Origin of the sequence: Variovorax sp. 770b2, assembly GCF_900115685.1 — a bacterium.
Taxonomy (GTDB): domain Bacteria; phylum Pseudomonadota; class Gammaproteobacteria; order Burkholderiales; family Burkholderiaceae_C; genus Variovorax.
The window spans coordinates 395499-453169 of sequence record NZ_FOXJ01000001.1 but is presented as its reverse complement, the minus strand read 5'-3'; the positions used below and the strand labels follow the sequence as shown (position 1 = coordinate 453169).

At 68.2% G+C, this 57671-nt stretch carries 50 protein-coding genes (1 of these 50 only partly in view); 32 read left to right on the top strand and 18 right to left on the bottom strand.

The features are described from left to right. The first annotated feature begins 101 nt into the window (after positions 1-101). From BM133_RS01920 to BM133_RS01875, 10 genes are all read left to right on the top strand, one after another. Entirely contained in the window at positions 102-1127 is a 1026-nt protein-coding gene (locus tag BM133_RS01920; protein WP_093431262.1) for an ABC transporter ATP-binding protein, read from the top strand. A 58-nt stretch (positions 1128-1185) separates the two neighbouring features. After that, entirely contained in the window at positions 1186-2454 is a 1269-nt protein-coding gene (locus BM133_RS01915) for an ABC transporter substrate-binding protein (protein ID WP_093431261.1), read from the top strand. Between the two features lie 16 nt (positions 2455-2470). After that, positions 2471-3388, top strand: a complete 918-nt coding sequence (locus BM133_RS01910) for an ABC transporter permease (protein ID WP_093431259.1) — start codon at positions 2471-2473, stop codon at positions 3386-3388. Between the two features lie 303 nt (positions 3389-3691). After that, positions 3692-4582, top strand: a complete 891-nt coding sequence (locus tag BM133_RS01905) for an ABC transporter permease (RefSeq protein ID WP_093431258.1) — start codon at positions 3692-3694, stop codon at positions 4580-4582. A gap of 65 nt (positions 4583-4647) precedes the next feature. Then, positions 4648-5772 (top strand): sterol desaturase family protein, encoded by a 1125-nt coding sequence (locus tag BM133_RS01900; protein WP_093431256.1) that lies wholly within the window; start codon positions 4648-4650, stop codon positions 5770-5772. After that, positions 5769-6560: a YaeF family permuted papain-like enzyme gene (locus tag BM133_RS01895; RefSeq protein ID WP_093431255.1), complete on the top strand. Its 792-nt coding sequence runs from the start codon at positions 5769-5771 to the stop codon at positions 6558-6560. Before BM133_RS01900 ends, BM133_RS01895 begins: the two co-directional genes overlap by 4 nt. A 5-nt stretch (positions 6561-6565) precedes the next feature. Further along, positions 6566-7801, top strand: a complete 1236-nt coding sequence (locus tag BM133_RS01890; protein WP_093431253.1) for a BaiN/RdsA family NAD(P)/FAD-dependent oxidoreductase — start codon at positions 6566-6568, stop codon at positions 7799-7801. Between the two features lie 110 nt (positions 7802-7911). After that, entirely contained in the window at positions 7912-8124 is a 213-nt protein-coding gene (gene rpsU, locus BM133_RS01885; protein ID WP_007833691.1) for a 30S ribosomal protein S21, read from the top strand. Between the two features lie 108 nt (positions 8125-8232). Further along, positions 8233-8682 (top strand): GatB/YqeY domain-containing protein, encoded by a 450-nt coding sequence (locus BM133_RS01880; protein WP_093431252.1) that lies wholly within the window; start codon positions 8233-8235, stop codon positions 8680-8682. Beyond that, entirely contained in the window at positions 8682-9158 is a 477-nt protein-coding gene (locus BM133_RS01875) for an NUDIX domain-containing protein (RefSeq protein ID WP_093431250.1), read from the top strand. Before BM133_RS01880 ends, BM133_RS01875 begins: the two co-directional genes overlap by 1 nt. Before the next feature lie 4 nt (positions 9159-9162). On the opposite strand, the gene BM133_RS01870 is transcribed toward BM133_RS01875, so the two are convergent. Further along, complete coding sequence (locus BM133_RS01870) at positions 9163-9924, bottom strand: sulfite exporter TauE/SafE family protein (protein WP_177224690.1); 762 nt, start codon at positions 9922-9924, stop codon at positions 9163-9165. 101 nt (positions 9925-10025) lie between these two features. Here BM133_RS01870 and BM133_RS01865 point away from each other — a divergent pair, with 101 nt between their 5' ends. After that, positions 10026-10931: a LysR family transcriptional regulator gene (locus tag BM133_RS01865; RefSeq protein WP_093431247.1), complete on the top strand. Its 906-nt coding sequence runs from the start codon at positions 10026-10028 to the stop codon at positions 10929-10931. On the opposite strand, the gene BM133_RS01860 is transcribed toward BM133_RS01865, so the two are convergent. The 5 genes from BM133_RS01860 to BM133_RS01840 all read right to left on the bottom strand — a co-directional run bounded on the left by BM133_RS01860 (position 10918) and on the right by BM133_RS01840 (position 15444). Beyond that, entirely contained in the window at positions 10918-11895 is a 978-nt protein-coding gene (locus tag BM133_RS01860) for an SDR family oxidoreductase (protein WP_093434963.1), read from the bottom strand. The genes BM133_RS01865 and BM133_RS01860 overlap by 14 nt on opposite strands. After that, the gene (locus BM133_RS01855; protein ID WP_093431246.1) at positions 11892-12794 is read right to left on the bottom strand and encodes a bile acid:sodium symporter family protein; all 903 of its coding nucleotides are present in this window, start codon (positions 12792-12794) and stop codon (positions 11892-11894) included. The genes BM133_RS01860 and BM133_RS01855 overlap by 4 nt, the downstream gene beginning before the upstream one ends. A gap of 17 nt (positions 12795-12811) precedes the next feature. Beyond that, positions 12812-14140: a flavin-containing monooxygenase gene (locus BM133_RS01850; protein ID WP_093431244.1), complete on the bottom strand. Its 1329-nt coding sequence runs from the start codon at positions 14138-14140 to the stop codon at positions 12812-12814. A 3-nt stretch (positions 14141-14143) separates the two neighbouring features. After that, complete coding sequence (locus tag BM133_RS01845; protein ID WP_093431243.1) at positions 14144-14965, bottom strand: SDR family oxidoreductase; 822 nt, start codon at positions 14963-14965, stop codon at positions 14144-14146. Positions 14966-15057: 92 nt separating this feature from the next. Next, positions 15058-15444: a DUF4280 domain-containing protein gene (locus BM133_RS01840; protein ID WP_177224689.1), complete on the bottom strand. Its 387-nt coding sequence runs from the start codon at positions 15442-15444 to the stop codon at positions 15058-15060. Positions 15445-15663: 219 nt separating this feature from the next. On the opposite strand from BM133_RS01840, the gene BM133_RS01835 reads away from it, so the two are divergent. From BM133_RS01835 to BM133_RS01770, 15 genes are all read left to right on the top strand, one after another. Next, entirely contained in the window at positions 15664-16236 is a 573-nt protein-coding gene (locus BM133_RS01835) for a Pvc16 family protein (protein ID WP_177224688.1), read from the top strand. A gap of 5 nt (positions 16237-16241) precedes the next feature. Continuing rightward, positions 16242-17249 (top strand): hypothetical protein, encoded by a 1008-nt coding sequence (locus tag BM133_RS01830; RefSeq protein ID WP_093431238.1) that lies wholly within the window; start codon positions 16242-16244, stop codon positions 17247-17249. Between the two features lie 34 nt (positions 17250-17283). Next, on the top strand, positions 17284-18651 hold the full coding sequence (locus BM133_RS01825) for a phage tail sheath family protein (RefSeq protein WP_093431237.1): 1368 nt from the start codon (positions 17284-17286) through the stop codon (positions 18649-18651). Positions 18652-18703: 52 nt separating this feature from the next. Beyond that, complete coding sequence (locus BM133_RS01820) at positions 18704-19138, top strand: phage tail protein (RefSeq protein ID WP_093431235.1); 435 nt, start codon at positions 18704-18706, stop codon at positions 19136-19138. Positions 19139-19152: 14 nt separating this feature from the next. Beyond that, positions 19153-19593 carry a phage tail protein gene (locus tag BM133_RS01815; protein WP_093431234.1) on the top strand — a complete coding sequence of 147 codons (441 nt, stop codon included), beginning with the start codon at positions 19153-19155 and terminating at the stop codon, positions 19591-19593. An 11-nt stretch (positions 19594-19604) separates the two neighbouring features. Next, positions 19605-19766 (top strand): DUF5908 family protein, encoded by a 162-nt coding sequence (locus BM133_RS35075; protein WP_172672138.1) that lies wholly within the window; start codon positions 19605-19607, stop codon positions 19764-19766. Positions 19767-20119: 353 nt separating this feature from the next. Then, positions 20120-20788: a CIS tube protein gene (locus BM133_RS01810; RefSeq protein WP_093431232.1), complete on the top strand. Its 669-nt coding sequence runs from the start codon at positions 20120-20122 to the stop codon at positions 20786-20788. A 19-nt stretch (positions 20789-20807) separates the two neighbouring features. Continuing rightward, positions 20808-22547, top strand: a complete 1740-nt coding sequence (gene vgrG / locus BM133_RS01805) for a type VI secretion system tip protein VgrG (RefSeq protein WP_093431231.1) — start codon at positions 20808-20810, stop codon at positions 22545-22547. An 11-nt stretch (positions 22548-22558) separates the two neighbouring features. Beyond that, positions 22559-22999 carry a GPW/gp25 family protein gene (locus BM133_RS01800; RefSeq protein ID WP_093431229.1) on the top strand — a complete coding sequence of 147 codons (441 nt, stop codon included), beginning with the start codon at positions 22559-22561 and terminating at the stop codon, positions 22997-22999. A 1-nt stretch (position 23000) separates the two neighbouring features. Then, entirely contained in the window at positions 23001-26132 is a 3132-nt protein-coding gene (locus BM133_RS01795) for a baseplate J/gp47 family protein (protein WP_093431228.1), read from the top strand. Further along, positions 26132-28861 carry a hypothetical protein gene (locus BM133_RS01790; protein WP_093431226.1) on the top strand — a complete coding sequence of 910 codons (2730 nt, stop codon included), beginning with the start codon at positions 26132-26134 and terminating at the stop codon, positions 28859-28861. The genes BM133_RS01795 and BM133_RS01790 overlap by 1 nt, the downstream gene beginning before the upstream one ends. A gap of 21 nt (positions 28862-28882) precedes the next feature. Then, the gene (locus BM133_RS01785) at positions 28883-31618 is read left to right on the top strand and encodes a hypothetical protein (RefSeq protein WP_093431225.1); all 2736 of its coding nucleotides are present in this window, start codon (positions 28883-28885) and stop codon (positions 31616-31618) included. A 2-nt stretch (positions 31619-31620) separates the two neighbouring features. Beyond that, positions 31621-33123: a contractile injection system tape measure protein gene (locus BM133_RS01780; protein ID WP_093431223.1), complete on the top strand. Its 1503-nt coding sequence runs from the start codon at positions 31621-31623 to the stop codon at positions 33121-33123. Beyond that, positions 33120-34499, top strand: coding sequence for an ATP-binding protein (locus tag BM133_RS01775; protein WP_218158340.1), 1380 nt, complete (start codon positions 33120-33122; stop codon positions 34497-34499). The genes BM133_RS01780 and BM133_RS01775 overlap by 4 nt, the downstream gene beginning before the upstream one ends. Positions 34500-34510: 11 nt before the next feature. After that, positions 34511-37675, top strand: coding sequence for an eCIS core domain-containing protein (locus BM133_RS01770; RefSeq protein WP_093431222.1), 3165 nt, complete (start codon positions 34511-34513; stop codon positions 37673-37675). A gap of 9 nt (positions 37676-37684) precedes the next feature. Here BM133_RS01770 and BM133_RS01765 read toward each other — a convergent pair whose 3' ends face one another. Genes BM133_RS01765 through BM133_RS01745 form a run of 5 tightly spaced genes read right to left on the bottom strand, consistent with a single transcriptional unit; the run spans position 37685 to position 42915 of the window. Next, complete coding sequence (locus BM133_RS01765) at positions 37685-38734, bottom strand: NAD(P)-dependent alcohol dehydrogenase (protein ID WP_093431220.1); 1050 nt, start codon at positions 38732-38734, stop codon at positions 37685-37687. A gap of 32 nt (positions 38735-38766) precedes the next feature. Then, the gene (locus BM133_RS01760; RefSeq protein ID WP_093431219.1) at positions 38767-39870 is read right to left on the bottom strand and encodes an ABC transporter ATP-binding protein; all 1104 of its coding nucleotides are present in this window, start codon (positions 39868-39870) and stop codon (positions 38767-38769) included. A gap of 50 nt (positions 39871-39920) precedes the next feature. Further along, entirely contained in the window at positions 39921-40775 is an 855-nt protein-coding gene (locus BM133_RS01755) for a carbohydrate ABC transporter permease (RefSeq protein ID WP_256219033.1), read from the bottom strand. After that, positions 40757-41638 (bottom strand): carbohydrate ABC transporter permease, encoded by an 882-nt coding sequence (locus BM133_RS01750; RefSeq protein ID WP_093431217.1) that lies wholly within the window; start codon positions 41636-41638, stop codon positions 40757-40759. The genes BM133_RS01755 and BM133_RS01750 overlap by 19 nt, the downstream gene beginning before the upstream one ends. Further along, positions 41635-42915: an ABC transporter substrate-binding protein gene (locus BM133_RS01745; RefSeq protein ID WP_093431216.1), complete on the bottom strand. Its 1281-nt coding sequence runs from the start codon at positions 42913-42915 to the stop codon at positions 41635-41637. The genes BM133_RS01750 and BM133_RS01745 overlap by 4 nt, the downstream gene beginning before the upstream one ends. Positions 42916-43247: 332 nt before the next feature. Between BM133_RS01745 and BM133_RS01740 the strand changes: the two genes are divergently transcribed. From BM133_RS01740 to BM133_RS01725, 4 genes are all read left to right on the top strand, one after another. Next, entirely contained in the window at positions 43248-44987 is a 1740-nt protein-coding gene (locus BM133_RS01740) for a M4 family metallopeptidase (protein ID WP_093431214.1), read from the top strand. Between the two features lie 139 nt (positions 44988-45126). Then, entirely contained in the window at positions 45127-45579 is a 453-nt protein-coding gene (locus BM133_RS01735) for a DUF4124 domain-containing protein (RefSeq protein WP_177224687.1), read from the top strand. A gap of 192 nt (positions 45580-45771) precedes the next feature. After that, positions 45772-46635 (top strand): alpha/beta fold hydrolase, encoded by an 864-nt coding sequence (locus BM133_RS01730; RefSeq protein ID WP_093431211.1) that lies wholly within the window; start codon positions 45772-45774, stop codon positions 46633-46635. Between the two features lie 5 nt (positions 46636-46640). Continuing rightward, complete coding sequence (locus tag BM133_RS01725; RefSeq protein WP_093431210.1) at positions 46641-47876, top strand: MFS transporter; 1236 nt, start codon at positions 46641-46643, stop codon at positions 47874-47876. 8 nt (positions 47877-47884) lie between these two features. Here BM133_RS01725 and BM133_RS01720 read toward each other — a convergent pair whose 3' ends face one another. Both BM133_RS01720 and pmbA read right to left on the bottom strand, forming a co-directional pair. Further along, positions 47885-48835, bottom strand: a complete 951-nt coding sequence (locus BM133_RS01720) for a helix-turn-helix domain-containing protein (protein ID WP_093431208.1) — start codon at positions 48833-48835, stop codon at positions 47885-47887. Between the two features lie 61 nt (positions 48836-48896). Continuing rightward, on the bottom strand, positions 48897-50267 hold the full coding sequence (gene pmbA, locus BM133_RS01715) for a metalloprotease PmbA (RefSeq protein ID WP_093431207.1): 1371 nt from the start codon (positions 50265-50267) through the stop codon (positions 48897-48899). Between the two features lie 108 nt (positions 50268-50375). Between pmbA and yjgA the strand changes: the two genes are divergently transcribed. Continuing rightward, a complete protein-coding gene (gene yjgA / locus BM133_RS01710; RefSeq protein WP_093431205.1) occupies positions 50376-51032 on the top strand; it encodes a ribosome biogenesis factor YjgA in 657 nt (218 codons plus the stop codon). Continuing rightward, positions 51029-51622 carry a molybdopterin adenylyltransferase gene (mog, locus tag BM133_RS01705; protein ID WP_093431204.1) on the top strand — a complete coding sequence of 198 codons (594 nt, stop codon included), beginning with the start codon at positions 51029-51031 and terminating at the stop codon, positions 51620-51622. Before yjgA ends, mog begins: the two co-directional genes overlap by 4 nt. Positions 51623-51667: 45 nt before the next feature. Here the strand turns inward: mog and BM133_RS01700 are convergent, their stop codons facing one another. The 5 genes from BM133_RS01700 to BM133_RS01680 all read right to left on the bottom strand — a co-directional run. After that, positions 51668-52075, bottom strand: a complete 408-nt coding sequence (locus BM133_RS01700; RefSeq protein WP_093431202.1) for a cupin domain-containing protein — start codon at positions 52073-52075, stop codon at positions 51668-51670. Positions 52076-52142: 67 nt separating this feature from the next. Beyond that, positions 52143-52898: an SDR family oxidoreductase gene (locus BM133_RS01695; protein WP_093431201.1), complete on the bottom strand. Its 756-nt coding sequence runs from the start codon at positions 52896-52898 to the stop codon at positions 52143-52145. 135 nt (positions 52899-53033) lie between these two features. After that, positions 53034-53951: a cation diffusion facilitator family transporter gene (locus tag BM133_RS01690; protein WP_093431199.1), complete on the bottom strand. Its 918-nt coding sequence runs from the start codon at positions 53949-53951 to the stop codon at positions 53034-53036. Then, positions 53941-57183: a CusA/CzcA family heavy metal efflux RND transporter gene (locus tag BM133_RS01685; protein WP_093431198.1), complete on the bottom strand. Its 3243-nt coding sequence runs from the start codon at positions 57181-57183 to the stop codon at positions 53941-53943. The genes BM133_RS01690 and BM133_RS01685 overlap by 11 nt, the downstream gene beginning before the upstream one ends. Before the next feature lie 9 nt (positions 57184-57192). Then, positions 57193-57671, bottom strand: partial view of an efflux RND transporter periplasmic adaptor subunit gene (locus BM133_RS01680; protein WP_093431196.1) — the 3' end only. The gene runs 910 nt beyond the window's last position; only the last 479 of its 1389 coding nucleotides appear in the window; its start codon lies off the right edge, out of view — the gene reads right to left on this strand; its stop codon occupies positions 57193-57195.

Here is a 57671-nt window from a genome sequence, read left to right as displayed (position 1 = left end):
CCTGGTGCGGTGCGCCGGCGGCCGCCCCGTTCCGGGGCCCATGTGGCATGGAGCGTGCTTAGACCGTGCATGCCCGCCTCCAGCCCGTTTTTCGCCCGGCAATGAACGCCGTCTCCCCGCTTCCGCCCGCCGCGGTCGAGATCGTCGCGCTCAGCAAGCGCTACGCCCCCGGCACGCCGGCCGCCGTCGATGCCATCGACCTGCGCATCGCCAGCGGCAGCTACTGCTGCCTGCTGGGCCCTTCGGGCTGCGGCAAGAGCACCACGCTGCGCATGATCGCGGGCCACGAGTCGGTCACCAGCGGCGACATCCTCCTGGACAACCGCAACATCACCAACCTGCCCGCGGCCGCGCGCGGCACGGCCATGATGTTCCAGAGCTTCGCGCTGTTCCCGCACCTGTCGGCCACCGACAACGTGGCCTTCAGCCTCAAGATGAAAGGCGTCGGCAAGGCCGAGCGCCAGAAGCGTGCGCGCGACCTGCTCGCGCGCGTGGCCATGGGCCACCTGGCCGAGCGCAAGCCCGGCGAGCTTTCCGGCGGCCAGCAGCAGCGCGTGGCGCTGGCGCGCGCGCTCATCACCGAGCCGCGCGTGCTGCTGCTGGACGAGCCGCTCTCGGCGCTCGACCCGTTCCTGCGCATCCAGATGCGCGCGGAGCTGCGGCGCTGGCAGAAGGAGCTGGGCCTGACCTTCGTGCACGTCACGCACTCGCAGGAAGAAGCCATGGCACTGGCCGACACGATGGTGGTCATGAACCACGGCGTGATCGAGCAGGTCGGCCCGCCGCACGAGATCTACAACCACCCCGTGAACGAGTTCGTGGCGCGCTTCATGGGCGGCCACAACGTGATCGACACGCCCGCCGGGCCGATCGCGGTGCGCAACGACCACATGCGGATCGCCCCGGGCCCCGATGCCAACGGCCTTGCCGCCGCGGTCACCGACGTCGAGTACCAGGGCACCTACGTGCTGCTCGGCCTGGCGCTGGAGGCCGCCGCGCCGGAGCGCCGGAACGTGTCGGTGCTGCTGGGCGAGGCCGCCTTTCTCGCGAGCCCCTACGCGCAGGGCGAGACGGTTCGCCTGTCGTGGGCCGAGGCCGATGCGCGTGCGCTCGCCGTGGCTCCCTGATCTTTTTCCCATTCCGTTTTCACGCTTCCCCGCCACTTCTTTCTACGGAGACTCAGCCATGACCGAACCCATCGACTCGTCCACCGGCGTCAAGCGCCGCGCCCTGCTGCAAGGCACCGCCGGCATCCTGGCCACGGGCATCGCGCCCTTCGTGCACGCACAGGAAAAGATCGTGCTGCGCTACCTGGGCACCGCGGTGAACCAGGACAAGGCCATCGCCGAGAAGTTCAAGGCCGACACCGGCATCGAGATCCAGTACGTGGCCGTGACCACCGACGACGTGACCAAGCGCGCGGTGACCGCACCCAACAGCTTCGACCTGATCGACACCGAGTTCTTCTCGCTCAAGAAGATCGTGCCCACCGGCAACCTGAAGGGCATCGACACCAAGCGCGTGAAGAACGCCGGCAAGATCACCTCGCTCTTCACCAAGGGCGAAGTGGGCGGCAAGAAGGTCGGCGACCAGGGCACGGCCCCCATCAAGGTGATCTACCTCGAGGGCGAGAAGAGCAAGGCCTTCGCCAAGTCGCCCACGCAGTTCATGTCGCTCATTCCGACCACCTACAACGCCGACACGCTGGGCATCCGCCCCGACCTCATCAAGCGCCCGATCGGCTCGTGGGCGGAGCTGCTGAACCCCGAGTTCAAGGGCAAGGCGGCGATCCTGAACATTCCCTCGATCGGCATCATGGACGCCGCGATGGTGGTGGAGGCCAAGGGCATCCACAAGTACGCCGACAAGGGCAACATGACCAAGGCCGAGATCGACCTGACGATCAAGACCCTGATCGAAGCCAAGAAGGCCGGGCAGTTCCGCGCGCTGTGGAAGGACTTCAACGAGTCCGTCAACCTCATGGCCTCCGGCGAAGTGGTGATCCAGTCGATGTGGTCGCCTGCCGTCACGGCCGTGCGCGGCAAGGGCATCGACTGCACCTTCCAGCCCCTGAAGGAAGGCTATCGCGCCTGGGCCTCGGGCTTCGGCCTGCCGGCCACGCTGTCGGGCAAGAAGCTCGATGGCGCCTATGAATTCATCAACTGGTTCCTGGACGGCTGGGCCGGCGCCTACCTCAATCGCCAGGGCTACTACAGCGCCGTGCTGGACACCGCCAAGACCAAGATGGAAGCCTACGAGTGGGCCTACTGGATGGAAGGCAAGCCCGCCGCGCAGGACATCAAGAGCCCGCAGGGCGACGTGATCGCCAAGGCCGGTTCGTTGCGCGACGGCGGCAGCTACGAGCAGCGCATGGGCGGCATCGCGTGCTGGAACGCGGTGATGGACGAGAACGAATACATGGTGCGCAAGTGGAACGAGTTCGTCGCGGCCTGACCGCCTCGCCGATCCCGTGAGCGCTCCCGCCACCCGCGCCTCCGCCGCCGCCGACCCGCTCCACACCGTGAAGGCGTGGTGGCAGGCGGCGCCGTTCGCGCTGGTGTTCCTGTTGTTCTTCTTGATTCCACTGGCGCTGGTCGCGATGGTCAGCCTGTGGAATTTCAACGAGTACGAGCTCATCCCCGCGGTCACGCTGCGCAACTACCTGAGCCTGTTCGAGGGGTGCTCGCACCTCACCGACAACGGCGACCTGTGCGTCACGCTCAACACGTACCTGAGCACCTTCAAGTTCTGCGTGCTGGTGTGGGGCATCACGCTGCTCGTCGGCTTTTCGGTCGCGTACTTCCTTGCGTTCCACGTGCGCTCCTCGACGGTGCAGACGGTGCTGTTCGTGCTGTGCACGGTGCCCTTCTGGACCTCGAACGTGATCCGCATGATCTCGTGGGTGCCGCTCTTGGGGCGCAACGGCCTGGTCAACCAGGCGCTGATGGGCGCGGGCCTGGTGAACCAGCCGGTCGAGTGGCTGCTGTTCTCCGATTTCTCGGTGGTGCTGGCCTTCGTGCACCTCTACACGATGTTCATGATCGTGCCGATCTTCAACAGCATGATGCGCATCGACCGGTCGCTGCTCGAAGCGGCCAGCGACGCGGGCGCCTCGGGCTGGCAGACGCTGTGGAACGTGGTGGTGCCGCTGTCGCGCACGGGCATCCTGATCGGCTCGATCTTCGTCATCACCATCGTGATGGGCGACTTCGTGACCATCGGCGTGATGGGCGGGCAGCAGATCGCCTCCATCGGCAAGATCATCCAGGTGCAGACCTCGTACCTGCAGTTTCCGCTGGCCGCGGCCAACGCGATGATTTTGCTGGCGGTGGTGCTGATGATCATCTGGGGCCTCACCCGGCTGGTCGATATTCGCAAGGAGCTTTGAAGTGCTCCTGTGCGCCAGTGTTCGAATCGTGCGGGGTCGTTCAGGGCGCGATCCCGCCGACGGGGTACCTTGCTCCGCGAATGTCCTCCGCCCTTCGGGCTCCCCCTTGATTTCGCTGCGCAAGGCACCCCATCGGCGTGCTCGTTTTTCAGAACAGTCGTTGATCGCTGCACACCGGCCGCGTGCCCAGGTGCACAGGGCATCGGGTGCTTCCCGCAGCGAAATAAAGGAGGAGGCTGCAGGCCGGGGGACATTCGCGGAGGGAAGTACCCGGTGGCCTGTGCACACGCCCCGAAGGACCCCATGAGCTCACCCATCAGAGAACAACGCGCCCCCGGCTTCTGGCCATTGGCGATCGTGTTCGCCCTCTTCGTGCTGTTCCTCTACGGCCCGATGATCACGATCTTCGTGCTGAGCTTCCAGGGGCCCGAGGGCGGCCTGACCTTTCCGCTGCGCGGCGTCTCGCTGCACTGGTTCTACAAGCTGGCCGAAGGGCTGGGCACCGTCGACATCGGCGCGGCCTTCAGGCGCTCGCTGGCGCTGGGCGCGGTGGTGATGGCGTTCACCGTGGTGCTGTCGGTGCTGGCCGGGCTCGCTTTCCGCAAGAAGCTCAGGGGCGGCAACGCGCTTTTCTTCGTCACGGTGGCCAGCCTGATCATGCCGTCGATCATCATTTCGCTGGGCATCGGACTGCAGTTCCGGCTGCTCGATACCGGCATCAAGGGCGTGCTCACGGCCATGGACGCCACCACGCTGCTCGAAGGCTACGGCACGGCGCTCGGCCTCTTCAGCTCAGCGCTCGGCGCGCACCTGACGTGGACGCTGCCCTTCGGCCTGCTCATCATGTTCGCGGTGTTCAACCGCTTCAACCCGGCCTACGAGGAAGCTGCGCGCGACCTGGGCGCCACGCCGTGGCAGGCCTTCCGCTTCGTGGTGCTGCCGCTGATCGGCCCCTCGATCGTGGGCATCGGCATGTTCGGCTTCACGCTGTCCTGGGACGAGATCGCCCGCACCTCGCAGGCGATCGGCGACGTCAACACGCTGCCGCTCGAATTGCAGGGCCTGACCTCGACGGTCACCACGCCCTCGATCTATGCGCTGGGGACGGTGACCACCGTCGTTTCGCTGCTGGTCATGGCCGTGGCGCTGGGCGCGGCGGCGCTGTTGCGGCGGCGGGCCGTTCGGCCTATGTGAGATTTTTCCTACGCCGCCTAAAATCGCGCTCCAACAAAGCACAAGCGATAGAGAGAGAGGCGGACATGCTCGACAAACTGAACGATTTCACGGGGAGCCACGGCCAGCTGCAGCGCGGCCGAGGCCTGGTCACCGGCACCATCGCCCTGAGCCTGGGCATCCTGTGCTTCCTGGGCGTGCTGGCCTTCCACTTTCCGCAGTACCTCACCACGCCGGAGCTGCGCAAGAGCTACAACGTCGACGTGATGCGCTACATCCTGCTGGCGGCCATGGTGGTCGCGGGCGGGCTCTCGCTGGTCAACATCATCTTCAACCGCTCGCGCTGGCTTTCGTCGGCCGCGTTCCTGCTGGTGGCGGCCTCGGCACTGCTGGGCGGACACAAGGTGCCGGTGCACGACTTCGCGGACAACACGCCGTACATCGGGCTGGACTGGTTCATCCTCGACCTGCTGGGCTCGTCGCTGATCTTCATCTTCATCGAGAAGCTGTTCGCGCTGCGCAAGGACCAGCCGGTGTTCCGCGAAGAGTGGCAGACCGATTTCCACCACTTCGTGGTGAACCACATGATCGTGGGCTTCGTGCTGCTGGCCACCAACCTCATGGTGCACAAGCTCTTCGGCTGGGCGGCCAACGACGGCATCCGCGGCTGGGTGGGCAACCTGCCGTTCTGGGCCGGTATTTTGCTGATCATCCTGGTGGCCGACCTCGTGCAGTACTGGACGCACCGCGCCTACCACGAGGTGCCGGTGCTGTGGCGCCTGCACGCGGTGCACCACAGCGTCAAGAGCATGGACTGGATGGCCGGCTCGCGCCAGCACATCCTGGAACTCCTGATCACGCGCACGCTGGTGCTCGCGCCGATCTACGTGCTGGGCTTCAGCAAGGAAGTGATCGACGCCTACATCGTGGTGGTCGGCTTCCAGGCCGTGTTCAACCACTGCAACGTGAGCGTGCGCCTGGGGCCGCTGCGCTACCTCATCGTCACGCCCAACTTCCACCACTGGCACCACAGCCAGGACATCGAGGCGCTCGACAAGAACTATTCGGCGCACTACGCCTTCCTCGACTACCTCTTCGGCACCGCGGTGAAGAGCACCAAGCTCTGGCCCGAGAAGTACGGCGTGCTGGGCGACTACGTGCCCAACGGCTTCTTCAAGCAGTTGAAATTCCCGTTCGTCTGGAAAGGATGATGCGCGCCGTTCTTCGTGCCGCCGCGCTCGTGGCCGCGGCGGGTGCAGCGCTGTTGCTTTCGGCCTGCGCCACCCGGCTGGACATGCCCTCCAAGGACAACGGCCTGCGCCTGCGGGTGCAGAGCTCGGTCATCGCGCCGGGCAACGGCGGCGAGCTCATCACGGCCAAGGCACTGGAGGCGGGCGACATCCTCCTGACCTCGATTGCCACGGTCAATTCCTTCGGCATCCGGCTGGGCACCTTCTCGCCGGTGAGCCATGCGGTGCTGTACCTGGGCGACGGGCTGATCGCCGAAGCCGTGGGAACGGGCGTGCGCGCCCGCCCCCTGGCCGACGTGGTGGCCGAAGAACAGATGGTGGTGGCCTTTCGCGTGCCCGGCCTCGACGACGCGGGCGTCGCCAGGCTGCGCGCCTGGGCCAATTCGCAGGTGGGCGCGCGCTACAACACCACCGGCGTGCTGCTGAACGCGCCCTTCGTGCTGAACCGGCGGCTGTGCGAGCTGCCGCTGATCCCGGCCTCGGTGAGCAATTTCTGCATCAGCGGCATGGCCATGGTGCAGCTGGGTGCGAGCCGCGACGACCAGTTCTTCTGCTCGCAGTTCGTGCTGGAGGCCTACCGCCAGGCGGGCCTGCCGATCACCGCGGCCGATCCGCGCTGGGTGAGTCCGGCCGACCTGCTGCACATGCGCGAGGGCGACGTGCCTTCCATCGCCGCCACGCAGCCGCTGCGCTACATCGGGCACCTGAAGTACAACGCGCCGCCGGTCCTGGCGGCCGATGGGCCCTGACCGTCTTGAGCGCCGCTTTCCTCCAGTTCGATGTCGTCGTGGTCGGCGCCGGTGCGGCCGGGCTCTTCTGCGCCGGCGTGGCGGGCCAGCGCGGGCTGAAGGTGCTCCTGGTCGACCACAGCGAGAAGGTGGGCGAGAAGATCCGCATCTCGGGCGGCGGGCGGGCCAATTTCACCAACCGCGACCTCGACGTGCGGGCGCCCCAGCGCCACTTCATCGGCGACAACCCGAATTTCTGCCGCTCGGCGCTGTCGCGCTATGCGCCGCAGCAGTTCATCGAGCTGGTGCACAAGCACGGCATCGCCTTTCACGAAAAGCACAAGGGGCAGTTGTTCTGCGACGGCTCCTCGCAGCAGATCGTGGACATGCTGCTGGCGGAATGCGCCGCCGGCGGGGTGACGCGGTGGCAGCCGTGCAAGCTGGGGAACATTGTTTTTTCTCCGGCAACCGCCGATGCAGCGGGCGCCGGAAGCTATCGAATTGATAGTGATCGAGGCGCCATCGAGACGCCGAAGCTGGTGATCGCGACCGGCGGCCTGTCGATCCCCCAGATCGGTGCCACCGACTTCGGCTACCGCCTCGCCGAACAGTTCGGCCTGCGCGTCATCGCGCCCCGCCCTGCGCTCGTGCCGCTGACCTTCGGCGGCGAAGGCTGGGCGCCGTATGCCGAACTGGCCGGGCTGGCGCTGCCGGTGCGGATCGAAACCGGGGCCAAGAAGGAAAAGACGGCTTTTCTCGAAGACCTGCTGTTCACCCACCGCGGCCTTTCCGGTCCGGCCGTGCTGCAGATTTCGAGCTACTGGAAGCCGGGCGCCCCGCTCACGATCGATTTCGCGCCCGGCACGGACGTGGCCGAGGCGCTGGGCGAGGCCAAGCTGCGCTCGAAAAAGCGCATCGCCAACGAACTGGCCACGCTCGTGCCCTCCCGGCTGGCGGACGCCTGGGTCGGGCAGGACCCGGCCCTGCAGCGGCCCGTCAACGAGGCGGCCGACAAGGCGCTGGCGGCGCTGTCCGAGCGCATCGCCCGATGGCAGATCACGCCCGGCGGCACCGAGGGCTACAAGAAAGCCGAAGTCACCGCAGGCGGCGTCGACACCCGCGATCTGTCGTCCCAGACGATGGAATCGAAGCAGCCGGGCCTGTATTTCATCGGCGAAGTGGTCGATGTGACGGGCTGGTTGGGCGGATACAACTTCCAATGGGCCTGGGCGAGCGCCCATGCGTGCGCAACCGCGCTATAATCGCGGGCTAACTTTTGGCCTTCCCTCAACGGCCACCAAAGATTTCAGTTGAGGAACCCCGGCTTTGGGCCTCGATCTCCCCGAGCCAACTTCAGTTCAACGATTCATCAATGACCACCATCCGCGTTAAAGAAAACGAGCCCTTCGACGTCGCTCTGCGTCGCTTCAAGCGCACCATCGAAAAGCTCGGCCTGCTGACCGACCTGCGCGCCCGCGAGTTCTACGAGAAGCCGACCGCCGAGCGCAAGCGCAAGAAGGCAGCCGCCGTCAAGCGCCACTACAAGCGCGTGCGCAGCATGCAGCTCCCCAAGAAGCTGTACTAAGCAACGCCCCGGGCAGCTGGCCCTTGACGAAAGTCACCGCCAGCGCCCCGTTGCCTCAGCCGCGCCAGGGAAACCTGCCGCGGCTTTTGTTTTTTCCGAAAGGCTGACATGACACTCAAAGAACAGATCACCGAAGACATGAAGACGGCGATGCGCGCCAAGGACTCCGAGCGCCTGGGCACCATCCGCCTGCTGCTCGCCGCCCTGAAGCAGAAGGAAGTCGACGAGCGCGTGGAGCTGGACGACGCCATGGTCGTGGCCATCGTGGACAAGATGGTCAAGCAGCGCAAGGACTCCATCGCCGCGTTCACCACCGGTGGCCGCATCGACCTGGCCGACAAGGAAGCCGCCGAGATCAAGGTGCTGGAGGTCTACCTGCCCCAGCGCATGAGCGCCGACGAAACCGTTGCCGCCGTGAAGGCCATCGTGGCCGAGCTGGGCGCCAGCGGCCCCGGCGACATGGGCAAGGTGATGGGCGTGGTCAAGACCCGCCTGGCCGGCAAGGCCGACATGGGCCAGGTCAGCGCAGCGGTCAAGGCCGCACTGACGGGCGCCTGATGAGCGACGGCAGCCCCAGCCCCTCCGATCCGATCCTCAAGGCCTGCGCCTGCCTGGTCGACGCGCGGGGCCGGCTGCTGGTGTTTCGCCACCCCGGGGACGGCAACACGCAGTTGCCCAAGGGCACCATCGAGCCCGGCGAGTCGCCCGAGGTGGCGGTGCGGCGCGAACTGCTCGAGGAATCGGGCATCGACTTCACGGGCGCGCTGCAGCCGCTCGGCACGCTGGACCGCGAATGCGAAGCCGGCGTCGAGGGCAACACGCACCGCCATCCGCAGCTCTGGCACCTGTTCCTGATGCGCGCCGAGGGCCCGTTGCCCGAGACTTTCGAGCACATGGCCACGGGCAGTCCCGAAGAAGAAGGCCTGGTGTTTTCCTTCCGCTGGCTCGGCGCCGACGACACCCTCGACGATTTCGCCCTGCCCTACCGCCAGACCATCGAGCGCGTGCGCGCCGCCCTGCTGCCCGTCGCCTGACGAATCAGGCGATGGCGCGCAGCGTCATGTAAGCCCCCAGCAGCGCCAGCCCGATCAGGAAACAGCGCTTGAACACCGCCACCGGCAGCTTCTGCCGCAGCCACGTCCCGGCCACCATCCCGACGATCGCCGGCACCAGCATCGCGACCGACCCGCCCACCGCCGCCATCGGATAGCCCCCGTTGCCCGCGAGACCGATGCCCAGCACCACGGTCGAGGTGGTGAACGAAATCCCCATCGCCTGGATCAGCGAATCGCGCTGGAATCCGAGCGCCTGCAGATAAGGCACGGCCGGCACCGCAAACACGCCGGTCACGGCCGTCACCAGTCCGGTCGCAACGCCCACCAGCGGCCCGAGCCACCACTCGTGCGCCGCGGGTGCGTGCAGCTGCCGCCCCGTGAGCCCCCAGAGCGCATAGGCGACCAGCGCCACGCCGAGCGCCACCGACGCCCATGCACCACCCGGCGCGCCGAGCCACAGCGCCCCGCCCAGCGTGCCCACCACGATCCCCGCCTGCATGCCGCCAATGCGCCGCAGCACAGCCCCGAAGCTCGCGCGCGGCCCGGTTTGCCAGATGTTCGTGACGAGCGAAGGCACGATCAGCAGCGCGGCCGCCCGCACCGGCGGCATCCAGAGCGCGAGCAGCGCCATCGACACGGTCGGCAGCCCGAGCCCGATCACGCCCTTGATCACCCCGGCCAGAAGAAATACGGCGGCAGCCGCGGCCCAGTGGCCCGCCGTCAGTTCGTTCGAAAAAATCGTCATTGCCGCCGAGTCTGCCGGCCGGGCCGGCCACTGGAAATGCGGCATTCGCGCACCCAGCCTCAGGCACAGGCTGAGGCTGGCGTGCTACCTTGCGGCTCACCATGCGATTCGATCTCACCGACCTGCGCCTGTTCATCCACGTCGTCGAGGCCGGCAGCCTCACGGCCGGCGCGGAGCGCTCGCACATGACGCTCGCCTCGGCCAGCCAGCGCGTGCGCGGCATGGAAGACGCGCTCGGCAGCCCCCTCCTCACCCGCCACGCCCAGGGCGTGCGCCCCACCGAGGCCGGCCGCACGCTGCTGCACCACGCGCGCGTCGTGCTCCAGCAGATGGAGCGGCTGCGCGGCGAGCTAGGCGAGTACGGCCAGGGCCTGAAGGGCCACGTGCGCTTCATGTGCGGCACCTCAGCGCTGACCGAGCACCTGCCCGAGGTGCTGAGCCGCTTTCTCGCGCAGCATCCGCGCATCTCGGTCGACCTGGAGGAGCGCCCGAGCCCCGACACCGTCGATGCGTTGCGCGCGGGCCTGTGCGACATCGGCATCGTCTCGGACGCCATCGACAGCGAGGGCCTCGAATGCCATCCCTTCCGCCGCGACGACCTCGTGCTCGTGATGCCGCGCGGCCACGCGCTGGCCGCGCGCCGGCGCGTGCATCTGGCCGAAGTGGTCGACGATGAATTCGTGGGCCTGCCCGCAGACACCGCGCTGCAGCAGCTGCTGACCGGCCACGTGCGCGCCCTCGGCAAGCACCTGGCCTACCGCGTGCGCGTGCGCAACTTCGAGGCGGTGTGCCGCATGGTCGAGTACGGCATCGGTGTGGGCATCGTGCCGCAGACCGCGGCCGAGCGCTGCGCCCGCTCGATGAAGATCGCCCGCGCCTCGCTCGCCGACGCCTGGGCCGAGCGCACGCTGATGGCCTGCGTGCGCTCGCCGGAAGACCTGCCGATCAACGCGCGGCGCATGCTCGAGCACCTGATCGCGCCGCCCGAAAAAGCTACGAAGAAGTGACCGGCCGCCCCTGTCGCGCACGCGCCGCGACGAAGGCGTCGAAGGCCTCGCTGCTGGTCTTGCGCGGCACGTAGCCGAAGCGCTCCTTCAGCGCCGTGTTGAGCAGCACCGGCCGGTAGCGCAAGAAGTCGAGCTGCTCCGGGCCGTAGCGGCTGACGCCCAACGCAGACCCCACCGCGAGCGCCGCCTTGAGCACACCCGCCGGCCAGTCGGTCGCCTGCTTGCCCAGGCGCAATGCGATCTCGTGGATGGTGAGCGCGCCGTCGCCCGCAAGGTTGTAGCAACCGGCCGGCGCGCCGCCGAGCGCATGCGCGATGGCGCCCGTCACGTCTTCGTCCCACACGAACACGAACGGGCTCGCGCTGCCGCGGATGGCGATCAGCCGCTTCTTCTCGAACAGCGCGGTGATCTGGTTGTCGACCCGCTCGCCGAGGATGGTGCCGATGCGCAGCACCGTCTGCGCGAGCGCGGGGTGCTTCTCGCGGCAGTCGGCGAGCATCTCCTCCACCTGCCGCTTGTGATCGGCATACGCGAACACCGGATTGCCCCGCAGCGGCTGCGACTCGGTCATCCACGCCGGGTTGTCCGCGTGGTACCCATAGGCCGCGCCGCTCGACGACACCACGATGTGGCGCACGCCTCGCGCCACGCAGGCTTCGAGCACATTGCGCGTGCCGCCGACATCGACCGAATGCTCGAAGGCGCGGTTCGAGTCCTTGCCCGGCGTGACGATGGAAGCCAGATGCACGACCGTGTCGATGGCGTGCTGGGCCAGCGTGTCGCCGATGCCCGCATCGCGCACATCCTGCTGGCGATAGACCACGCCCGGCAGTTGACGCTCCGCAGGCACCTCGCGCACATCGAGCGCCACCAGGACCTCGAGCGACTGTCCCACCAGCGCGGCCAGCACGCCGCGCCCCAGGAACCCGTCGCCGCCCGTCACGAGCACGCGGTGCGCGCTCATGGCGTCGCGGGCTTGCGCCCCCACCAGCTCGCCAGCGCGAGGCCCGCGACGATGTCCCAGAACCCCCACACGCCCGCCACCACCGCCATGCCGCCCAGCCCGCCGAAGAAGCTGAAGATCAGCACCAGCCCGAGCCCCGCATTGCGGATGCCCACCTCGATGGACACCGCGCGCCGGTCGTAGTCGCCCAGCCCCGAAAGCCGCGCGCACAGGTACCCCGTGCCGAAGGCCAGCGCATCGTGGATCGCCACGGCCAGCAGCACCAGCCCCACGTAGTCCAGGAAGTAGCGCCAGTTGCCCGCGATGGCACCGACGATGAAAGCGATCAGCGCCAGGAAGCTCAGGATGCGCGCCGGCTTCTTGATGCGCGCCGTGAGCCGCGGCAGCCGATGCGCACAGGCCACGCCCAGCACGAACGGAATGCCGATGATCATCACGATGTGGCCCAGCATGTCGAGCGGATCGAGCGCAATGGTCTTGAGCAGCGCCGAGGCCGTCGGATGCAGCCCGCCCCAGAACGCGAAGTTCAGCGGCATGACGACGATCGAGAGCGCATTCGAGATCGCCGTCATCGACACCGACAGCGCCACGTTTCCGCCCGCGCGGTGCGTGAGGATCTGCGAGATGTTCCCCGGCGGGCAGCAGGCTACCAGGATCATGCCCAGCGCGATGCTCGGCCCCGGCTTCAGGATGAGCGTGAGCGCGAAGGTCACGGCCGGCAGCACGATGAACTGCGCGGCTATGCCCACGGCCATCGCGCCCGGCATGCGCGCCACGCGCCTGAAATCGTCGATGCGCGTATCCAGCGCGATGCCGAACATCAGGAAGCCCAGCACCACGTTGAGCAGCACCAGCGAGGCGGGGTTGAAGTGGAGGCGGATTTCGTCGACGGGCAGCATGGGGTTCGTGGCCTCGTTCAGGAGAGATCGGCCAGCGCCGCGGACGCACTTCGCACAGCCGCGCGATAGGTGTCCTTGTGCACGTAGTACGCCATGCGCTCCAGTTGCAGGTACCTGTAGCCGCCCGACAGATCGGGTGGTGGTCCCTGCACCGCCGCACGCAGCGCAGCAGCCTTGGGCGAGCCTGCCGCTTTGGCGCGGAAATAGCGCGCCAGCAATTCGGCCTGCTCGTAGCGCCCCTGCCAGCCGATGCCGCTCGCCTCGATCATCCCGAGCACGGCAATGCTCTCGAAGCGCGGCGAGAAGATGTTGAGGTACAGGCGCGGCGCCAAGCCCTGCCAGTTGAGCAGCTCGCGGTCGATGAACGGGTAGTGCAGCGCATAGCCGGTCGCGGCCAGGATCAGGTCGTAGTCGCGCGCGCTGCCGTCCTTGAAGTGCACCGTGTGCCCGTCGAGCCGCGCGATGTCGCCGCGCACGCCGATGTCGCCGTGCCCCACGTGGTGCAGCACCAGCGAATTCACGATCGGGTGCGACTCGTACATCCGGTAGTCGGGCTTCGGAAAGCCGAAGCGCACCGGATCGCCGGTGAACCACTTGAGCACCGTCGCATCGACGCGTTGCTTGAGCCACGGCGGCAGCGGCCGCTTGCCGCCCAGCGTGTCGGCGGGCTTGCCGAACACGTACTTGGGCACGAAGTAGTAGCCGCGCCGCACCGAGATGTCGACGCTCCTGGCGTAGTGCACCGCGTCGACCGCGATGTCGCAGCCCGAGTTGCCCGCGCCGACGATCAGCACGCGCTTGTCCTTGAAGATTTCGGCGTGCTTGTAGTCACTGGTGTGCAGCAACTCGCCATCGAAGCGGCCTTCGAACTGCGGGCGCTTGGGCTCGGCGAGCGTGCCGTTGGCGATGACCACGCCCTTGTATTCGGCGGTCTCGACGCGGCCATTCCCCGTATCGATGGTCACGCGCCAGCGCGTGTCCGGTGCATCGCTCACCGGCTCCACGCGCAGCACGCGCGTGTTGAAGCGAAAGTGCTCCCGCAGCCCGAAGCGGTCGGCGAAGTCGCTGAAGTAGCGACGCAGTTCGCGATGGCTCGGGTAGTCGGCCACCGTGTCGGCCATCGGGAATTCGGCGAACTCGGTGGTGCGCTTGCTGGAGATCAGGTGCGCCGAGTGATAGACCGTGGAGCGCGGGTTGTCGATGTCCCAGAGGCCACCCACATCGCTGTGCGCCTCGAAGCCCTGGAAGGGAACGCCGTGTTTCTGCAGGTTGCGCGCCCCGGCCAGGCCGGAAGGGCCGGCGCCGATGAGGGCGATCTGTTCGTGGGTGGGTACGGTGTCGGGCATCGATCAGGTCGGTGGATGTTTTTCAGAGAGACCAGGGATGGCGGTGGCGCCCGCCTCGCCCACGCGCGGCTTGCGCGGCTGCCCGCGCAGCACGCGGTCGTGCAGCTTCTCGGGCAGCAGGTTCAGCAGTTTCGAGAGCCAGCCGATGTGCCGCGGCAGCACGATCTGTTCGCGCCCCGCGCTCACGCCGGCAAGCAGTTGGTGCGCGGCCGCGTCGGCTTCGAGCAGGCCCGGCATCGCGAAGCGGTTGCCGGCGGTCAACGCGGTGCGGATGTAGCCGGGGCTCACGGTGTGCACCGTGAGCCCCGTCTCCCGCAGTTCCGCGCGCAGGCTTTCGAGATAACGGATCAGCCCCGCCTTGCTCGCGCAGTAGGCGCCGTTGCCCGGCATGCCGCGCCAGCCGGCGATGCTGGCCACGCCCACCAGCGCACCGCGTTGCTGCGCACGCATCGGCTTCACGAAAGGCTGGAAGGTGGTGGCTGCGCCGAGCAGGTTGATCTCCAGCATGCGACGCAGCACTTCGAGGTCATCGGCCTCGGCGGTATCGAATCCGCCGGCCACGCCCGCGTTGGCGATCACGAGGTCCGGCACGCCGCCCCTGGCCATCCAGTCGATGGCCATGGACTGCATCGCGGCGCTGTTCGACACATCGGGCGTGTAGACAGCGCATCGACCCGGTGCCAGTGCAACGAGCGCTTCGAGCCTGGCCGCATCGAGCCCGACCAGCGCCACCTGCGCGCCACCCGCGATCAGCTCGCGCGCCAGGGCCTGGCCGAGGCCTCCACAGGCTCCGGTCAGGACGACGTTGCGAAACGGAAGCGGCATATGCAATGGGGCAGCGAGTGGCAAAACGCAGCCACTTTAGCCGCGCACCCGCACCGCACTCCCCGCGTTTTCCCTTGCGCGACGTGGGTGCTTCAGCTGATGTCCACCACCACCTGCCCTGGCGTGACCACGCTGATCACACCGCCCCAGAGGCACTGCAAGGTGCAGCCATCGTGCAATGCGGGCAGCCCGCCCAACTGCACCATGGCGGCCCCGGGCACCCACGGCGCGGGCGTCACCGGCACGCAGGGCATCGGCGTCAGCACGCCGGCTGCCGCCGCCGTGGCCGATGCCACCGATGGATTGGCAGGACTGCGGCACATGCCGAAAGGCGCGATGTTGAGAAAGGGCACGCTGTCCTGCACGTTGCCCGGCGGCCCCGCGGGCATCGCGGCCACCTTGGGCGTCGCGTTGAACGCCGATGGCGCGAGCCCCATCGAGCACGAGACCTGGGCACCGCTGCACACCTGCTTGGGCATTCGCACGCTCCTTTGTCCTCGGACGATCTGCATCGGTTCCAGCTTAGCGGCGCACCCGCGGAGTTCAAGCGCCAGGCGGCCGGTTCGTGCTCGGCTACACGGCCGATGGAGGTTCGTCGTACCTCCTGAGGTCTACGGCCGTTGGCCCGATTGCGCACGCCAAACCCCGGGAATATGGTTGCGCTCCCCGATGCCGAGGGGATGTTTTCCGAAGGATGCATGGTGATCGACACAGCGCTTGATTTCATCGCCGACGAGGTCAATGCCCACTTGCGCAAGCGCACGGGCAGCGAGCTCGGTGCCGTGGACATCGGCCCGCTGGTGGACGACCGCGGCAACTGGGTCGGCCTGGTGGACACCACGCGCCTCACGCTGTTCCAGATCGACGAAGAGCGCGTGCTGCGCGAACAGATGCCCGAACGCGCCATCGTCGGCGGCCGCGAGGTGATGCTGCCGCCACCGCTCAAGCTGAACCTCGTGCTGCTGTTCTCGGGGCGCTTCCAGCAGTACGCGCAGGCGCTGCGCACGCTGTCGCTCATCATGGGTTTCTTCCAGGCACGGCCGCTCTTCACGCCGGCCGACAGCCCCGCGCTGCCGGTGGGCCTGGAGCGCGTGGCGCTCGACCTGCTGAGCTACGGCCCCGAGCAGCTGAACCAGATGTGGACCTGCCTCGGTGCGAAGCACCTGCCCTCGGTGGTGTATCGCCTGCGGCTGGTGGCGCTGCAGGACATGGAGCCGATCGGCACCGGCATGCCGGTCACGTCGATCCAGACGTCCCTGCACGGACGCTGAAGACCATGGCCCGCATCGACTTCCGCCCCCTGTGGACCGTCCAGGTGCAGCACGCCTTCTTCGGCGGTGCCTGCGATGCGATCGAATTCATCGTGCCGCCGTCCACGCAGCGCGCGCTCGCCGGGGCACATGCCATCGCACGGCAGCGCGACGGCCGCCTGCACATCCTGTATGAAGCAAATGAAGGCGCCCAACCGCTCTCTCCGCTTGCAGGCCGCACATTCCTCTTCGGTCTGAAGCCGCGCGAGCCGTCGTTCGAACTCATCACCGTGCCCCTGGGCCTGCCGCCGGGCGACGCGGCGCTCTGGCGCAACGCGCCCGATGCCGACGCGCTCACCGGCCCCGCCGCAGTGCGCATGAGCGGCGAGCAATTGCGCATCGAGCCGCGCTCCGCGCTGCGCCCGCTGACCCTGCGGCTCTTCGACGCCACCGACACGCAGCGTGCGCAGGCCGTGCTCGACATCGGCAACGAAGCCTGGACCCCGCCGGGCCTCTTCACCCGCGGCATCTGGCGCATCGAGGAAGACGACGGCAACACCCTGCCGCAGAGCTGGCGCCTGCAGGTCGAGCCCGAGCTCATCGGCGCATGGGGCCTGCTCGAACTGACGGTGGACGCCGGCCACGTCGCCGCCGGCCACGCCTTCGCGCTCGCCTTCGCCGCGCGCAGCGACACGCTGCGCTACTACGTCGTGGCCAACCGCTTCGGCGAAGCCGAGTTCGACCAGGTCCAGGTGCTGGACAACGGTTTCGCCGCCGAGTCGCGCCCCGCGATCCAGTTCAACCGCGTACTGCCCGCCGCCTTTGGCGCCGGTCACCTGGCGCCCGGTTTGCTCGACCCCTCGGGCGGCGCGCGCATTGCCCTGTTCGAGGCCCAGGCCAGCGTCGCGCGCCGCGCGCGCGGGCCGTCGGGGCTGGAACTGCACCGCAACGGCGACCTGCTGATCGGCAACCTGCCCCAGCCCGGCGCCGACCGCCCCGACGCGCAATTCGTCGTCCACCTCTCGCAATCCTGAACCACTTCCGCAGCACAGCAAAGGAGCCTTCGCCATGCCGACCTACCGCACGCCCGACGTCTACGTCGAAGAGATCTCGGTCTTTCCACCCTCGGTGGCCGAGGTCGAGACCGCGATCCCGGCCTTCATCGGCTACACCGGGCAAGCCCGCAAGGTGAGCGCTGGCGACCTGGCCAACCGGCCGACCAAGATCTACAACTTCGCCGAGTACGAGCAGTACTTCGGCGGCCCCGACGCGCCCGACATCGGCGTGGCACTGGTCGCGGATGGCCCCGGCTTCATCGCCACGGTGACCCCGCCCGAGATCACGTACCTCATGTACTACGCGGTCAAGATGTTCTTCGACAACGGCGGCGGCAAGTGCTACATCGTGTCCGTGGGCGGCTATGCCGATGCCATCGACCTGGCGGACTTCACCGCCGGCCTGGATGCCGTCGCACTCGAAGACGAACCCACGCTGCTCGTGTGCCCCGAGGCCGTGCAGCTGGGCGGCACGGGCTACGACACCATGTCGCAGAACATGCTGATCCAGTGCGGCACGCTGAAGGACCGCTTCGCGATCCTGGACCTGTTCGTAGGCGACGCGGCGCAGGACAACGCCGCCCTCACCGCCAACCGCGCGCGCGTGGGCAACAACAACCTCAAGTACGGCGCGCTGTACTACCCGTTCCTGCGCTCCAGCTTCAACCATGCGGTGACGGGCCTGGGCACCAACGTGAATGTCACCATCGGCGGCGGCGCCGCGGCGACGCTGGACACCCTGCAGACCACCGCCACGGCCGCCTTCAACGCCGCCAAGACCGCGCTGCTGGACCACTACATCGTGCTGCCGCCCAGCGGCGCCGTGGCCGGCGTGTATGCGGCCACCGACACGGCCCGCGGTGTCTGGAAGGCGCCTGCCAACGTGGGCCTGGCCGACGTGGTGGAGCCGATGGTGCGGCTGGACAACGCGCGCCAGGACGAGCTCAACGTCGACGCCACCACGGGCAAGTCGATCAACGCGATCCGCGCATTCGCTGGCAAAGGCACGCTCGTGTGGGGTGCGCGCACGCTGGCCGGCAACGACAACGAATGGCGCTACGTGCCGGTGCGGCGCTTCTTCAACATGGTCGAGGAGTCGGTCAAGAAGAGCACCTACTGGGCCGTGTTCGAAGCCAACGACGCCAACACCTGGGTCAAGGTGCGCGGAATGATCGAGAACTACCTGACGCAGAAATGGCGCGAGGGCGCGCTCGCGGGCGCCACCATCAAGGACGCCTTCTTCGTGCGCTGCAGCCTGGGCACCACGATGAACGCGCAGGACATCCTGGAAGGCCGCATGAACGTGGAGATCGGCATGGCCGCGGTGCGGCCCGCCGAGTTCATCGTCCTGAAGTTCTCGCACAAGCTGCAGACCAGCTGATCGCACACCCCTTCATTGATCGATCGATTGAAACCCTCGAGGAGCCGACGCCATGCCGCAGCAATACCCTCTTCCCGTCTTCCACTTCACCGTCCAGTGGGGCGGCACACGCCTGGGCTTCTCCGAAGTCAGCGGGCTCACGCAGGAGAACCAGGCCATCGAATACCGCGACGGCTCGTTCCCCGAGTACTCGTCGATCAAGATGCCGGGCCTGCGCAAGTTCAGCAACGTGACGCTCAAGCGCGGGATCATCAAGGCCGACAACGATTTCTTCAAGTGGCTCTCGACCGTGAAGCTCAACCAGGTGGAGCGGCGCGACGTCGTGATCTCGCTGCTCAATGAGGAGCACGCGCCGGTGATGACCTGGAAGATCCACAACGCCTTCCCGGTGAAGGTGGAAGGCCCTGGCCTGAAAGCCGCGGGCAACGAGGTCGCGATCGAGTCGATCGAGATCGCGCACGAAGGGCTCGAGCTGCAGAACGACTGACGCGCGGCCCTGTCATGTTCACGCCCCCCGTCGGCTTCCACTTCAAGGTGGAAGTGCTTGGCATCACGCCCGCCGCGGACGACCTTCGCTTCACCGAGGTCGGCGGCCTCGCACTGGAGATCGCCACCGAGGACATGCCCGAGGGCGGCGAGAACCGCTACGTACAGCGCTATCCCGGCGTAGCGAAGTACGGCGACCTGGTGCTCAAGCGCGGACTGCTGAAGGACAGCCAGGTGTGGAACTGGGCACGCCAGTGCATCGAGGAGCTCGACATCACGCCGCGCGACGTGGACGTGACGCTCCTGAACCCCGAGCACGAACCGCTCATGACGTGGCATGTGGTGGGGGCCTTTCCGACGAAGTGGTCGATCGCCGATCTCAATGCGTCGGCCAACACCTTCGTCGTCGAGACGCTGACGCTGGCCTACAAGTATTTCCGGCTCGACAAGAGCTGAAGGAGCCCTCCATGCCCATCGTCGTCGATGAAGTGGTGATCACGGTCGAAGTCGGCAACGCGGCCGGTGGGGGAACCGCGACGCCACCCGCGCCGGCGGATGACCGGCAGGCGCTGGTGGCGGAGTGCGTCGAGCGGGTGCTCGAAATTCTTCGTGATCGTGAGGAGCCTTGAAATGAAGCTCCGATCTCTTGTTCATCGCAGCTGGGGGCGTTCAGGGCGCGATCCCGCCGACGGGGTACCTTGCTCCGCGAATGTCCCCCGGCCTGCGGCCTCCTCCTTGATTTCGCTGCGCAAGGCACCCCATCGGCGTGCTCGTCATGTGCAACGGTGGTTGATCGGCCAGCACAACGGCGGCGCCCTGTGTGCGCAGGGCATCGGGTGCTCCCCGCAGCGAAATCAAGGAGGAGGCCGCAGGCCGGGGGACATTCGCGGAGGGGAGTACCCGGTGGCCTGCGCACGCGCCCCGAAGACACGCGCCGTGAACCAATGCACACCCCAACGCACCCCGAGATGGAGCCACTGACATGCCCTCCGGCCATCTCGAAAAACTGCTGGTGCAAGCCTTCACCACGCCCGACTGCGCCACCGGCAGCCAGATCGACACCTTCGAGTCGTACGTGAACCCGAGCGAGATCACGCTCGCCTACGAGATGGAGTACGACGCCGCGCAAGGCTCGGGCACCACCGGCAGCCGCATGGACTTCAAGAAGGTCAAGCCCGGCGACATGTCGCTGAACTTCTTCCTGGACGGCACCGGTGCCAATGGCGTGAAGATCGACGTGCAGGAGCAGGTCGAGAAATTCCAGACCGTCACCGGCTACAACGGCGACATCCACCGGCCCAACTACCTGCTGGTGGCCTGGGGCACGATCCAGGTGAAGCGCTGCGTGCTCAAGAGCGCATCGATTGCCTACAAGCTCTTCAAGGCCGACGGCACGCCGCTGCGCGCGACCATCGCGGCCACTTTTGTCGATGCGGTGGAAGACCAGACCCGCGTCGCGCTCTCGCAGGATTCGTCGCCCGACCTCACGCACGTGCGCGTGCTGCGCGCCGGCGATACGCTGGCCGCCCTCTGCGCGCAGATCTACGGCGACCCCGCGCTCTACCTGAAGGTGGCGCGCGCCAACAACCTGGACGGCGTGCGACACCTTCCGGCCGGCACGCGCGTGCGCTTTCCGCCGCTGCGCAAGTAAGCGGAGGACGAACATCACCATGCCCAACGCCGTCGCTCCCCCTCCTTCCCCTCCCACCGCGCCCGCCAAGCCCGCGGAGCGCGCGCTCCCCATCAAGGCCGAGCACCGCGAGTTCACCGTCAAGGTGAACGGCCAGCCGGTGCCGCGGGAGCATGCGCTGCATTCGGTGAGCGTGGTGGCCGCGGCCAACCGCATCGCTTCGGCGCAGCTCGCGTATGTCGATGGCGCGGCGGGCTCGGGCGACTTTCCGCTCGGCAAGCTCGACCTGGTGAAGCCGGGCGGCACCATCGAGATCCTGGCGGGCAGCGGCGCCGACCCGACGCTGGTGTTCAAGGGCGTGATCGTCGGCCAGCGGCTGCGCATCCGCGAGGCCTCGTCGTCGATGCTGCTCATCGATTGCCGCCACGCGGCGACAAAGCTCGCGCAGGTGCGCCGCAGCGCGAACTTCTTCGACCAGACCGATGGCGATGTCATCGAGTCGTTGCTCGGTGCAGCCACTGTCGATGCGCAGGTCGACGCCACCACGGTCACGCACAAGCAACTCGTTCAGCATGACTGCACCGACTGGGATTTCATCGTCTCCCGGGCCACGGCCAACGGGCGCATGGTCTTCACGCGTGGCGAGAAGCTCGCAGTGAGCGAGCCGAAGATCGGCGCCGCGGCGGTCCAGTTGCAGTTCGGAGCGACGCTGCTGGAGTTCGACGGCGGCATCGACGCGCGCATCCAGGCGCAGGCCGTCAAGACCGTGAGCTGGAACGCGGCAGACCAGGCGGTCGAGGCGCAGGAAGGCGAAGCACCCGCCTTCCAGTCCACCGGCAACTTCCAGGCCGACGCACTGGCCGCCGACGCGGGCGCCGACACCGTGCTGCTGCCTCACACTGCGCTCGACGCCCCCGAGGGCGTGGCACTTGCGAGCGCGGTGCGGCAACGCGCGGCGATCGATCTCGCGAGCGGCCGCGCGATGTGCGTCGGCATCGCCACCGTCCAGCCCGGCGACACCGTCAAGCTCGGCGGCGTAGGCGACCGCTTCAGCGGCGATGTGCTCGTCACCGGCGTGCGCCAGGTGTTCGACACGCAGAAGGGTTGGAAGACGCACCTTCAGTTCGGCAGCGCCGAGCCCGACCCCGCGCTGCGCGAGCGACTGCAGCGCCAGCGCACCGCCGACATGCTGGCGCCCACCGCCGGGCTGCAGTTGGGCGTGGTCACCGACAACGAAGACCCGCAAGGCGAATTCCGCGTGCGGGTGCGGATGCCGCTGGTGAACGGCGGCGACGACGGCGTCTGGGCACGCGTCGCGGCGGCCGATGCGGGCAACAACCGCGGCCTCTTCTTCCGCCCCGAGATCGGCGACGAAGTGCTGGTCGGATTCCTGGACGACGACCCGCGCCACCCCGTCGTGCTGGGCATGCTCCACAGCAGCGCCAAGCCCGCGCCGCTCACGCCGGGCAACGACAACCACGTGAAGGGCTACACGAGCCGCAGCGGCATCACGCTCGCCTTCGACGACGAGAAGAAATCGCTCACGCTCGCCACGCCCGCGGGCAACACGCTGGTGCTGGACGACCAGAGCGGCGGCATCACCATCAGCGACAGCAACGGCAACAAGATCGTGCTGTCGGCGTCCGGCATCGCCATCGAGAGCGCGAAGGCGTTCTCGGTGAAGGCGAACACCGAGATGAAGTTCGAGAGCATCGTCGGCACCGAGGTCAAGAGCATCGGCGTGGTCAAGGTCGCGGGCTCCGCGCTGCAACTGGGGTAAGGGACAAGGCCATGGACGACACACCGCTCTTCCTCGGCCGCGGCTTCGGCTTTCCGCCGTCGTTCGCGAACGGCCAGGTGCGCATGGTCGAGGACGAGGTGGACATCCAGGAGAGCCTGGCCATCCTGTTCGGCACGGTGCCGGGCGAACGCGTGCTGAACGCCAGGTTCGGGCTGGACCTCTCGCCGCTGCTCTTCGAGCCGCTGAGCACCACGCTGCGCACGCTGCTCGAAGACCGCATCACGACCACGCTCTTGATCTATGAGCCGCGCATCCGGGTGCTCGCGCTGGCGGTGGACGATTCGCGCGCGTTCGAAGGGGTGCTGCAGATCCGGCTCGACTACACGGTGCGCAGCACCAACACCCGCTTCAACCTCGTGTTCCCGTACTACCTGGGCGATGCGAACGAGCTGCGTGAACGCGTGGTGCCGGCGCTGCCGGCGAGGAGCTGAGATGGCCGCCCAAGACCTCCTGGCCGCTTTCGCCGCCGCGCCCGGCACGGCACAGGCCGAGCGCGACGATCCGCGTCTCGCGCCCGCGTCCACGCCGATCGACGACCGGAGCACGGCGCAGCTGCTGCAATCGCTGCATGCGCTGGCCGGGTTGATCCAGCACCACGAGCAGTGGCCGGTGTCGGCGACGCCCGGCAACTGGCAGCCCTACTTTCCATCCGGCGATATCGCCACGCTCCAAGCACTGGTGCAGGGCACCGACGGCAAGCTGCTGCCGCACCACGGCCTGCTGATCGCGTTCCTGCAGCTGCTGGCCCGGCCGCAGGCGCGGCTGAACGACTTCACCGCGCAGCACCTGAACTACCAGATGCAGCGCGTGCTGGGCTTTGCGCCCCGTGGGCCGCAGCCGGATCGCGCGCACCTGGTCTTCGAACTCAAGAAAGGCGCGGCACCGGTGGAGATCGCGGCACCGCAACTGTTCTCGGCCGGCAAGGATGCGACCAAGGTCGAGCAGCTGTTCGCACCGGCACACCCCACCGTGGTGGGCGGTGCGCGGGTGGCGCGGCTCGCGAGCATCGTGCGCGACGGGCAGCGGCTGCTGTTCGCGCCCGTGGCCAATTCGGCCGATGGACTGGGCACGCCGCTCTCGCCCACCGCACCGCACTGGCCGCCCTTCGGCCGCGCAGGACTGCCGGCCGCGCCCGTGGGCTTTGCCATCGCCTCGCCGCTGCTGCGGCTGGCCGAGGGTGCACGCACCGTGCGGCTGAAGCTGCGGCTCTCGGGCCTGCCTGCAGGCGTGAACGCAGCGACGCTCGCCGCCGCCTTCGATGCCCATCTCACAGGCCCGGCCGGCTGGATCGGCCCGCTGCCGACCAGCGGCACCCTCAGCGGCGACCTGCTCACGCTCGAAGTGGCCGTCGGCCCCGCGCAGCCTGCCGTGGTCGACCACAACCCTGCGATTCACCTGCACGCATTCCCCGCCGCGTTGCCCGTCATCCAGTGCCTGCTGAGGCCGGGCGCCGAACTCGCCTACGGCGCGCTGGACGACGCGACCGTGCGCAGCGCCAAGGTGACGGTGAACGTCCAGGACATGCGCGCCCTCACGCTGGAGAACGACGACGCGCCGCTGGACCCCAAGAAGGCTTTCCTGCCCTTCGGCGCGCAGCCCACGGTGGGTTCGCGCTTTCACGTCGGTTGCGCAGAGGCGCTGGCCAAGCCGGTCACCTCGCTGAAGATCCACCTCGCCTGGCAGGGTGCGCCGGCCGACCTGTACGACTGGTACGAAGGCTATGCGCGTCGCGGCACCATGAGCAATGGCGTGAGCGCCGCCACCAGCTGGCGCGATGCCTCGGGCACCGAGCACCAGGCCGCCAACGTGACGCTGATCGCGCGCGCGCCGGCACCCACCACGCTGGATGTGATCGCCGGTGCGGCGAGCGGCATCCAGGCCTATGCGCCGGCGATGCAGATGCAGTCGCTGCTCCAGGGCGGCAGCGCGATGGCGGCGCATGCCGCGGTGTCGATGCAGCTGGCGCAGCCGATTGCGCGATCGATGTCGCTCATGTCGAGCCCGATCGGCGGGTTCACCGGCATGAACGCGATCGCCAACATCACGGGCATCACCGCCATCACCGGCCTCCTCGGCAGAGGGCCCAGCTCGGCGCTGGCCGCGGCCACGCCCACCGCACCGCGCGCCGGCTTCGTCACCGTCTCGCTGATCGACGACCTGTTGCACCGCGACTTCATGCGCGACGCCACCGCCGCCGCGACCGCCGCTTCGCCCAAGGTGCTGAACCCGCCCTACACCCCGAAGGTGCAGGAGATCACGCTCGACTACACCGCCGAAAGCGACGAGAGCCGCCTGGCCGATCCGTCGCAGGCGGCCTTCACCGACACGGACGTGCAGTTCTTCCAGATCGATGCGCTGGGCCTTGCCCGCGAGCACGCCTGGCTCAACACGCGCCGGCCTTGGGCACCGCAGGGCGGCATCGGTCTGCTGCCGGCGCATGCGGCGTCGGCCGAGTTCCTGATCGCGCTCGATGGCGCGCAGGCCGGCGATTCGCAGAGCCTGCTGATCCAGCTCGCCGAGGGCACGGCCGACCCATTGGCCGAGGCGGCAGGCATTCAATGGTCGGTGCTCGCCGACAACGCCTGGCGCACGCTGGGCACCGGCGAACTGGTGCAGGACGACACGCGGGGCCTGCGCGCGAGCGGCCTGGTCGGACTGGTGCTGCCGCGAGAAACCACCACCGGCAACACCCGCCTTCCCGCCGGGCCCGTGTGGCTGCGCGCGACCACGGCGGGCGCGCCGCAAGCGGCCTGCGATGTCATCGGCGTTCATGCCAATGCGGTCGAGGTGGTGTTCGCGGACCAGGGCAACGACCCCGCGCGCCTCGCGCGTGCGCTCCCACCCGGCAGCATCGCGAAGGCACGCACGCCGCTGGCTGCGGTGAAATCCATCGCCCAGCCCTACGCCTCCTTCGGCGGTGCGCTGCGGGAAGACGATGCCTCGCTCTCGCGTCGCGCCGCCGAGCGGCTGCGCCACCGCAACCGCGCGGTGAACCGGTGGGACTGCGAGCGGCTGGTGCTGCAGGCCTTTCCCTCGGTGCACCGCGCCAAGTGCATCCCGCATGCGAGCGACAGCTCGTGGCTCGCGGCCGGGCACCTGACGATGGTGGTGGTGCCGGACCTGCGCAACCGGCAGACGGGCAACCCGCTGCAGCCGCGCGTCGACCTCGACACGCTCGCGCGCATCCACGACCACCTCGCCGCACGCTGCGGCTCGCAGACGCGGGTGCATGTGCGCAACCCCGGCTACCGGCCGGTGCAGCTGGACTTCAAGGTGCGGCTGCGGCCCGGCTTCGGCTTCAACTTCTACGGGCCGCAGATCGACAAGGCCCTCGTGCAGGCGCTCTCGCCCTGGGCCTTCGACAGTGCGACCGAGCTGGGCTTCGGCGGCCGCGTGGTGCGCTCGGAGCTGCTCGATTTCGTCGAGGCGCTGCCGTGGGTGGACTTCGTCACCGACTTCCGCCTGACGCTCGAAGGCGACACGCGCGATCGCGACGAGATCGTGCCGGACACGCCCGACGCGATCCTGGTCTCCGCCCCTTCCCACCGCATCGTGGAGCTTTGATGTTCGACACCACCGACGCCATCACCGCGCTGCCTCCAATCTCGACCGCGCCCGAGGCCGATGCGGCCTTCGATCCGCGCGCGCTGTTCGACGAGGGCCTGGCCACCGTGCGCCGCCTCTCGCGCGGCCTGTGGACCGACCACAACACGCACGACCCCGGCATCACCATGCTGGAGGTGGCCTGCTACGCGCTCACCGAGCTCTCGTACCGCCACTCGCTGCCCATCGAGGATTTGCTCGCCGCGCCGGGCGAAAGCAATGCGCAGACGATGGCGCGCCTGCACCAGCCGCGCACCGTGCTGCCCAACCGCGCGCTCACCGAGCTCGACTGGCGCAAGCTGCTCATCGACCTGCCCGATGTGAAGAACGCGTGGATCGAGCCGGTGGCAGATTCACTGCTCTACGCCGACCTGCGCCTTCGCGAACTGCGCACGACGCCGCCTGCGCACCCCGCGTTCGAGCCCGTGCCGCTGGCCGGCCTGTATCGCGTGCGTGTCGAGTTCATGGACTCGGTCAACACCCAAGTCGCGCGTGCCGCCGTGCTCGCCGCGGTGCGCAATACGCTGGAGACCTCGCGCAACCTCTGCGAAGACTTCATCGAAGTGCGCCCCGTGCGCGCCGAGTACTTCGCGCTGTGCGCCGAGATCGACCTCGAAGGCGATGCCGATCCCGTCGAGGCCGCCGCGCGCTTGCTGTTCGACATCGGCCAGGCCATCGCGCCACCGGTGCTCAACCACGACCTCGCCACGCTGCCAGCGCGCGGCCTCACGCTCCCCGAGATCCTCGACGGCCCGCTGCTCGAACACGGCTTCATCGACGACGACGAACTGCAGGCCACCGCCCTGCCCCCGGAGCTGCGCCTGTCGGACCTGATCGGCGTGGCAATGGACGTGCCCGGCATCCGTTCGATCCGCAACATGCTGCTGAACCCGCTCGTGCGCACGGACGAGAACGACGAGGACGCGCCCGACGCCGACCCCACCGACGTGCAGGGCGACCCGGCGCCGCTCGCCAATGCCTGGCGCATTCCGGTGCGCGCGGGCCGCCTGCCGCGCCTGTCGCTCAACCAGGGCCGGCTGGTCTTTGCCAAGCGCGGGCTGCCGGTGCAGGGCTGGAACATCGCCGACATGCCGGTGTCCGTGGCTGCGCGCATCGCCGAACTGCGCGAGGCGGCGCGCGTGCGCGTGGAGCAGCAGGCCGGCACCGACGTGCCGCTGCCCGCATCGGGCCGCGCCCGCGTGCTCGACGCGTGGACCTCCTTCCAGCAGGACTTTCCGGCCGTCTACGGCATCGGACCGCAGGGCCTGGGCCTGCGCGCCACTGCCGAGCGCCGCGTGCAGGCGCTGCAGCTGCAGGGCTGGCTGCTGTTCTTCGACCATGCGATGGCCGGGCAGTTGTCGATGCTCGCGAATGCGCGTCGCCAGCTCTCGGTGGCACCGGCCGATCTGCAGGCCGTGGCGCAGCGCTTCAGCGCCGCCGGCAACGACCGCCACACGCTCTCCGCGCAGGTCGTGACGAGCATCGCCGACAACCCACTGCTCTACCCCGCTGGCGCCACGCCGCGCATGCTGGCCGATGCGATCGAGACCGGCGCCGAGGCCGCGGCGCGCCAGCAGCGGCTGCTCGACCATCTGCTGTCTCGCGTGGCCGAAGACTTCGCCGACTACGCCGGCGCCATGGCCTCGGCCTTCGGCTACGACAGCGACCGGCTGATCGGCGACCGCTGCCGCTTCCTGCAGGAAGTGGCCGAGCTCTCGCGCGACCGCGCGGGCGCTTTCGAGCAACGCCCGGCAACGGTCGAGGAAGTGTGGAACACCCCGAACGTCTCGGGCCTGGAGCGCCGCGTGGCGCGCCTGCTCGGCATTGCCGACTTCACGCGCCGCAACCTGGGCCTTCAGAGCTACGACACCTACAACGAGATCGACGCGGTGCCCGACAGCATCAACGAGTTCCGCTTTCGCGTGCGGCATGCGGTGACGAACGCGATCCTGCTTTCGTCGAGCACGCGCTACCCGACGCCCGAGGCGGCGCGCGCGGCGATGATCCTGGCCATCGAGCGCGCCCAGCTGCCCGCGGGCTACCAGCGGCTGATGACCGCGGGCGCGGAGCCGAAGCCCTACTTCAACATCGTCGACGCGGCAGGCGAGGTGATCGCGCGCCGCATCCAGTACTTCGACAGCGCGACGGCAATGGAAACTGCCATCGCCGATCTCCTCACCTACCTCGCGGGCCACTACGGCGGCGAGGGCATGTATCTGGTCGAACACATCCTGCTGCGGCCGCGCGCCGCGACCGACCGGATGTTCGACATCTGCACCGATGCAGGCTGCGGCGACTGCAGCGAGCTCGATCCGTATTCGTACCGCGTGCACGTGCTGCTGCCGGCCTATGCCGGGCGCTTCCAGGACGAGGGCTTCCGCCGATTCGCCGAGGAAGTGATCCGCACCGAGATGCCCGCGCACGTCCTGCCGACGGTGTGCTGGGTGGGCAGCAACGACATGGCCGATTTCGAAGGCGCGTGGCGCAACTGGCTCATGGTGCATGCCGGCTTCGGCAGCACCACCGAGGCCACGCGCCAGGCACGGCTCGCTGCGCTCATCGACGTGCTGCAGCGCGCCAGGAACATCTACCCCAGCCGTGCGCTCTTCGACTGCACGAGCGACGAAACCAAGCCGCCCTTCATCCTGGGCCGCACCTCGCTCGGCACCCAGCCGTCGGGCGGCAACTGAACCGAACAAGGAGTCACCACCATGGCCGATCCACTGCAAGTGCTCAGCAGCCTCGAGACGCTGGCCGACCACTACACCGTCTTCGAGCCCGACCAGGTGCTCACGCACGGGCAGCTCAACAGCGTGTCCGACTTCTGGGGCGACCAGGTGCGGCTGTCGCGCGTGGCGCTCTCGGGCGTCGGGCTGGTGACGGGGCTGCATGTGTCGCGCGAAGGCGGCGGCGTGCGCGTGACGCGCGGCTTTGGCGTCAGCACCGACGGCGACCTGATGGCGCTCGCGGCCGACACGCTCTACGACCGCTTCCGCCCCTACGACACCACCGCGCCGGTGTACCGGCCGTTCTACCGCGGCACCGCGGCCGATGGCTCGCCCACCGACATGATCGCGCTGCAGGAGCTGGTGCCCGTGGGCGAGAGCGACGTGCTCGCGCAGCCGCTCTCGGCGCTCCCGGGCCCGCTCACCGACCGCGCGGTGCTGATGCTGATGGAGAGCGTGGTCAACGACCCCGACATGTGCAGCGGCACCGACTGCGACAACCTCGGGCGCGATGCGCTGCACCGCGTGCGCCTGCTGCTGATTCGCCGCAGCGACGCGCAGACGCTGCTCGATCGCCTGCCGCTTCGCCCCGCGAGCGAGGCCGCGCAGGCGCTGCCACCGGTCGCGATGCGCCGGCCGGTGCTCGGCAGCAACATCGTCAACACCGCGCTGCTGGCCACGCGCTACCGCGACAGCGCGCGCTCGTCGCTCGACGACCTGCAGCGCGCCCTGCCGTCGCTGAACGCCAACTGCCCCGAGGTGCTGGTCGACATGTTCGGCGCCGACCCGACGGCGCGCTGGCTCGGCGCGCTGGCATCGCTCTCCACGCAGTTCGCCAACGCGACCAGCGGGCTGCAGAACTGCTACGGCTTCGTCAAGGACCTCGTCGACCAGTGGAACGCGCTGCGCGAAGCGCTGCTCGCCGACGATGCGGTGGCTTTGCCCAACGTGGCGGCGTTTCCGAAGCACCTGCTGCTCGGCGCCACGGCTGCGCCCCGCGAGCAACGCACGGGGCTTTACCCGTCGCCGCTGGACGCCACGGCGCGCGAGCGCTCGGCGCGTGCGCGCTTTCATGCGTGGAAGCTCGATGCGTTGATCGCGAGCTTCCAGATGCCGACCGATACGACGGTGCGCATCACGCCCAGCCTGTCGGACGCGCACCCGCTCGAAGCGCGCGCCATCCCCTGGTACTACCGCGTGCTGGAGACGACGCCGATCCATGCCGCGTGGAACTTCCGTCTCTCCTCGCGCCATCACGAAGGCCAGAACCTGGGCTACCGCGCCGCGGCCTGGGCCAGCACGGCGCAGGCGCGCGACCCGCTCGCCTTCGCGATCGGCGGCAACGATTTCTTCCGCATCGAAGGCCACCTGGGCCGCGCGGCCGAGACGGTGACCGCCGAGCTGCGCCAGCAGGTCGCCGAGCGCAACCTGCCGTTCCAGGTGCAGGCGGTGCTGGTGCACACCAGCCGCGACCGCCTGCGCGTGCGCCCGCCATTCCGCTACACGCCGCTGCACAGCCTGCACTACCTGGTGCGGCAGGACGTGGCCTTCCGGCTCGACGAGAGCGAGCAGTTCGGCCAGCGCCACCTCGCCGACATGACCGAGGCGGTGAAAGCGCAGCTGATTCCCGCCACCACCAGCGGCGGCACCTCGGTGGTGGCCAACGCGCGGCTGGCCGGCGAAGCGGTCGGCAGCGCCAGCAAGGCCGCATTGCCCGTGCTGGCCAAGGCCAGCTACAGCGGCTACCGCGCCGCCGTGGCGAGCGACCAGGGGCCGGTCTTCAAGACGAGCTACACCGCCTCGCTGGTGTCGGTGCGGGAGGCGCGGGCGAACCTGGGCGACCTCTCGCGCGCGGATTTCGTCTCGCCCTTCGATGGCCTTCTCAACACCAACCAGCCGCACTGGATCGACTGGCTCGACGACCTGATCCTCGACCAGGGCAACAAGGCCGACGACAAGCTCCTGCTGTCGCGCTTCGTGCAGGACCACCCGGGCCTGGACCACCTGGGCGGCGTGTGGCGCGGCGGCACCTTCGTGCTGGTGTACGACGACCAGGGCCGCGTGGTGGGCGACTTCACCCTGCCCTACCCGGCCGCCGAGCCCGAGGCGCCCGAGACCGACGACCCGCCGCTCACGCGCCCGCCGTACCGGCCGCCGCTGGTGGCGGGCAACGGCATCCGCGCGGTGCGGCCGATCGACCTGGTGGTGAAGGACCGCTTCACCTTCGAGCGCGAAGGCTTCCAGAAAGACCTGGACCTGCAGCGCGCCGGCATCGAAGGGCTGGTGAAGGGCGCGTTCGTGCCGAGCAACGCGGTGGACCCGAAGACGCGCGGCGTGCTGGACCTCACCGGCGATTCGTACCTCGACCTGCAGTCCGCCGAGATGACGCACCAGCGCGAACGCGTGAAGGACCTGCAGGAAATGATGACCCAGCCCGGCCTGCCCAACGAGGTGCGCACGCAGGTCGCGCGCGACCTGGACCGCGCGCAGCTCGACCTGGCCGAGACGCTGGGCGGCGTGGCCGCGCAGATGGTGACGGCCGGTGTCGATGTCGGCAGCGCGGCCGGCAAGCAGCTGACGCAATCGATGACGAGCAGCATGGCGACGATCCAGAGCCCGGCCGCAAAGGCGCAGGCGGACACGCGGCTCGCCACCGCGCAGGGCCGCGCCGCGGGCAACCAGGCGGCGGTGATCGGCAACCTGCGCAACATCGGGCGCTGACCATGGACACCCACCGCGTGCGGCGCCTGCGCTGGCGGGCCTCGGCCTCCAGTCCGGCCGAGGCCTTTGCGCTGCGCACGTTGCTGCGCGAGCAGGGCGAGGTCTGCGAGGCGGCGCTGGACCGGGCGTTCGACAGGGCGGTGCCGCCCGATGAGGTGTGGCATCTGCCGAGGCTGGCGCTGGACGTCCGGCTGGCGGACCTTCGGGGGCTGTCGGCGGGTGAGTTGTCCGAGCGCATCGAGGCGGCGGTGCGCATGGCGCTGGCTGCGGCGGAGCGTCCGGTGAAGCGCGATGGGCGTGCGAACGACGCAGGACACGCAGGCCGGTCGGGCATGTCGCCTGCCGCATCGCCTTTTCCCGAAGCGGACATCGCTTCGTCGCAGCGCTCGACCGCCGTCGAGGCGCGCCAGGCCCTGAAGCACTACATGGCGAGTGGCCTGTTGCCCTGGACGCTTGCCGGTCTTGCGCCTGAAGAGGTGCAACGCGTGCTGGCCGACGCCGCGGTGCGGGCGGCGGATTCGGTGGTCACTGGCGCCGAGCCGCTGCGCTCGGTGCTGCCCGACGCGACCGACACGCGCGCGGCTTTCGGCGCGCTGCTGCGCTGGCTTCCCTTGCTGCCCGCCACCTTGCGCCGCCGCCTGCTCGCGGTGCATTGGCCGCCCCTGCCACTGAGTCCCGCGACGCTGGAGAGTTGGCGCGCATGGATCGATGACGACGCCATCGACCGCATCGAGTGGCAGGCCCTCTGGCTCGCCGCGCCGCTCGGCGCCGCGGCGCTTCGCGAACTCGTTGCGCAACAGCGCGCGATCGCCGGTGCACCGCCGTTTCTTGTGTCGCTGCAAGAAGCACTTGTCGAAAAGCCACACGCGCGGAAAACCGCTCACGCGCGCGCCAAGGCCGAGGGCGGAGAAACTTCCGCCGCGCCAACGACGGAACAGTTGCATCGCTCTGGGCAGACGCCTCTGTTGGAGAGCGGCACCGCGACAACCACCGAGCCCCTGCTGGTCCCCCTCGCCGGCCTCGCGCTGCTGCACCCCTGGCTGCCCCGCATGCTCGCCGGCTGCGGTGTGCTCGACGAGGGTGGCAAGCAGATCCTCCCCGCCGAACTGCCCCGCGCCTGCGCGCTGCTGCACGCCCTCGCCTGCGACGACGCGCCCATCGCCGAGCACCAGCTTCCCTTCATCAAGCTGCTGCTCGGCCGCCCGCCCGAAGAACCGCTGACCGCTGCGCTGCCCGCGCTCTCGCTGGCCGACTGCGAAGAGGTCGATGCGCTGCTCACCGCCGTGCGCGACCACTGGAGCGCGCTGCGCGGCACCGGCATCGAAGGCCTGCGCCTGAGCTTCCTGCAGCGCCGCGGCCTGCTTTCGCGGGGCGACGGCGCGTGGCACCTGCACCTGCAGTCCGAAGCCTTCGACATGCTGATGGCGATGCTGCCCTGGCGCATCGAGCAGGTGCGCCTGCCCTGGATGCCCAGGCTCCTCATCGTGGAGTGGCCCACGCCATGAAGCCGGCCGACATGCCGCCGGCCAACGCCCGCGTCGATGCGGACACGCTCGAAGCCGAGCTCGAATGGCTCGCGCACGTGATCGAGCTGCGCCTGCACCACTACTTCCACGACAAGACGCCGGGCTCGCCGCCGCTGCCCGACGCGCTCGCACCGCCGCCGTTGCTGCGCCCGAAGGCGGGGCCGTATGCGGCCGCGCTGCAGCGCCACGGCCTGGACGCTACCGAGCGGCTGTTGATGATCCTCGCGCTCGCGCCCCAGCTGCGCCCGCAACTGCTCGACGTGCTGGCCACGCAGAACGCCACCACGCAGCGCCCCTACACCGAGTTCGGCGCGCACGTGGGGCCGGGCGGCGCGATGCTGCCGACGGTCCAGACGGGCTGCTTCCTGCTCGCGGGCGACGACCTCGCGCGGCGCTTCGAGGCCTTGCAACGCCTGTCGCCGCAGCAGCGCCTCGCGCAGGGCGGCCTGTTGCACACCGAGACACCGGCGTCGCCCGAGGCCGGCGGCCTGCTGCAGTCGCTGCTCGTGCCCTCGGCCGGCTTCCTCGCCGAAGCCTTGCCCGGCCCCGCGCTGCCGGCGCCGCCCGATCGCACCGCGCTCGCCATCCGCGTGCAGACGGGCCTGCGCTGGGAAGACCTCGTGCTGCCCGCCGTCACGCTCGGGCAGCTCGAAGACATCCACCTCTGGCTCGCCCACGGCCAGCGCCTGCTGCACGACTGGGGCTTCGGTCGGCGCACGGGGCGCGGCCATGTGAGCCTGTTCCACGGCCCCTCGGGCACCGGCAAGACGCTGTCGGCCTGCCTGATCGGCGAGCGCTGCGGGCGCGAGGTGCACCGGGTCGACCTGTCGCTGGTGGTTTCCAAGTACATCGGCGAGACCGAGAAGAACCTCTCGCGCCTGTTCGACGCGGCCGAGCGCGACGGCTGGATTCTTTTCTTCGACGAGGCCGATGCGCTGTTCGGCAAGCGCACCAGCGTGAGCGATGCGCACGACCGCTATGCGAACCAGGAGGTGAGCTACCTGCTGCAGCGCATCGAGAGCTTCGACGGCGTGGTGATCCTTGCGAGCAACCTGCGCCACAACATCGACGACGCGTTCCTGCGCCGCTTCCAGTCGGTGGTGCAGTTCCCGCTGCCGCGCCCGCCCGAGCGGCTGCGGCTGTGGCGCGAAGGCATTCCCGACGCGGTTCGGGCCGACCCCGCGCTGGACCTCACGCGCCTCGCGCAGCAGCACGAGCTGTCGGGCGGCACCATCGTCAACGTGCTGCGTTATGCGTGCCTGCGCTCGCTGGCGCGCGGCGACGGCCTGCTGCGCGCCGAGGACGTGGACGAAGGCGTGCGGCGCGAGCTCCTGAAGGAGGGCCGCGCGCTGTAGCGGGGACGCCCATGGCCGACACCGCCACCCAGGCCTCCCCCACGCGCACCGCGTTGCGCGTGCCCGATACGCGCCGCCCGCCGCCCCGGCGCGTGCCGCCGGCCACCTCGAAGCCCGCGGCGTCCGTCGCGCCGGTGCGCGTGTCGCAGCCTTCGGACCCGGCCGAGCGCGAGGCGGTGCGCGTGTCGCAGCGTGTGCTCGCGATGGCGCCGGCCGCCGCGACGCCGCAGGCGCGGCGCTTTGCCAAGACCGTGCCCGCGCGCGGATCGGCCCGCAGCCTGCTGCCCTCCTCGCTCGGCGTGGGCGCGTCGGTGGGGCAGCCGCTGCCGCGCCATCTCAAGCACGACATGGAGCCGCGGTTCGGGGCCGACTTCTCGGCCGTGCGCGTGCACACCGGCGATGCGGCCGCGCGCGCGAGCCGGCGGCTCAACGCGGCCGCCTTCACGGTCGGGCACGAAGTGTTCTTCGGCCGCGATCGCTTTGCGCCGGGCAGCATCGAAGGCCGCGGCCTCATCGCGCACGAGCTGACGCACACCATCCAGCAGGGCGGCGCCGCGCAGCCCGGCACGGCACACCGCAGCGTGGACACCACCGTGCGCGTGCGCAGCGAACCGCAGGTGCAGCGCCTGGGCGTGCAGGACGCGCTCGACTACTTCGCCGGCAAGGCCGACAGCATTCCCGGCTTCAGCATGTTCGCGCTGGTGCTGGGCATGAACCCGATCAATGGCCGCGCGGTGGACCGCTCGCCGGCCAACGTGTTCCGCGCGCTCGTGCGCTTCGTGCCCGGCGGCGACCTGATCGTGAAGGCGCTGGACACCTACGGCGTGTTCGACAAGATCGCCAACTGGTTCTCGCAGCAGGTCGACAGCCTGGGCATGGTGGGCGCCAGCTTCAAGCAGGCGGTGTACGACTACGCGGATTCGCTAGGCCCGGGCGCGCTGCTCGACCTGGGCGGTGCGTGGGACCGCGCGGTGCGCATCTTCACGACGCCCTGGAACCAGGTCAAGACCTTCGTCGGAGGGCTGGCGGGAGACATCCTCACGCTCATCAAGGACGCGGTTCTGAAGCCCCTGGCCGCGCTGGCCGCGACCACGCCGGCCTATCCGCTGCTCAAGGCAGTGCTCGGCAGGGACCCCGTGACCGGCGACGAATCGCCCGGCGATGCCCAGGCCATCCTCGGCGGCATCATGACGCTGGCCGGCCAGGGCGAGGTGTGGGGCCGCGTGCAGTCGACCGGCGCCATCGGTCGCGTGGTGGCCTGGTTCAACGATGCGAAGAAGGCGCTGGTGGGCTTCGTCAAGCAGGTGCCGGCACTGGCGATGGCGGCCTTCACCTCGCTGGAGCTGATGGACATCGTGGTGCTCCCGCGGGGCCTGGCGAAAGTCGCGGCCGTGTTCGGCAACTTCGTCGCGAGCTTCATCGGCTGGGGCGTGGACTCGGCGATGAAGCTCGCGGAAATCGTCTTCGAGGTGGTGAGCCCCGGTGCCTGGGGCACGATCCAGAAGACGGGCAGCGCGCTCAAGAACATCATCAAGGACCCGCTGCCCTTCGTGAGCAACCTGGGCAAGGCGGCCAAGCTGGGCTTCCAGAACTTCGCGGGCAACTTCCTCACGCACCTGCAGAACGGGCTGATCAAGTGGCTGACCGGCTCGCTCTCGGGCGTCTACATCCCCACGGCGCTCTCGCTGCCCGAGATCGTGAAGTTCGCGTTCTCGGTGCTGGGCCTGAGCTGGGGGAACCTGCGCGGCAAGCTGGTCAAGGGCATCGGGGAGACCGCGGTGGTGGCGCTGGAGAAAGGCTTCGGCATCGTCATGACGCTCAAGGACAAGGGCCCTGCCGCCGCGTGGGAGCAGGTGAAGGCCGAGCTCGCCGCGCTGAAGGACCAGGTGATCGAAGGCATCAAGGGGATGATCATCGAGGCGGTGGTGACCAAGGCGATCCCCAAGCTGGTGGCGATGTTCATCCCGGGCGCGGGCTTCATCTCGGCCATCGTGTCGATCTACGACATGGTGATGGTCTTCATCAACAAGATCTCCGAGATCGCCGCGGTAGTGAGTGCCTTCGTGGGCTCCATCTCGGCGATTGCGGGCGGCAACATCGGCGCGGCGGCGGGCAAGGTGGAGTCGGTGCTCGCGGGCGGGCTGTCGCTCGCGATCAACTTCCTCGCGGGCTTCGCGGGGCTGGGCAAGATCGCGGCCAAGATCAACGGCATCCTGCAGAAGATCCGCGCACCGGTGGACAAGGCGCTGGATTCGATGGTGGCGTGGGTGCGCAAGATGGCCAAGAAATTCCTGGATGCGCTGCTGGGGAAGAACAAGAAGGGCAAGGACGGCAAGCCCGATGCGCGCACCGACGACCAGAAGAAGCGCGACGTGAAGGCCGCGGTGATCGAGGGCACCGCGATCGCCAAGGCCCATGGCGACGATCTGACCGCCATTCGCTCGAAGCTGGGCGCCATCAAGAACAAGTACAAGCTGGTGAAGCTGGACGTTGCCGACGACAGCGGGCCCAAGCACCACCTGGTCGGCGAGATCAACCCGATCTACACCGGCGACATCTTCACCGCGGCGAACCTCGAAGAGCTGCTCGCCAAGATACCGGCGGGCGCGAAATCCGACGTGCGCGCTGCGGTCAAGGCGGCCGCCGACAAGCAGAAGGCGGTGCAGCAGATCTACGACACGGCCACCGCGGGCGGCATCGTCAAGCCCACCAAGACGCTCGCGCTGGTCGACGAGATCACGATCAGCGGCTGGGGCGGGCTCGACGGCACGCTCGCGGCGCTGGCACAGGGCAAGGGCCTGAGCGTGACCCAGCAGACCGCCGAGGTGCACAGCTACGTGGTGAAGTACGGCGCGGGTCTGGCGAAGTTCGGCTACTCGACCAAATCGTTCATCTTCGACCCCAAGTACGCGCAGGGCGCCTACTTCAAGTCGCATGCGGAGAAGCAGGCATTCATTGCAGCGCTGGCGCGGCTCGAAAAGGAGATCGACGGCGCCACCAAGAAGGCGGTGGCCACCGTCGGCGTCACGCGCCCGATGTGCCCGGACGACTGCTTCCCCTTCTTCAAGGCCGTCTCCAGCCTGAGCGGACGCACCATCGCGTTGGCCGATCCGAGCTTCGTGTGGGTCTTCACCGGCGGACAGGTCATCCGCAAGGCGATGCCCGCGAAGAAGTGAAGCCCCGCGTCAGGCCGACGACGCTTCGGGAAACGCGATCTGTATCTTCACATCGCTCGCCCGCCCCGCCGCCGCTTCCTCGAAGGCCCGGATGCCATCCTCGAACGCGAAGGTGCGCGAGATGAACGGCTTCACGTTCACCTGCCCCGAGGCGATCAGCGCGAGCGCGCGCGGAAAGATGTTGGCGTAGCGGAACACCGACTCGATGCGCACTTCCTTCGCCTGGATCGCGACGATGTCGAACGCGACCTTGGCGGGCGGAATGCCCACCAGCACGAGGCAGCCGCCGGGGCACAGCAGGTCGAAGATGCCCTCGAAGGCGCGCGTGCTGCCGCTGGCTTCGAAGACCACGTTGGCGCCCCAGCCGTCGGTGAGCGTCTTCACGGTTTCGGCGAGGTTCGCGTCGCGCACATTCACCGTCGTCACTGCCGGGTTGTCGGCGAAGAGGGCCAGCTTCTCGGGCACCAGGTCCGCCAGGATCACGCGCGCCGCGCCGCCGGCCAGCGCCGCCAGCGCGGTCATCGCGCCGATGGTGCCGGCACCGACGACGACCGCCACATCGCCCGGCTTCAGCGCCGCCTTCTTCGCGGCCTGCAGGCCGATGGCCAGCGGCTCGACGATGGCACCCTCGCCGAAGCTCACGTTGTCGGGCATGCGGAAGGTGAAGGCGGCCGGGTGCACCACGAAGGGCGTGAGGCAGCCGTGGATCGGCGGCGTGGCCCAGAAGCGCACGGCGGGGTCCAGGTTGTAGATGCCTTCGCGGGTGGCGCGCGAATCCAGCTCGGGAATGCCGGGCTCCATGCAGACGCGGTCGCCGGGCTTCAGGTGCGTGACTTCGGCGCCCACCTCGGCGACCACGCCGGAGGCTTCGTGGCCGAGGATCATCGGCTCGTTGACCACGAAGGGGCCGATGCCGCCGTGCTGGTAGTAGTGGACGTCGCTGCCGCAGACGCCCACGGTGTGCATGCGGATCTTCACGTCGCGCGGCCCCACGTGCAGGGGGACGTCGACGTCGCGCAGCGTGAGTTCGTGCGCCTTTTCCAGGACCAGTGCTTTCATTTCCATCTTTCGCTCGGGATGAGTTTCGGTTTTCAGTGCAGGGGAACGTCGATGCGCAACAGCGACGCACCGGTGTCGATATCGAAGAGATGCACCTGCTGCGGGTCGGCGACGAAGCTCACCCGCTCGCGCAGCTGCGGGCCTTGCGCCGACGGCATCAGCGCGGAGATTTCGCTGCCGTCCTGGCCGAAGTTCACCAGCACTTCGTTGCCGAGGTATTCGATGAGTTGCACCTCGCCGGAGAAGCCGCCGTGGCGCCCGCCGTTCGTGTCCACCCGCAGATGCGCCGGGCGGATGCCCAGGGTCACGCGCTCGCGCCCCTGGAGCGAGAACCTGTGCGGCTCCACATGCACCACGCCGTCGGGGCCGCTCAGCTCGAAGTGGCCGCCTTGGTCCTTCACCGACATCTCCACCAGGTTCATCGGTGGCGTTCCGATGAAGCCGGCGACGAAGGCCGAGCACGGGCGCTCGAAGATTTCCCTGGGCGTGCCGACCTGCTCGATGCGCCCGTCGCGCAGCAACACGATGCGGTCGGCCAGCGTCATCGCCTCGTGCTGGTCGTGCGTGACGTACACGGTGGTGGTCTTGAGCGCCTGGTGCAGCTTGGCGATCTCGATGCGCATGTGGTTGCGCAGCTTGGCGTCCAGGTTCGACAACGGCTCGTCGAAAAGGAACACCTTGGGCGTCTTGATCATCGCGCGCGCAATCGCCACGCGCTGCTGCTGGCCGCCCGAGAGCTCGGCGGGCTTGCGCTGGAGGTAACGCGCGAGGCCCAGCGTGTCCGACACCTCCTTGATGCGGCTGTCGATCTCAGCCTTGGGCACCTTCAGGCGCTTCAGGCCGAAGGCGATGTTGTCGCGCACGGTCATGTGCGGATAGAGCGCGTAGTTCTGGAACACCATGGCGATGCCGCGCTCCTGCGGCGGCAGGTCGTTGACGCGCCGGCCGGCGATGTGCAGGTCGCCTCCGCTGATGTCTTCCAGGCCCGCGAGCATGCGCAGGATGGTCGACTTGCCGCAGCCCGAGGGGCCGAGGAACACGACGAACTCGTTGTCGGCCACTTCGAGGTCGAACTCGTGGACGACCTGCGTTTCCCCGTAGCGCTTGATGATGTGGTGACAGCTGATCGCAGACATTTTTTGTTTGGAAAAAGAGGAGTCAGAGGAGCCAGAGGGGTCGGCACGGCTCATGCAGCCTCCCGTTTGCGCTTGAACGCGGCATTGAGAAAGCCGCTGAGCACGCCGACCATCAGCAGCGGCGGCACCGACAGCAGGATGACCGAGGCATTCAGGATGCCCCAGGGCACGTCGCGCCCCAACTGGCTGAGTTCGGAGGCGACGATGGGCAGCGTCTTCGCATCCGAGGTGGTGAGCATCAGCGCGATGAGGAACTCGTTCCACACCAGCACGAAGCCGAAGGCGATGGCGCCGATGAGCGAGCGCGCGGCAATCGGCAGCGACACGCGAAAGAAGATCGCGTAGGGCCCGTAGCCGTCGACCCTGCCCGCCTCCTCCACCTCCTTGGGCACCGCCTTGAAAGCCGGAATGGCGAGCCAGATCACGGTGGAAAGCGTGAGCAGCGTGTACGTCACGATGAGCGCGAAGCGCGTGTCGTACAGCTCCAGCTGCAGCCAGATGACCATGAGCGGAATGGCCACGGCCACCGGCGGCAGGAAGCGCATCGACAGCACGAAGAACTGGATGTCGTCGGCCCAGCGCAGCGGATAGCGCGCGAGCGCATAGGCGGCCGGCAAACCGAGCACCGCGCCGATGACCACGGCCGCGCCGACCACGAGGATCGAGTTGACCAGCCCCTGCGCCACCGCTTCGCGCCCGAGCACGTAGGCGTAGTTCTCCAGCGTGGGCGTGAAGATGAACTTGGGCACGGCCGAGACGATGTCCACCCGGTTCTTGAACGAGTTGATGAAGGTCCAGAGCACGGGCACCAGGGCCGACAGGCCCGCGACGATGAGCACCAGCCGCGCGAGCAGCGTGCCGGCGGAGAAAGACGATGTCTTCTTCATCACGAGGGCCTCGTCCATTTCCAGATGTAGGTGAAGGCCACGGTCGATGCGACCATCATCAGCACCGCCATGCTGGACGCATACGAGATGCGCCCCGATTCGATGAAGCCCTGCGAGAAGGCGTACATGTCCAGCGTCTCGGTGGAAATGCCCGGCCCGCCGCGCGTCATCACGTAGATGAGGTCGAAGGCCCGCAGCGACTCGACCATCTTCACGAAGGCCAGGCTGATGAGCGGTGCCTTGAGCATCGGCAATGCGACGTAGGTGTAGACCTCCCAGGTCTTCGCGTGGTCCATGCGTGCCGCCTCGAAGGGCTGGGGCGGCAGGGTTTCGAGCAGCTTGAGCACGATGACCGCGAAGAAAAGCCCCCACTGCCACACGTCCACGAAAGCCACGGTGAGCAGCGCCGTGAGCGGATTGGCCAGCAGGTCCAATGGCTCGCCGGTGATCGCCTTGTACGGGTAGGTCAGCAAGCCGAACAACGGATGGAACGCGAACTTCCAGACGAAGGCGGCCGACACGCGCGGCAGCAGCACCGGCACGATGAACAGCATCGACAGCACGTTGCGCCAGCGCGGGGAGGTGTTCTGGAACAGCAGCACGCCCAGCAGCACCGCGACGGCCATCGTCGAGGTGACCGTCAGCACCTCCCAGACGAGCGAGACGCGCACCGAGTTCAGGAAGCGCCGGTCGGAGAACAGCTGCACGTAGTTCGAGAACCAGACCCAGCCGGCATCGGCCTGGCCGAGCTCGCGGTCCTGCAGCGAGATGCCGATCGCGAACAGCGTCGGCACCAGCGCGAGGACCGCCAGCACCAGGAGGCCCGGCCCGATGAAGACGACCGGCAGCCGGGTCTTGTGGTTGCTTCGCGTCTTGTTCACTTCTTGCGCCGTGCGATCAGCTGCCTGGCGTAGGCGTCGAGTTCGTCGAGCCCGCCCTGGATGTCGGTGCGCGAGCCGGTGATCAGCTCTTCGAGAATGATCCCCCAGCGATCGCCCAGGTCGGGCCAGGCCGGGTCCTGCCAGAAGTTCACCGCGGTCACCTTGCCGGTGTCGGCCAGGGCCTTGCCGAGATCGGCGCCGTAGCGCTTGGCGAACTCGGGGCTGCCCAGCACGCTGGTGCGGTTGAGTTCGCTGAACTGGCCTTCGGCCAGACGGCGCTGCTCCTGCTTCTTCGAGGTGGCCCAGGCGACGAAGAGGCCCGCGCACTTCCTGGCCTCCTCGGTCTTGTTGGCCTTGGCACCGATCGCGAGGCCGTGGCCGTAGCCGCCGCCGGTCAGCGGCGCGGGCGGCGGCAGGTAGGCCACCTTGCCGATCACGGTCGAGGTCTTGGGATCGAGCGCGTTGCCGGCGAGCGGCGTCGACTCGACCAGCATCGCGACCTTGCCCGCGAGGAAGGCACCGGTGGATTCGTCCCAGCTGCCGGTCTTGGTGCCGGGTGCCGAGTACTTGAAGAGATCCAGGTAGGTCTGCGTGGCCTTCAGCGCGGCGGGCGAATTGAAGACCGGCTTGTCGCCGTCGAACCACTGGCCGCCGTTGCCGCGGAAGAACGGCATCCAGCGCCACACGTTGGCGCCCGAGCCGCGCTGGCCGCGCAGGGCCACGCCGTAGATGCCGTTGGCCGGGTCGTTGAGCTTCTTCGCGGCAGCGACGAACTCGTCCAGCGTGGTGGGCGGCTTGACGCCGGCCTTCTCCAGCAGGTCCTTGCGGTAGACCAGCAGGTCGCCGCCGCCGGTGAGCGGCGCGAACCACGCCTCGCCCGCGAAGGTCGCGACCTTCTGGCGGCCGGGGTCGAAGTCGGCGTAGTCGTAGTCGGCCGGGTAGTACTTTGCGAGGGGCACGATCCACTTGGACTGCGCGAACAAGGGCACGTTGGCCTCGTCCACGTAGTACACGTTGTACTTGCCGACGGTGGAGGCATCGGCGCGCGTCTTGGTGCGGCGGTCGTTCTCGTTGAGGTTGTCGATGGTGAACGAGGCACCGCTCAGGGCCTTGAACTCGTCCTTGTACTTTTCGAGCAGGGTGAGGCCGTCGCGCGGTTGCGAGAGCACACGCACATCGTCCTTGCAGGCCTGCTGGGCTTGGGCATGTCCCGCGGCGGCCAGAGCCGCCAGCAACAGCGCGCCGGCCGTGGCGCGGCGAGTGAATCGGTTCGTCATCGTTCGTCTCCTTGTGCTTGTGTGTGAGAGGAACGAAGCGTATGCAGGCCCGGCCTCGCGCTGCGTACACGCGCGCTGACGGACTGGTATTTCGATGACCAGCCGCCTTGGGGTTTAGCCGGGGGTGCGCGAGATAGTCGCTTTTATTTCATTGCAGCGCCTAGGTTTGCAGGCAAAAAACGCGCATCAAGAAATAGCTCGAAATCGACTACTTCCCCTGTATCGACGCTGCATGCGTTCCCCGATGTAATCCACGCGGCCCGACGCCGAGGTCACAAGTTTCGGCCGGCCGGTATGTGTTTATCCCTTACATCACCTTTTGTGGAATGCCTATGAAAACCAGACTCAAAGTTGTCGTTGCCGCAGTGTTGGCGTTGGCGGGGCATGGCGCCTTCGCCGCGGATGCGGAGACGGAAAAGAAGGCGGCGGTCGAACGCGCACTGGCGCTGATCCAGAGCAATCCGGCGAGCTTCAGCGTGGCGACGCCTGCATCCTCCCGAGTGCGCCGGTCGACGGACTCGCAGGGCTTGGCAAGCAGCAGCACGGCGCCACCCACGCAGGGCGACGAATTCAAACCGCGCGATGTGATCCTGGACAAGGACGGGACCGAGCATGTGCGCTTCGATCGCTTTCACCAGGGGCTGCATGTGATCGGCGGCGACATCGTGGTGCATTCGAAAGAGGGCCAGTCGGTGACGTCCAGCCTGACGATGCGCAACGCCATCCAGTTGCCCGCAACGCTGGCCAAGGTCGATGGGCGCACGGTCATCCAGAACGCGCCGGACATCGGTGCCGATCGCGCGAAGGGCATTGCGGCGGAACGGTTCGGCAATGGCGTGGAACGCTCCGATGCCCCTCAACTCGTCGTCTTCGCACGCGACAAGACACCAGTGCTCGCCTACGAAGTTCGTGTGTTCGGGGCACCCAACGAGAGGCATGCGGACTCCGTTGTCTACTACGTGGGCGCAGGGGATGGCGCGATCCTGGACTCGCAAGACCTGGCAAAAAGGGTTCAGGCAACGGGTGCCGGAAGATCGCTTTACTACGGTGATCTGCAGTTCACCACCGACAAGTTCGGCGCCAACAGCTATCGGATGGTCGATCCCAGCCGCGGCGACGGCGAGGTGCTCGACGGCCGCGACCTTGAGGCCGGCTGGCTGGCGTTTTCTCCGGACCTGGTGCCATTCACGAGCCCCGACAACAAATGGGGCAATGGCGCGACGAACGATCGAAAGACAGTGGCCGTCGACATCAGCTATGGACTCGCGAAGACTTGGGACTACTTCAAGCAGATTCACGGACGCAACGGTATCTTCGACGACGGCCGAGGTGTGAAGAGCTACGCGCACGTGGTCTTCCGGACCGATCGTGGAGGTATGACGGGTGCGAATGCCCAATGGCGTGACGGAGGGGTAATGGCTTATGGCGATGGCGCGCCAGGCACTCTCTTGCCGGGACCGGTAGTGTCCATCGACGTCGCCGGACACGAGATGAGCCACGGCGTGACGGAGGCCACCTCGAAGCTCGCCTACTCCCGCGACGCTGGGGGTTTGAACGAAGCGACCTCCGACATCTTCGGCACGCTCGTCAAGTACTACGCGAACAACGCGAACGATCCGGGAAACTATGTCATCGGCGCCCGAATCCAGCCCAACGGCCTGCGCAAGATGTACAAGCAGGACATCGACGGGCAATCCTTCGTCTGCTACCCGCGCGATGGGTTCAGGAATACGTCGGCTGAGGAAGTGGACGCGCACAACCCACACGTCACGTCCGGCGTAGGCAACCGCTTCTTCTACCTTCTGGCCGAAGGCGCCGTGGTGCCATCAACCGATCGCACCCTGAATAAGAGCGACTTGGTGTGCCCCGGTCAGAGCACGAATCTCGCAGGCATCGGGCGCGAGAAGGCCGGGAAGATCTGGTACCGGATGCTGACGGTGTATCTGAACGCCAACTCGACCTACCCCGACGCCCGTGCCGGATCGATCCAAGCGGCCTCGGACCTGTACGGCGCCAACTCGGTCGCGGCGACGGCCGTCGCCCGCGCCTGGAGCGCGGTTCTGGTGAATTGACCGGCCTTCGCTGAAGAGCCCCGACTGGCTGGCGACAACCGCCGCCAGTCGGGCATCATCCGGGCCAGAATCGGTGCCACCGATTCATCCATCCGCATTCGCACGCTGCAACGCAGGTGCCATGCACACGGCCCTGACGATGCAACGCTCGACTCCTCGCTGGTACGTGCCCTGCGCTCTTCTCGCGGCGCTGCTTCTTCCGTCCGCGGGTCATGCGGAAATCTACAAATGGGTCGACGCCAAGGGCCAGACGCATTACTCCGAGCGCAAGGCCGACGCGGGCAACGCCAGGACCTTGGAAGTCAAGCCTGCCGCCGCACCGCCCCCGCAAGCCACCGCGCCGCAGGAAGACTGGCGCGCGTGGAGCAGGGCCGCACCGCCATCGCGGACAGCGACGGGCGGATCGCCCTACGGGCCGCCCGCGGAAAGGCCCAGGTCGCTCTCGGGCGGAAGGGAGGATGGCACCGACGCATCGCGGTGCACCCTCGCCAGGGATGTGCTCAACGGCGTCCTGCGACACGGCAACGGCAAGCCCATCGATCAATACGACCGCGACGTGGCCCAGAACGACATCAAGTCTTTCTGCAAGTGATCTCGCCGGCGCCGCGACGCTGGCGCAGGAACAAGTAACCCATTTCACCTGAGGCCGCATGCCGGCGAGCGCATCGCCTTTGCCTCGGCGCGCCTTCATTGGTTGCAATATAAAACCAGATGGATAGAATTTATCTGGTCTTCTTTTGAAACCAGAGTCCGCCAACCCCCTCAACCTCTTCCCGGATCCGCCATGACCCACTACCGCACCGCCACCGTCGACGGCCTGAAGATCTTCTATCGCGAGGCGGGCGATCCCGCGCTGCCGGTGCTGCTCCTGCTGCACGGCTTTCCGGCTTCCTCCTTCATGTACCGCGGGCTGATCGAGCGGCTGGCGCATCGCTTCCACGTCATCGCGCCGGACTACCCCGGCTTCGGGCACAGCGATGCGCCTTCGGTGGTCGAGTTCGCCTACACCTTCGACAGCCTCGCCGACATCGTCCAGAAGTTCACCGGGCAGCTCGGCCTCGCGCGCTACGGCCTCTACATGCAGGACTTCGGCGGCCCGGTGGGATTGCGCCTCGCCACCCGCCATCCGGACAAGGTGAGCTTTCTGGTCGTGCAGAACGCCAACGCCTACGAAGAAGGATTGCCCGACGATTTCTGGGGCCTCGCGCGCGCACTGTGGAAAGACCCGTCGCCCGCCAACTACGCGAAGATCCGCGAGGCCGCCATGTCGGACGCGGCCCTCGAATGGAACTACACCCATGGCGTGAAGGACCCGTCGCGCATCGATCCGGACAACTGGCTGCTGCAGCGCGCCCTGCTTGCCCGCCCCGGCAACAAGGATGCGATGGCGGCGCTGCTGCACGACTACGGCAGCAACCTCTCGCACTACCCCGCCTGGCAGGCGTACTTTCGCAAGCACCAGCCGCCGGCGCTGGTCGTCTGGGGCGCCAACGACGTGATCTTTCCGCCGTCGGGCGCGTATCCCTACCAGCGCGATCTCCGGCAGGTCGACTTCAAGCTCCTGGACACCGGCCATTTCGCGCTCGAAGAAATGGGAGACGTGATCGCCGCGCACATCGAGCGCTTCCACGACGCCCTGGAAGCTTGAGCCCCATGGAGTTGAACGTCGATCCAGCCGTGGCCCGGCACGCGCAGGCACGACCCGCCGCGCCCTCCATTTCCGCCGCGATGGCGCTGCTGTTCGCCGTCGCCTGCGGGCTCGCAGTGGCCAACGTCTACTACGCCCAGCCGCTGCTCGATACGCTCGCGGCCACCTTCGGCATCCGCCCCGCCACGGTCGGCATCGTCATCACGATCACCCAGGTCGGCTACGGCCTCGGGCTCCTGATGGTGGTTCCGCTGGGCGACCTGGTCGACCGGCGGCGGTTGATCGTGGGGCAGTCGCTGCTGTCGGTGATCGCCCTGCTCTGCGTGGCGCTGGCGCCCAGCGCTGCGATCCTGTTGCCGGCAATGGCGGCCGTCGGCATGCTGGCCGTCGTGACGCAGGTGCTGGTCGCCTATGCCGCGCTCATGGCGCCGCCGGGGGAGCGCGGGCGGGTGGTCGGCATCGTGACGACCGGCATCATCGTGGGCATCCTGCTGGCGCGCGCGGTGTCGGGCACGCTGTCGGATCTCTTCGGCTGGCGCTCGGTGTACCTGGTGTCGGCCGCGGCCACGCTGGCCGTCGCCGGCCTGTTGTGGAAGGCGCTTCCCCGACAGGCAAGGCCTTCGGTGCGCATCCCCTACGTGCAGCTGATCCGCTCGGTGTTCACGCTCTTCGCCGAGGAGCCGGTGCTGCGCATCCGCGCGGTGCTCGCCATGCTGATCTTCATGGCCATCACGATGCTGCTGACGCCGATGGTGTTGCCGCTCGCGGCACCGCCTTTCTCGCTCTCGCACACGCAGGTGGGGCTGTTCGGCCTGGCGGGCGCGGCGGGTGCGCTGGGTGCTGCGCGCGCGGGCCGCCAGGCGGACCGCGGCCGCGCGCAACGCACCACCGGCATCGGCCTGGTGGTCATGCTGCTGTCGTGGGGGCTCATCGCGCTGCTGCCATGGTCCCTCTGGGCGATGGCGGTCGGCGTGGTCACGATCGACTTCGGCCTGCAGTCGGTGCACGTCGCCAACCAGAGCCTGATCTACCGCGTGCGCCCCGAAGCGCAGAGCCGGCTGACCGCCGGCTACATGATCTTCTATTCGATCGGCTCCGCGACGGGATCGATCGCCTCGACGATGCTGTACGCGCACGGCGGCTGGAACGGCGTCTGCCTCGCAGGGGCCGTGACCAGCGGCGTCGCGCTGGCGTTCTGGGCCGCGACCCGGCACCTGACACCGCGGGATTCAGTCTCCTGAAGAAACGCTCAGGCCGTGGTGGCGAGCGGCGTGTTCTGCGCGGTGCGCAGGCCGAAGCGGTCCTGCGCCTGCTGACGGTAGGCCGAGGGCGTCATGCCCTTGAGCTGCAGGAAGCGCCGGTTGAAGTTCGCGAGATTCGCGAAGCCCACCTCATAGCAGATGTCGCTCACCAGCCGGTCGGAGGTCTGCAGCATCTCGCAGGCCTTCGTGATGCGAAGCCGTGTGACGAAATCGGTGAAGGTGCTGCCCATGTGCTTGTGGAAGTAGCGCGAGAAGCTGCTCTCGGCCATGTTGGCCACCGCGCACACGGCCGGCAGCGAGAGCTCTTCCGTGAGGTGCGCATCCAGGTAGTCGAGCACGCGGCGCATGCGGGTGTTGGCGCTCGGGTCGTCGTCCAGCGGCCCGGCTGCGCTGGATATCTGGCGCCAGTCTTCCCAGTTCGCAAGCTCGTGCAAGAGCCCGATGAATTCCGAAAGCCGGGCCATGCCCTCCTGGCCCTGCACGCGCCCGAAGCGCTCGCGCATCCGCTCGCTGATGCCGAAGAACTCGATGCCCAGCTTTGCGCGGTCCAGCATGGGCAGCACCGCCTCCAGCTCGGGAAACAGGCCCGAGGCCGTTCGCAGCGGCACGTCGCGAAAGTGGATCACCATGCTGCGGTCGGCAATGCCCTCGGGCGGCACGTCGTGCGAGATCCAGGTGTGCGGCAGCCGCCCGCCGACCAGGGCCACGTAGCCCGGCTCGAAGCGGCCGATGTGGTTGCCGACGTAGGCATCGCCGCTGCTGCGGTTGATGATCTGCAGCTCGTACTCGTCGTGGTAGTGCCAGCAATCGAACGGCCAGGGCACACCGTGCTGCAGGCAGCGCACCGAACTGCCGCCGGCGGGCTCGAAGCCCAGGCGCGGGTCGCGCATCAGCTCGTGTTCGAGCTCCGGCTTTCGCGCATTGTTGTATCTGCTCATGGCGTCTCCCTGATGTGATCGCGGGGTGCTTCCGAGCCTGCGCCGTTGCCGGCCGTGCCTGTCAGGCGCCGGCCACCTTCATTCGGTTGACCAGAATCGACCCCGTGGTCTTTGCACCGAAAGTGTAGGCATCGGCGCCGATGGCTTCAATGCCCATCAGCATGTCCTTCAGGTTGCCGGCGATGGTGATCTCCTGCACCGGGAAGGCGATCTTGCCCTTCTCGACCCAGAAGCCGCTGGCACCGCGCGAGTAGTCGCCGGTCACGTAGTTCACGCCCTGCCCCATCAGCTCGATCACGAAGAGGCCGGTGCCCAGCTTGGCGAGCATGGCGTCCAGGTCGTCGCCGTGCCGGGTGAGGCGCGAGCTCAGCGTCAGGTTGTGCGAGCCGCCGGCGTTGCCGGTGGTCTTCATGCCCAGCTTGCGGGCCGAGTAGGTGGAGAGAAAGTAGCCCTCCAGCCGCCCCGCATCGACCACCTTGCGGGCGCGCGTGGTGACGCCCTCGTCGTCGAAGGGCGAGCTGCCCTTGCCGCGCATCACATGCGGGTCTTCGGCCACGTCCAGGTGCTTGGGCAGCACGGGCTTCCCGAGCGAATCGAGCAGGAACGTGCTCTTGCGATACAGCGCCCCGCCGCTCACGGCCTGCACCAGCCCGCCCAAGAGGCCCACGGCCAGCGGCGACTCGAACAGCACCGGGCATTCGGTGGTCTTGATCTTGCGCGACTTCAGGCGGCTCAAGGCCCGTTCGGCGGCGTAGCGGCCCACGGCCTCAGGGCTCGCGAGTTCGTCGGCCGCGCGCATGGAGCTGTACCAGGCGTCGCGCTGCATGCCGTCGCCCTTGCCGGCGATGGGGGCGACCGAAATCGAATGCCGCGAGCTGGCATAGCCGCCGCGAAAACCGTGCGTGTGCGCGCTGAAGAAGTGGCTCTGCTGGGCCGAGACGCCCGCGCCTTCGCTGTTGGTGATGCGCTTGTCGGTCGACAGGGCTGCCGCTTCGCACTCCAGCGCCAGCTTGGCGGCCTGTTCGCTGGTCACGTCCCAGGGATGGAACAGGTCGAGCTCGGGGTGTTCCTTGGCGATGTCTGCCTCGTCGGGCAGGCCGCTGACCGGGTCTTCGGCGGTGAAGCGGGCGATGTCGTAGGCGGCCTGCACGGTCTGCTTGATCGCGCCCTCGGAGAAGTCGGAGGTGCTGGCGTTGCCGCGGCGGTGGCCCACGTAGACCGTGATGCCCAGCGACTTGTCGCGATTGCGCTCGACGTTCTCGAGTTCGCCCTTGCGGACCGAGACACTGAGGCCGCAGCCCTCGGAGGCCTCGGCGCCGGCATCGGTGGCCCCGAGCTTCTTGGCGTGGGCCAGGGCCGTATCGACCAGGTTTTCGAAGTAGGAGCGGCTGTAGGCGAAGCCGGAATCGGCGCGCGAGGAGGATGTCGTCATGTGGTGGCTATGATACTTGCGCCCCCCAATTCCCCGTTTTCCCACTGTCTCCCCACGGTCTGTTGCGCACATTGCAACGCCGCACGGTGCGGCCCAGAATCCACCCACATGTCCCGCAAACCCAAAAAAGGCTATTTCGTCCGTGGCCAGTTCGTCGCCGAAGGCAGCGAACTCGACCTGGAGCTCAAGCGTGAGCTCAAGGGCACCGACGAATCCAGCCGCACCGATCTCAAGCGCGAAAGCGACGAACTGCAAAAGCTCGGCACCGAACTGCTAGGCCTGCGCGCCGCCCTTTTCGATGCGCTCCAGCTGGACGAAAAACTGGTCGACGCCGTCGCCGAAGCCAAGCGCATCACCAACTTCGAGGGAAAGCGCCGCCAGATGCAGTTCATCGGCAAGCTGATGCGCAAGCTCGAACCCGACGTGCTGGAGGCCGTGAAGCTCGCGCTGACCGAGCAGAACAGCACGCCGGCCGCCGAAACCGCCGCCCTGCACGAGGCCGAACGCTGGCGCGACCGGCTGATCGCCGACGACGATGCCCTGGGCGGCTGGATCGAAACCCACCCCGCCACCGACGCCCAGCAGATGCGCGCCCTGGTGCGCCAGGCCCGCAAGGACATGAAGACCGGGCCCGCGGGCGAGGCGCCCCGCCAGGGCAAGGCCTACCGCGAGATCTTCCAGCTGGTGCGCGAGCAACTGGCCGTGCATGGCGGCGACGACCACGCGGCGGCCGCCGCCGCGCAGGACCGGGAAGAGGACGCATGAGTTCGCCGTTCGACCCGGTACGCATCGGCATCGTCTCCGTCAGCGACCGCGCCTCCAGCGGCACCTATGAAGACAAGGGCCTGCCCGCGCTGAAGGAATGGCTGGGCCGGGCACTGAAGAACCCGATCGCATTCGAGCCCCGGCTGATTCCCGACGAAACCGCCCTGATCAGCGCCACGCTGATCGAACTGGTCGACGCCGGCTGCTCGCTGGTGCTCACCACCGGGGGCACCGGCCCGGCCCTGCGGGACGTGACGCCCGAGGCCACCCTGGCCGTCGCGCACAAGGAAATGCCGGGCTTCGGGGAGCAGATGCGCCAGATCAGCCTGCGCTTCGTGCCGACCGCGATCCTCTCGCGGCAGGTGGCGGTGATCCGCGACAAGAGCCTGATCGTCAATCTGCCGGGGCAGCCGAAGTCGATTGCCGAAACGCTCGAAGGCCTGAAGGACACCGAGGGCGTGCAGGTCGTGCCGGGCATCTTCGCGGCGGTGCCCTATTGCATCGACCTGATCGGCGGGCCGTACCTGGAGACCGACGACGCGGTCTGCAAGGCCTTCAGGCCCAAGTCGGCGATCCGGCCGGCGCGCTGAGCGCCTGCCTGTCCCCCCGCTCATGGCGCCATGCGGCGCCAAGCGTCACTTGACCAGCGTCAGCAACGGCGCGCCCTTGTCCTTGACCATCGTCACCAGGAACTTCGCGGGCTTGGTCTTGCTGGCGTTGCGGCCGACCGTGTGGATGTCGCCCGGGCCTTCGTAGAAGGTCTGGCCCGGGGTCAGCGTGACCTCCTTGCCGCCCTTCACGCCCATCACGATCGATCCTTCGAGCACGTAGATGAAGGCATGGGCATCGTGGCGGTGGACCGGATCGACCGAGCCCGGCGGAAAGTCGACGATGAACGAGATCGCCTCCTTGCCGGGCATGTCCGCCAGGTCCTTGGTCATGAGGACGGTTGCGGCGGCTTCGGGGGCCGCCAGGGCGGGCATCGCAGCGAACATGCCGAGTGCGAGGCCGAGGGAGATGCAGGTCTTCTGGAATCGGGTCATGGGTTGTCTTTCCGGCCCGCACCGCGGGCCTTGAACGAATTGAATGGACAGGCGGGTCGCCGGCGGTTCATCGGGCCTGCGCGCGCTGCGCAAGCCAGTCCTCGAAGCGGGTCGCCCCGAGGCGCGGCGCGGTGCCGGGCGTCAGCGAGCGGTCGTCCAGGTGCACACCGAAGTAGCTCGCCTGGGCATCGGTGACGACCGGCCGTTTGTCGCCAGTCGCCGCGAACAGGCGGCGCACCAGCGCGTCCAGCGGCAACGCCTCGGGCCCCGCGATCTCGATGCGCCCTTTTGCGGGCGGCTCGGCCACCACCACGGCCAGCGCGGCGGCGACGTCGTCCGCCGCCATCGGCTGGATCAGCGCGTTCGACAGCCGCACCTCGCCGCCCTTCACGCTCCCGTCGGCGATGCCGGCCACGAACTCGAAGAACTGGGTGGCCTGCACGATGGTCCAGGGCACGGGCGAGGCCTCGATCAGCTCTTCCTGGCGTTGCTTGGCGCGGAAGTACCCGCTGGCCAGCAGGCGATCGGTACCGACCACCGACAGCGCGACGTGGTGCGCCACGCCGGCCTCTGCCTCGGCCGCCAGCAGGTTGCGGCCCGCGGTGTCGAAGAAATGGAGCGCCGCCTCGTCCTCGAACGAAGGCGAATTCGCCACGTCGACGACGACTTGCGCACCTGCCAACGCCTCCTTCAGGCCTTCGCCGGTGAGGGTGTTGACGCCCGTGGAGGGCGAGGCCGCGATGACCTCGTGGCCCGCCTCGCGCAGACGCGGGGCGAGCTTGGAGCCGATGAGGCCAGAGCCTCCGATGATGACGATCTTCATGGTCGATTCCTCGGTAAAGGGAAAAGGGGGTCAAAAAGGTACGCCCCCGTGGGCGTCCATGCGAGGAAGACGTCCAGTGGGGGGCGTTTGTGACACCGGGATCGAAAAATCCCGAAATCGACCCGATCCGGTCGGCTAGGCGGCCGTTCCTGCAGGCCCGAACCCGTGACTCTCGGCGACCTGCTCGCACGGCACCCGCTCGACCTGCACGGTCGAATGGTGGATATCGAAGCGTTCCGCCAGCAAGGCGCGCAGTTGCAGCATCAGCGGCGCCATGTCGCCCACCTCCGGCGTGCACACCACGTGCACGCTCAGGCTCACCTTGCCGCTGGAGAGCGCCCACACATGCAGGTCGTGCAGGCTCGCGACGCCCTCGCTGCCCCGCAGCGCAGCTTCGACAGCAGGCAGGTCCACCTCGTCGGGCACGCCTTCGAGCAGCACATTCAGGCTCTCGCGCAACAGCCGCCACGTGCGCGGCAGCACCCACAGCCCGATGGCCACGGCGATCACCGAATCGACCCACGCCCATCCGGTGAAGCGGATCACCAGCGCGCCGGCGATCACGCCGATCGAGCCCAGCATGTCCGCCCACACCTCCAGGTACGCGCCCTTCACGTTCAGGCTCTTGTCCTTGCCTGACGAAAGCAGCCGCATGCCGACGAGGTTGACGGCCAGCCCACCCACGGCCACCAGCAGCATCATGGTCGACTGGATCTCGGCCGGGGCCGAGATGCGCCTGTATGCCTCGTACAGGACGTAGATCGCCACGAAGAACAGCAGCACCGCATTGAGCACGGCCGCAAGGATCTCGAAGCGGTAGTAGCCGAAGGTGCGCCGCTTGTCCGCGGGCCGCTTGCCGATCCAGATGGCCGCCAGCGAGATCGCGAGCGCCACCGTGTCGGTGAACATGTGGGCCGCGTCCGAGAGCAGCGCGAGGCTCCCCGACACCAGCCCGCCCACCACCTCGGCCACGAGGTAGAGCGAAGTCAGCAGCAAGGCCCAGCGCAGCGCGCGCTCGTTGCCGCCCACCGCGTGGGCATGGTCATGTGCCATGGGGCATCGCTCCTTGAGTTCCCTGAGAACCTTGAGAAGGATCGAGCGGCGTGCCGTGCTGCCGCTCGCGCACTTCTTCCAGCGCCTCGTCTTCGTCGCGGCGGTGGGCGATGCGATAGAGCAGCGGCAGCACCAGCAACGTCAGCGCGGTCGAGGACAGGATACCGCCGATCACCACCGTCGCCAGCGGCCGCTGCACCTCGGCACCGGTGCCGGTGGCGATCGCCATCGGCACGAAGCCCAGCGACGCCACCAGCGCCGTCATCAGCACCGGCCGCAGCCGGGTGAGCGCGCCTTCGCGGATGGCCTCGTCCAGCGGCAGCCCGCCTTCCCGCAGGTTGCGGATGAACGAGATCATCACCAGCCCGTTGAGCACCGCCACGCCCGAGAGCGCGATGAAGCCCACCGCCGCCGAGATCGACAGCGGGATGCCGCGCATCCACAGCGCCACGATGCCGCCGGTGAGCGCGAACGGGATGCCGGTGAACACCAGGAGGCCGTCCTTCAGGTTGCCGAACATCGCGAAGAGGAGCGTGAACACCAGCAGCAGCGACACCGGCACCACCACCTGCAGGCGCTGCGTGGCCGAGGCGAGGTTCTCGTACTGGCCGCCCCACTCGGTCCAGTAGCCGGTGGGAATGGTCACCTTGCGCATCGCTTCCTCGGCCTCGGCCACGAAGGAGCCCAGGTCGCGGCCGCGCACGTTGGCACTCACCACGATGCGGCGCTTGCCGTTCTCGCGGCTCACCTGGTTCGGCCCCGGCGCGAGCTCCAGCGTGGCGACTTCGCCGAGCGGGATGAAGCTGGTGCGCAACCCCTCGCCGCCCGCGCCCTTGGGCAGCGCGACCGGCAGCCGCTTGATCGCCTCCAGGTCGGTGCGCAGGTTCTCGGGCAGGCGCACGAGGATGTCGAAGCGCCGGTCGCCGTCGAACAGCGTGCCCGCCTCGCGCCCGCCGACCGCGATGGAAATCGCGTCCTGCACGTCGCCCACGTTCAGGCCGTAGCGCGCGGTCTTCTGGCGGTCGATGTTCACCGTGAGCATCGGCAGGCCCGTGGTCTGCTCGACCTTCACCTCGGCCGCACCGGGAATCTTGCCCAGGGTCTGCGATACCTCGGCGGCGGTCTTGTTCAGCACGTCCATGTCGTCGCCGAAGATCTTCACCGCCACGTCGCTGCGCACGCCCGAGATGAGCTCGTTGAAGCGCAGCTGGATCGGTTGGGAAAACTCGTAGTTGTTGCCCGGCAGCTTCTCGACCTCTTCCTGCACCGCCGTCAACAACTCGGCGCGCGTGCGGCGCGGCGTGGGCCACTCGCTCTCGGGCTTGAGCATGATGTAGCCGTCGGAAATGTTCGGCGGCATCGGGTCCGAGGCGATCTCGGCCGTGCCGGTGCGCGCGAACACGCGCTCGATCTCGGGAAACTTCGCCTTCAGCGTGCGTTCGAGCTGCTTTTGCATCTCGACCGATTGCGTGAGGCTGGTGCCCGGAATGCGCAGCGCCTGGATCGCGAAGTCGCCCTCGCTCAAGCTGGGCACGAACTCCGTGCCCAGCCGGGTGGCCAAGAGGCCCGAGAGCAGCACCGCCACCACGGCCGTGGTGATGACCAGCGGCTTGGCCGTCATCACGCGCGCCAGCAGGGGTTCATAACCGCGCTTGGCCCACACCATCAGCCGGTTCTCCTTCTCGCTGACCTTGTTGCCGATGAAAAGCGCCACCGCGGCGGGAATGAAGGTGATCGACAGGATCATCGCGCCCACCAGCGCAATCACCACGGTGAAGGCCATCGGGTGGAAGAGCTTGCCCTCCACGCCCGTGAGCGCAAAGATCGGCAGGTACACGATCATGATGATGAGCTGCCCGAACAGCAGCGGACGCCGCGCCTCCTGCGAAGCGGCGAACACTTCATGGAAGCGCTCGCTGCGCGTGAGCGGCCGGCCGTGTTTCGCCTGCGCATGGGCGAGCCTTCGCACGCAGTTCTCCACGATCACCACCGCCCCGTCGATGATGATCCCGAAGTCCAGCGCGCCCAGGCTCATGAGGTTGGCGCTGACCTTCTGGTTCACCATGCCGGTGAAGGTGAAGAGCATCGACAGCGGAATCACCAGCGCGGTGATCAGCGCCGCGCGGATGTTGCCGAGAAACAGGAACAGGATCGCGATCACCAGCACCGCGCCCTCCAGGAGGTTCTTCTTCACCGTGGCGATGGCCTTGTCGACCAGCACCGTGCGGTCGTACACGGTGACGGCCTTCACGCCCGCGGGCAGCGTGCGGTTGACCTCCTGCATCTTCTTGTCGACGGCCTGCGACACGGTGCGGCTGTTCTCGCCGATCAGCATGAAGACGGTGCCCAGCACCACCTCGCGGCCGTTGTCGGTGGCGGCGCCGGTGCGCAGCTCCTGGCCGATGCCGACCTCGGCCACGTCCTGCACGCGCAGCGGAATGCCGCCCGCACCGTTGTTCGGATTTGCAAGGATCACGTTGCCGATGTCCTCCACCGACTTCACCTGCCCCGGCGCGCGGATGAGGTACTGCTCGCCGCGCTTCTCGATGTAGCCCGCGCCCACGTTCGCGTTGTTGCGCTCCAGCGCGATGACCAGGTCGGTCATCGTGAGGCCGTGCGCCAGGAGCTTCGCGGGGTCGGGCGCGATCTGGTATTCCTTGTCGTAGCCGCCGATGGAGTTGATCTCGGTCACGCCCTTCACGTTGCGCAGCTGCGGCTTGATGATCCAGTCTTGGATTTCGCGCAGGTCCGTGGGCGTATAGGGCTTGCCGTCGGGCTTCTTCGCGCCCTCTTGCGCCTCGACGGTCCAGAGGTAGATCTCGCCCAGGCCCGTCGAGATCGGCCCGATCACCGGCGAGATGCCGCCGGGCATGCGCTCGCGCGCCGACTGGATGCGCTCGTTCACCAGTTGCCGTGCGAAGTAGATGTCGGTGCCGTCCTGGAAGATCACCGTCACCTGCGAGAGGCCGTAGCGCGAGAGCGAGCGGGTCTGCTGCAGGCCCGGCAGGCCCGCCATCACCGTCTCGATGGGGTAGGTCACGCGCTGCTCGGCTTCGAGCGGCGAATAGCCGGGGGCGGCGGTGTTGATCTGCACCTGCACGTTGGTGATGTCGGGCACCGCGTCGATGGGCAGCTTCTGGTAGCTGAAGACGCCGAGCGCGGCCATGCCGAGCACGGCGAGCAGCACCAGCCAGCGCTGCGCGATGGAGAACCCGATGATTCGTTCGAACATGCGGCGTCCTCAGTGGGTGTGCGTGGCAGAGCTCTTGCCCTGCTGCGACTTCACGACGAAGCTGCCGCTGGCCGCATAGGGCGCGCCGGGCTTCAGGCCGCCCACGATCTCGATGCGCTGGCCGTCGCTGCGGCCGGTCTGCACGTGCTGCGGCATGAAGCCGCCGGGCACCTTCAGAAAGACGGTGGGCTTCTCCTCCACGGTCTGCACCGCATCGGCGGCCACCGTGACGGGCGCGTCCGCCTCGGACGCCACCAGCTCCACGCTCACGAACAGGCCCGGGCGCCACACGCGCTGCGGGTTGGTGAGCGTGACGCGTGCCGTGGCCGTGCGCGTCTGCGCCCCGATGAGCGAACCCACGTACGACACGGTGCCGCTCGCGGTCTGGTCGAACGCGCTCGAGCGGATGGTCACCGGCTCGCCGATGCGCACCAGGTTCAGGTTGTTGGCCGCCACGCTGATCTCGGCCCACACGGTCGAGAGGTCGG

Excerpts from the sequence above, each read along its gene's own strand:
- BM133_RS01895 (WP_093431255.1), top strand. The coding sequence starts at position 5,769 with ATGATGCGCGCCGTTCTTCGTGCCGCCGCGCTCGTGGCCGCGGCGGGT.
- BM133_RS01800 (WP_093431229.1), top strand. The coding sequence starts at position 22,559 with ATGGACGACACACCGCTCTTCCTCGGCCGCGGCTTCGGCTTTCCGCCG.
- BM133_RS01730 (WP_093431211.1), top strand. The coding sequence starts at position 45,772 with ATGACCCACTACCGCACCGCCACCGTCGACGGCCTGAAGATCTTCTAT.
- BM133_RS01755 (WP_256219033.1), bottom strand. The coding sequence starts at position 40,775 with ATGGACGAGGCCCTCGTGATGAAGAAGACATCGTCTTTCTCCGCCGGC.
- BM133_RS01825 (WP_093431237.1), top strand. The coding sequence starts at position 17,284 with ATGCCGACCTACCGCACGCCCGACGTCTACGTCGAAGAGATCTCGGTC.
- BM133_RS01775 (WP_218158340.1), top strand. The coding sequence starts at position 33,120 with ATGAAGCCGGCCGACATGCCGCCGGCCAACGCCCGCGTCGATGCGGAC.
- BM133_RS01880 (WP_093431252.1), top strand. The coding sequence starts at position 8,233 with ATGACACTCAAAGAACAGATCACCGAAGACATGAAGACGGCGATGCGC.
- BM133_RS01765 (WP_093431220.1), bottom strand. The coding sequence starts at position 38,734 with ATGAAAGCACTGGTCCTGGAAAAGGCGCACGAACTCACGCTGCGCGAC.
- BM133_RS01810 (WP_093431232.1), top strand. The coding sequence starts at position 20,120 with ATGCCCTCCGGCCATCTCGAAAAACTGCTGGTGCAAGCCTTCACCACG.
- BM133_RS01875 (WP_093431250.1), top strand. The coding sequence starts at position 8,682 with ATGAGCGACGGCAGCCCCAGCCCCTCCGATCCGATCCTCAAGGCCTGC.
- BM133_RS35075 (WP_172672138.1), top strand. The coding sequence starts at position 19,605 with ATGCCCATCGTCGTCGATGAAGTGGTGATCACGGTCGAAGTCGGCAAC.
- BM133_RS01685 (WP_093431198.1), bottom strand. The coding sequence starts at position 57,183 with ATGTTCGAACGAATCATCGGGTTCTCCATCGCGCAGCGCTGGCTGGTG.
- BM133_RS01790 (WP_093431226.1), top strand. The coding sequence starts at position 26,132 with ATGTTCGACACCACCGACGCCATCACCGCGCTGCCTCCAATCTCGACC.
- BM133_RS01905 (WP_093431258.1), top strand. The coding sequence starts at position 3,692 with ATGAGCTCACCCATCAGAGAACAACGCGCCCCCGGCTTCTGGCCATTG.
- BM133_RS01860 (WP_093434963.1), bottom strand. The coding sequence starts at position 11,895 with ATGAGCGCGCACCGCGTGCTCGTGACGGGCGGCGACGGGTTCCTGGGG.
- BM133_RS01865 (WP_093431247.1), top strand. The coding sequence starts at position 10,026 with ATGCGATTCGATCTCACCGACCTGCGCCTGTTCATCCACGTCGTCGAG.
- BM133_RS01795 (WP_093431228.1), top strand. The coding sequence starts at position 23,001 with ATGGCCGCCCAAGACCTCCTGGCCGCTTTCGCCGCCGCGCCCGGCACG.
- BM133_RS01770 (WP_093431222.1), top strand. The coding sequence starts at position 34,511 with ATGGCCGACACCGCCACCCAGGCCTCCCCCACGCGCACCGCGTTGCGC.
- BM133_RS01785 (WP_093431225.1), top strand. The coding sequence starts at position 28,883 with ATGGCCGATCCACTGCAAGTGCTCAGCAGCCTCGAGACGCTGGCCGAC.
- BM133_RS01820 (WP_093431235.1), top strand. The coding sequence starts at position 18,704 with ATGCCGCAGCAATACCCTCTTCCCGTCTTCCACTTCACCGTCCAGTGG.
- vgrG (WP_093431231.1), top strand. The coding sequence starts at position 20,808 with ATGCCCAACGCCGTCGCTCCCCCTCCTTCCCCTCCCACCGCGCCCGCC.
- BM133_RS01920 (WP_093431262.1), top strand. The coding sequence starts at position 102 with ATGAACGCCGTCTCCCCGCTTCCGCCCGCCGCGGTCGAGATCGTCGCG.
- BM133_RS01840 (WP_177224689.1), bottom strand. The coding sequence starts at position 15,444 with ATGCCCAAGCAGGTGTGCAGCGGTGCCCAGGTCTCGTGCTCGATGGGG.
- BM133_RS01835 (WP_177224688.1), top strand. The coding sequence starts at position 15,664 with ATGGTGATCGACACAGCGCTTGATTTCATCGCCGACGAGGTCAATGCC.
- BM133_RS01735 (WP_177224687.1), top strand. The coding sequence starts at position 45,127 with ATGCAACGCTCGACTCCTCGCTGGTACGTGCCCTGCGCTCTTCTCGCG.
- BM133_RS01900 (WP_093431256.1), top strand. The coding sequence starts at position 4,648 with ATGCTCGACAAACTGAACGATTTCACGGGGAGCCACGGCCAGCTGCAG.
- pmbA (WP_093431207.1), bottom strand. The coding sequence starts at position 50,267 with ATGACGACATCCTCCTCGCGCGCCGATTCCGGCTTCGCCTACAGCCGC.
- yjgA (WP_093431205.1), top strand. The coding sequence starts at position 50,376 with ATGTCCCGCAAACCCAAAAAAGGCTATTTCGTCCGTGGCCAGTTCGTC.
- BM133_RS01720 (WP_093431208.1), bottom strand. The coding sequence starts at position 48,835 with ATGAGCAGATACAACAATGCGCGAAAGCCGGAGCTCGAACACGAGCTG.
- BM133_RS01725 (WP_093431210.1), top strand. The coding sequence starts at position 46,641 with ATGGAGTTGAACGTCGATCCAGCCGTGGCCCGGCACGCGCAGGCACGA.
- BM133_RS01690 (WP_093431199.1), bottom strand. The coding sequence starts at position 53,951 with ATGGCACATGACCATGCCCACGCGGTGGGCGGCAACGAGCGCGCGCTG.
- mog (WP_093431204.1), top strand. The coding sequence starts at position 51,029 with ATGAGTTCGCCGTTCGACCCGGTACGCATCGGCATCGTCTCCGTCAGC.
- BM133_RS01915 (WP_093431261.1), top strand. The coding sequence starts at position 1,186 with ATGACCGAACCCATCGACTCGTCCACCGGCGTCAAGCGCCGCGCCCTG.
- BM133_RS01850 (WP_093431244.1), bottom strand. The coding sequence starts at position 14,140 with ATGCCCGACACCGTACCCACCCACGAACAGATCGCCCTCATCGGCGCC.
- BM133_RS01855 (WP_093431246.1), bottom strand. The coding sequence starts at position 12,794 with ATGCTGCCCGTCGACGAAATCCGCCTCCACTTCAACCCCGCCTCGCTG.
- BM133_RS01760 (WP_093431219.1), bottom strand. The coding sequence starts at position 39,870 with ATGTCTGCGATCAGCTGTCACCACATCATCAAGCGCTACGGGGAAACG.
- BM133_RS01845 (WP_093431243.1), bottom strand. The coding sequence starts at position 14,965 with ATGCCGCTTCCGTTTCGCAACGTCGTCCTGACCGGAGCCTGTGGAGGC.
- BM133_RS01700 (WP_093431202.1), bottom strand. The coding sequence starts at position 52,075 with ATGACCCGATTCCAGAAGACCTGCATCTCCCTCGGCCTCGCACTCGGC.
- rpsU (WP_007833691.1), top strand. The coding sequence starts at position 7,912 with ATGACCACCATCCGCGTTAAAGAAAACGAGCCCTTCGACGTCGCTCTG.
- BM133_RS01745 (WP_093431216.1), bottom strand. The coding sequence starts at position 42,915 with ATGACGAACCGATTCACTCGCCGCGCCACGGCCGGCGCGCTGTTGCTG.
- BM133_RS01830 (WP_093431238.1), top strand. The coding sequence starts at position 16,242 with ATGGCCCGCATCGACTTCCGCCCCCTGTGGACCGTCCAGGTGCAGCAC.
- BM133_RS01780 (WP_093431223.1), top strand. The coding sequence starts at position 31,621 with ATGGACACCCACCGCGTGCGGCGCCTGCGCTGGCGGGCCTCGGCCTCC.
- BM133_RS01815 (WP_093431234.1), top strand. The coding sequence starts at position 19,153 with ATGTTCACGCCCCCCGTCGGCTTCCACTTCAAGGTGGAAGTGCTTGGC.
- BM133_RS01740 (WP_093431214.1), top strand. The coding sequence starts at position 43,248 with ATGAAAACCAGACTCAAAGTTGTCGTTGCCGCAGTGTTGGCGTTGGCG.
- BM133_RS01695 (WP_093431201.1), bottom strand. The coding sequence starts at position 52,898 with ATGAAGATCGTCATCATCGGAGGCTCTGGCCTCATCGGCTCCAAGCTC.
- BM133_RS01870 (WP_177224690.1), bottom strand. The coding sequence starts at position 9,924 with ATGACGATTTTTTCGAACGAACTGACGGCGGGCCACTGGGCCGCGGCT.